This window comes from Bacillus sp. FSL W7-1354, assembly GCF_038002405.1.
Taxonomy (GTDB): Bacteria; Bacillota; Bacilli; order Bacillales; family Bacillaceae; genus Bacillus; species Bacillus paralicheniformis.
The window spans coordinates 1827298-1884968 of sequence record NZ_JBBOCL010000001.1; the positions used below are offsets into that span (position 1 = coordinate 1827298).

59 protein-coding genes and 1 pseudogene (1 of these 60 running past the window's edge) are annotated in these 57671 nt (G+C 42.3%); 21 read left to right on the plus strand and 39 right to left on the minus strand.

Annotation, left to right across the window (positions count from 1 at the left end):
- Positions 1-13 precede the first annotated feature (13 nt).
- Positions 14-751 (plus strand): MurR/RpiR family transcriptional regulator, encoded by a 738-nt coding sequence (locus tag MKZ04_RS09300; protein WP_035338395.1) that lies wholly within the window; start codon positions 14-16, stop codon positions 749-751.
- A gap of 269 nt (positions 752-1020) precedes the next feature.
- Here the strand turns inward: MKZ04_RS09300 and MKZ04_RS09305 are convergent, their stop codons facing one another.
- From MKZ04_RS09305 to MKZ04_RS09325, 5 genes are all read right to left on the minus strand, one after another.
- Positions 1021-2229 (minus strand): CynX/NimT family MFS transporter, encoded by a 1209-nt coding sequence (locus MKZ04_RS09305; protein ID WP_105981097.1) that lies wholly within the window; start codon positions 2227-2229, stop codon positions 1021-1023.
- Entirely contained in the window at positions 2226-2918 is a 693-nt protein-coding gene (locus tag MKZ04_RS09310; RefSeq protein ID WP_105981098.1) for a FadR/GntR family transcriptional regulator, read from the minus strand. The genes MKZ04_RS09305 and MKZ04_RS09310 overlap by 4 nt, the downstream gene beginning before the upstream one ends.
- Positions 2919-3282: 364 nt before the next feature.
- Positions 3283-3852 carry a flavin reductase family protein gene (locus MKZ04_RS09315; RefSeq protein ID WP_020452300.1) on the minus strand — a complete coding sequence of 190 codons (570 nt, stop codon included), beginning with the start codon at positions 3850-3852 and terminating at the stop codon, positions 3283-3285.
- Between the two features lie 240 nt (positions 3853-4092).
- Complete coding sequence (locus tag MKZ04_RS09320) at positions 4093-4938, minus strand: MerR family transcriptional regulator (RefSeq protein WP_341045735.1); 846 nt, start codon at positions 4936-4938, stop codon at positions 4093-4095.
- 384 nt (positions 4939-5322) lie between these two features.
- Entirely contained in the window at positions 5323-5697 is a 375-nt protein-coding gene (locus tag MKZ04_RS09325; protein ID WP_026579237.1) for a UPF0715 family protein, read from the minus strand.
- A 111-nt stretch (positions 5698-5808) separates the two neighbouring features.
- Between MKZ04_RS09325 and MKZ04_RS09330 the strand changes: the two genes are divergently transcribed.
- Together MKZ04_RS09330 and MKZ04_RS09335 are read left to right on the plus strand one after the other, a co-directional pair.
- Complete coding sequence (locus MKZ04_RS09330) at positions 5809-6198, plus strand: hypothetical protein (protein WP_026579236.1); 390 nt, start codon at positions 5809-5811, stop codon at positions 6196-6198.
- A gap of 25 nt (positions 6199-6223) precedes the next feature.
- Positions 6224-6397, plus strand: a pseudogene (locus MKZ04_RS09335) (sigma factor-like helix-turn-helix DNA-binding protein); the annotation flags it as partial.
- A 13-nt stretch (positions 6398-6410) separates the two neighbouring features.
- On the opposite strand, the gene MKZ04_RS09340 reads toward MKZ04_RS09335, so the two are convergent.
- From MKZ04_RS09340 to MKZ04_RS09415, 16 genes are all read right to left on the minus strand, one after another.
- Positions 6411-7880, minus strand: a complete 1470-nt coding sequence (locus MKZ04_RS09340; RefSeq protein ID WP_234026542.1) for a TcaA 3rd/4th domain-containing protein — start codon at positions 7878-7880, stop codon at positions 6411-6413.
- Positions 7881-8350: 470 nt separating this feature from the next.
- Positions 8351-8683 (minus strand): hypothetical protein, encoded by a 333-nt coding sequence (locus tag MKZ04_RS09345; RefSeq protein WP_341045740.1) that lies wholly within the window; start codon positions 8681-8683, stop codon positions 8351-8353.
- A 343-nt stretch (positions 8684-9026) separates the two neighbouring features.
- Complete coding sequence (locus MKZ04_RS09350) at positions 9027-10457, minus strand: MBL fold metallo-hydrolase (protein ID WP_341045742.1); 1431 nt, start codon at positions 10455-10457, stop codon at positions 9027-9029.
- A gap of 47 nt (positions 10458-10504) precedes the next feature.
- Positions 10505-11704 (minus strand): NAD(P)/FAD-dependent oxidoreductase, encoded by a 1200-nt coding sequence (locus tag MKZ04_RS09355; protein ID WP_341045744.1) that lies wholly within the window; start codon positions 11702-11704, stop codon positions 10505-10507.
- 158 nt (positions 11705-11862) lie between these two features.
- Complete coding sequence (locus MKZ04_RS09360) at positions 11863-12507, minus strand: response regulator (protein WP_023855293.1); 645 nt, start codon at positions 12505-12507, stop codon at positions 11863-11865.
- Complete coding sequence (locus MKZ04_RS09365; RefSeq protein WP_023855294.1) at positions 12504-13562, minus strand: PAS domain-containing sensor histidine kinase; 1059 nt, start codon at positions 13560-13562, stop codon at positions 12504-12506. Before MKZ04_RS09365 ends, MKZ04_RS09360 begins: the two co-directional genes overlap by 4 nt.
- Before the next feature lie 21 nt (positions 13563-13583).
- Positions 13584-13919, minus strand: coding sequence for a thioredoxin family protein (locus tag MKZ04_RS09370; RefSeq protein ID WP_023855295.1), 336 nt, complete (start codon positions 13917-13919; stop codon positions 13584-13586).
- A gap of 36 nt (positions 13920-13955) precedes the next feature.
- Positions 13956-14738: a sulfite exporter TauE/SafE family protein gene (locus tag MKZ04_RS09375; RefSeq protein WP_341045746.1), complete on the minus strand. Its 783-nt coding sequence runs from the start codon at positions 14736-14738 to the stop codon at positions 13956-13958.
- Between the two features lie 54 nt (positions 14739-14792).
- On the minus strand, positions 14793-15020 hold the full coding sequence (locus MKZ04_RS09380; RefSeq protein ID WP_341045748.1) for a sulfurtransferase TusA family protein: 228 nt from the start codon (positions 15018-15020) through the stop codon (positions 14793-14795).
- A gap of 31 nt (positions 15021-15051) precedes the next feature.
- Positions 15052-16182 (minus strand): MBL fold metallo-hydrolase, encoded by a 1131-nt coding sequence (locus MKZ04_RS09385; protein ID WP_341045750.1) that lies wholly within the window; start codon positions 16180-16182, stop codon positions 15052-15054.
- Between the two features lie 82 nt (positions 16183-16264).
- Positions 16265-16831 carry a sulfurtransferase TusA family protein gene (locus MKZ04_RS09390; RefSeq protein WP_341045752.1) on the minus strand — a complete coding sequence of 189 codons (567 nt, stop codon included), beginning with the start codon at positions 16829-16831 and terminating at the stop codon, positions 16265-16267.
- Between the two features lie 93 nt (positions 16832-16924).
- Positions 16925-17407, minus strand: a complete 483-nt coding sequence (locus MKZ04_RS09395) for a DsrE/DsrF/DrsH-like family protein (RefSeq protein WP_341045753.1) — start codon at positions 17405-17407, stop codon at positions 16925-16927.
- Positions 17408-17573: 166 nt separating this feature from the next.
- Positions 17574-17834, minus strand: a complete 261-nt coding sequence (locus tag MKZ04_RS09400; protein WP_009327831.1) for a metal-sensitive transcriptional regulator — start codon at positions 17832-17834, stop codon at positions 17574-17576.
- A 302-nt stretch (positions 17835-18136) separates the two neighbouring features.
- On the minus strand, positions 18137-18562 hold the full coding sequence (locus MKZ04_RS09405) for an OsmC family protein (protein ID WP_186440059.1): 426 nt from the start codon (positions 18560-18562) through the stop codon (positions 18137-18139).
- Between the two features lie 101 nt (positions 18563-18663).
- The gene (locus MKZ04_RS09410; RefSeq protein WP_039072876.1) at positions 18664-19080 is read right to left on the minus strand and encodes an ester cyclase; all 417 of its coding nucleotides are present in this window, start codon (positions 19078-19080) and stop codon (positions 18664-18666) included.
- 41 nt (positions 19081-19121) lie between these two features.
- A complete protein-coding gene (locus MKZ04_RS09415) occupies positions 19122-19883 on the minus strand; it encodes an MBL fold metallo-hydrolase (protein WP_023855300.1) in 762 nt (253 codons plus the stop codon).
- Positions 19884-20886: 1003 nt separating this feature from the next.
- Between MKZ04_RS09415 and MKZ04_RS09420 the strand changes: the two genes are divergently transcribed.
- Positions 20887-21300: an Lrp/AsnC family transcriptional regulator gene (locus tag MKZ04_RS09420; RefSeq protein ID WP_023855303.1), complete on the plus strand. Its 414-nt coding sequence runs from the start codon at positions 20887-20889 to the stop codon at positions 21298-21300.
- 445 nt (positions 21301-21745) lie between these two features.
- On the opposite strand, the gene MKZ04_RS09425 is transcribed toward MKZ04_RS09420, so the two are convergent.
- The 3 genes from MKZ04_RS09425 to MKZ04_RS09435 all read right to left on the minus strand — a co-directional run bounded on the left by MKZ04_RS09425 (position 21746) and on the right by MKZ04_RS09435 (position 23469).
- Positions 21746-22342: a class I SAM-dependent methyltransferase gene (locus tag MKZ04_RS09425; protein WP_145654298.1), complete on the minus strand. Its 597-nt coding sequence runs from the start codon at positions 22340-22342 to the stop codon at positions 21746-21748.
- A gap of 44 nt (positions 22343-22386) precedes the next feature.
- Positions 22387-23094: a DNA alkylation repair protein gene (locus MKZ04_RS09430; protein ID WP_145654299.1), complete on the minus strand. Its 708-nt coding sequence runs from the start codon at positions 23092-23094 to the stop codon at positions 22387-22389.
- 255 nt (positions 23095-23349) lie between these two features.
- On the minus strand, positions 23350-23469 hold the full coding sequence (locus MKZ04_RS09435) for a hypothetical protein (protein WP_315897772.1): 120 nt from the start codon (positions 23467-23469) through the stop codon (positions 23350-23352).
- A gap of 235 nt (positions 23470-23704) precedes the next feature.
- Here MKZ04_RS09435 and MKZ04_RS21810 point away from each other — a divergent pair, with 235 nt between their 5' ends.
- Together MKZ04_RS21810 and MKZ04_RS09440 are read left to right on the plus strand one after the other, a co-directional pair.
- Positions 23705-23749 (plus strand): erythromycin resistance leader peptide, encoded by a 45-nt coding sequence (locus MKZ04_RS21810; RefSeq protein WP_105980607.1) that lies wholly within the window; start codon positions 23705-23707, stop codon positions 23747-23749.
- A gap of 276 nt (positions 23750-24025) precedes the next feature.
- Positions 24026-24889, plus strand: a complete 864-nt coding sequence (locus MKZ04_RS09440) for a 23S rRNA (adenine(2058)-N(6))-methyltransferase Erm(D) (protein WP_003183781.1) — start codon at positions 24026-24028, stop codon at positions 24887-24889.
- Between the two features lie 85 nt (positions 24890-24974).
- Here the strand turns inward: MKZ04_RS09440 and MKZ04_RS09445 are convergent, their stop codons facing one another.
- The 4 genes from MKZ04_RS09445 to MKZ04_RS09460 form a co-directional block, all read right to left on the minus strand.
- Positions 24975-25364, minus strand: coding sequence for a tautomerase family protein (locus MKZ04_RS09445; RefSeq protein WP_341045761.1), 390 nt, complete (start codon positions 25362-25364; stop codon positions 24975-24977).
- 583 nt (positions 25365-25947) lie between these two features.
- Positions 25948-26505 carry a 6-phospho-3-hexuloisomerase gene (hxlB, locus tag MKZ04_RS09450; RefSeq protein ID WP_328066768.1) on the minus strand — a complete coding sequence of 186 codons (558 nt, stop codon included), beginning with the start codon at positions 26503-26505 and terminating at the stop codon, positions 25948-25950.
- A gap of 2 nt (positions 26506-26507) precedes the next feature.
- The gene (gene hxlA / locus MKZ04_RS09455; protein WP_003183787.1) at positions 26508-27134 is read right to left on the minus strand and encodes a 3-hexulose-6-phosphate synthase; all 627 of its coding nucleotides are present in this window, start codon (positions 27132-27134) and stop codon (positions 26508-26510) included.
- A 184-nt stretch (positions 27135-27318) separates the two neighbouring features.
- Positions 27319-27666: a winged helix-turn-helix transcriptional regulator gene (locus MKZ04_RS09460; protein ID WP_003183789.1), complete on the minus strand. Its 348-nt coding sequence runs from the start codon at positions 27664-27666 to the stop codon at positions 27319-27321.
- Between the two features lie 279 nt (positions 27667-27945).
- On the opposite strand from MKZ04_RS09460, the gene desE reads away from it, so the two are divergent.
- From desE to desR, 3 genes are all read left to right on the plus strand, one after another.
- Complete coding sequence (gene desE / locus MKZ04_RS09465) at positions 27946-29004, plus strand: fatty acid desaturase DesE (protein WP_035338410.1); 1059 nt, start codon at positions 27946-27948, stop codon at positions 29002-29004.
- Positions 29005-29125: 121 nt separating this feature from the next.
- The gene (locus MKZ04_RS09470) at positions 29126-30238 is read left to right on the plus strand and encodes a sensor histidine kinase (RefSeq protein WP_021837602.1); all 1113 of its coding nucleotides are present in this window, start codon (positions 29126-29128) and stop codon (positions 30236-30238) included.
- A gap of 19 nt (positions 30239-30257) precedes the next feature.
- Complete coding sequence (gene desR, locus MKZ04_RS09475) at positions 30258-30857, plus strand: two-component system response regulator DesR (protein WP_043926574.1); 600 nt, start codon at positions 30258-30260, stop codon at positions 30855-30857.
- A 66-nt stretch (positions 30858-30923) separates the two neighbouring features.
- Here the strand turns inward: desR and MKZ04_RS09480 are convergent, their stop codons facing one another.
- On the minus strand, positions 30924-31973 hold the full coding sequence (locus MKZ04_RS09480; RefSeq protein WP_020452334.1) for an NAD(P)/FAD-dependent oxidoreductase: 1050 nt from the start codon (positions 31971-31973) through the stop codon (positions 30924-30926).
- Positions 31974-32260: 287 nt separating this feature from the next.
- Here MKZ04_RS09480 and nikA point away from each other — a divergent pair, with 287 nt between their 5' ends.
- From nikA to MKZ04_RS09525, 9 genes are all read left to right on the plus strand, one after another.
- A complete protein-coding gene (gene nikA, locus MKZ04_RS09485) occupies positions 32261-33883 on the plus strand; it encodes a nickel ABC transporter substrate-binding protein (protein WP_020452335.1) in 1623 nt (540 codons plus the stop codon).
- 9 nt (positions 33884-33892) lie between these two features.
- Positions 33893-34837 carry a nickel ABC transporter permease subunit NikB gene (nikB, locus tag MKZ04_RS09490; RefSeq protein WP_020452336.1) on the plus strand — a complete coding sequence of 315 codons (945 nt, stop codon included), beginning with the start codon at positions 33893-33895 and terminating at the stop codon, positions 34835-34837.
- A complete protein-coding gene (gene nikC / locus MKZ04_RS09495) occupies positions 34834-35661 on the plus strand; it encodes a nickel ABC transporter permease subunit NikC (RefSeq protein WP_023855330.1) in 828 nt (275 codons plus the stop codon). The genes nikB and nikC overlap by 4 nt, the downstream gene beginning before the upstream one ends.
- A gap of 18 nt (positions 35662-35679) precedes the next feature.
- A complete protein-coding gene (gene nikD, locus MKZ04_RS09500) occupies positions 35680-36498 on the plus strand; it encodes a nickel import ATP-binding protein NikD (protein ID WP_020452338.1) in 819 nt (272 codons plus the stop codon).
- 41 nt (positions 36499-36539) lie between these two features.
- Entirely contained in the window at positions 36540-37358 is an 819-nt protein-coding gene (gene nikE / locus MKZ04_RS09505; RefSeq protein WP_145654302.1) for a nickel import ATP-binding protein NikE, read from the plus strand.
- A 254-nt stretch (positions 37359-37612) separates the two neighbouring features.
- On the plus strand, positions 37613-38443 hold the full coding sequence (locus tag MKZ04_RS09510) for a MerR family transcriptional regulator (protein ID WP_023855332.1): 831 nt from the start codon (positions 37613-37615) through the stop codon (positions 38441-38443).
- Positions 38444-38503: 60 nt separating this feature from the next.
- Positions 38504-39859 carry an MATE family efflux transporter gene (locus tag MKZ04_RS09515; RefSeq protein WP_149169208.1) on the plus strand — a complete coding sequence of 452 codons (1356 nt, stop codon included), beginning with the start codon at positions 38504-38506 and terminating at the stop codon, positions 39857-39859.
- Positions 39860-40164: 305 nt separating this feature from the next.
- Complete coding sequence (locus MKZ04_RS09520) at positions 40165-41172, plus strand: helix-turn-helix transcriptional regulator (protein ID WP_341047111.1); 1008 nt, start codon at positions 40165-40167, stop codon at positions 41170-41172.
- 17 nt (positions 41173-41189) lie between these two features.
- Positions 41190-41984, plus strand: coding sequence for an SDR family NAD(P)-dependent oxidoreductase (locus tag MKZ04_RS09525; RefSeq protein ID WP_035338415.1), 795 nt, complete (start codon positions 41190-41192; stop codon positions 41982-41984).
- Between the two features lie 82 nt (positions 41985-42066).
- On the opposite strand, the gene MKZ04_RS09530 is transcribed toward MKZ04_RS09525, so the two are convergent.
- On the minus strand, positions 42067-43851 hold the full coding sequence (locus MKZ04_RS09530) for a phosphatase PAP2 family protein (RefSeq protein WP_341047118.1): 1785 nt from the start codon (positions 43849-43851) through the stop codon (positions 42067-42069).
- A 503-nt stretch (positions 43852-44354) separates the two neighbouring features.
- Here MKZ04_RS09530 and MKZ04_RS09535 point away from each other — a divergent pair.
- Positions 44355-44804 carry an AraC family transcriptional regulator gene (locus MKZ04_RS09535; RefSeq protein ID WP_025811085.1) on the plus strand — a complete coding sequence of 150 codons (450 nt, stop codon included), beginning with the start codon at positions 44355-44357 and terminating at the stop codon, positions 44802-44804.
- Between the two features lie 415 nt (positions 44805-45219).
- Here the strand turns inward: MKZ04_RS09535 and MKZ04_RS09540 are convergent, their stop codons facing one another.
- The 5 genes from MKZ04_RS09540 to MKZ04_RS09560 all read right to left on the minus strand — a co-directional run bounded on the left by MKZ04_RS09540 (position 45220) and on the right by MKZ04_RS09560 (position 51774).
- Entirely contained in the window at positions 45220-45480 is a 261-nt protein-coding gene (locus MKZ04_RS09540; RefSeq protein ID WP_341045767.1) for a hypothetical protein, read from the minus strand.
- A 156-nt stretch (positions 45481-45636) separates the two neighbouring features.
- Positions 45637-46464 (minus strand): alpha/beta hydrolase, encoded by an 828-nt coding sequence (locus MKZ04_RS09545; protein ID WP_095290913.1) that lies wholly within the window; start codon positions 46462-46464, stop codon positions 45637-45639.
- 391 nt (positions 46465-46855) lie between these two features.
- On the minus strand, positions 46856-48091 hold the full coding sequence (locus MKZ04_RS09550; RefSeq protein WP_341045768.1) for a cytochrome P450 family protein: 1236 nt from the start codon (positions 48089-48091) through the stop codon (positions 46856-46858).
- 655 nt (positions 48092-48746) lie between these two features.
- Positions 48747-50348 (minus strand): xylan 1,4-beta-xylosidase, encoded by a 1602-nt coding sequence (gene xynB, locus MKZ04_RS09555; protein ID WP_341045770.1) that lies wholly within the window; start codon positions 50346-50348, stop codon positions 48747-48749.
- 52 nt (positions 50349-50400) lie between these two features.
- Positions 50401-51774 (minus strand): MFS transporter, encoded by a 1374-nt coding sequence (locus MKZ04_RS09560; protein ID WP_026579217.1) that lies wholly within the window; start codon positions 51772-51774, stop codon positions 50401-50403.
- Positions 51775-52345: 571 nt separating this feature from the next.
- On the opposite strand from MKZ04_RS09560, the gene MKZ04_RS09565 reads away from it, so the two are divergent.
- Together MKZ04_RS09565 and MKZ04_RS09570 are read left to right on the plus strand one after the other, a co-directional pair.
- Entirely contained in the window at positions 52346-52726 is a 381-nt protein-coding gene (locus tag MKZ04_RS09565) for a hypothetical protein (protein ID WP_020452350.1), read from the plus strand.
- A 226-nt stretch (positions 52727-52952) separates the two neighbouring features.
- Entirely contained in the window at positions 52953-53747 is a 795-nt protein-coding gene (locus tag MKZ04_RS09570; RefSeq protein ID WP_026579216.1) for an SDR family NAD(P)-dependent oxidoreductase, read from the plus strand.
- 37 nt (positions 53748-53784) lie between these two features.
- On the opposite strand, the gene MKZ04_RS09575 is transcribed toward MKZ04_RS09570, so the two are convergent.
- The 4 genes from MKZ04_RS09575 to MKZ04_RS09590 form a co-directional block, all read right to left on the minus strand.
- Positions 53785-55818: a GH32 C-terminal domain-containing protein gene (locus MKZ04_RS09575; RefSeq protein ID WP_023855342.1), complete on the minus strand. Its 2034-nt coding sequence runs from the start codon at positions 55816-55818 to the stop codon at positions 53785-53787.
- Between the two features lie 129 nt (positions 55819-55947).
- Complete coding sequence (locus MKZ04_RS09580) at positions 55948-56775, minus strand: PTS system mannose/fructose/sorbose family transporter subunit IID (protein WP_050820719.1); 828 nt, start codon at positions 56773-56775, stop codon at positions 55948-55950.
- 21 nt (positions 56776-56796) lie between these two features.
- On the minus strand, positions 56797-57600 hold the full coding sequence (locus tag MKZ04_RS09585; protein ID WP_050820720.1) for a PTS mannose/fructose/sorbose transporter subunit IIC: 804 nt from the start codon (positions 57598-57600) through the stop codon (positions 56797-56799).
- An 18-nt stretch (positions 57601-57618) separates the two neighbouring features.
- Positions 57619-57671: the end of a mannose/fructose/sorbose PTS transporter subunit IIB gene (locus tag MKZ04_RS09590; RefSeq protein ID WP_050820721.1), read on the minus strand. Its footprint extends 439 nt past the window's final position; only the last 53 of its 492 coding nucleotides appear in the window; the start codon falls outside the window, past its right edge — the gene reads right to left on this strand; it ends in the stop codon at positions 57619-57621.

A 57671-nucleotide genomic window follows, 5' to 3' on the forward strand; every position in this document is an offset into this window, starting at 1 on the left:
GAGCCCCGCATACATGTTTACCCATGAGATCATCGCTTCGTTTAATGAACTGGAAACTTCTTTATATAATTACATTTGTCAAAATGGCGAGAAAGTCGTCTATATGCGAATCCGCGAATTGGCAGATGAAACGCACGTATCAACAGCCTCCATTCTGCGTTTCTGTAAAAAACTAAATTGTGAGGGTTTTTCGGAATTTAAAGTAAAGCTTAAAATGCAGTTAGAAAAAGATAAAAAGACGGTATTGAAGAGTTCCCAACATTCAATAGCCGAGTTTTTTGAGAGAACGTTAAAAGGAGACATTGAAGAAAAGATTGCGGAGGCCGCGCTTCTAATTACCAAAGCGGAGAGTGTCATTTTTATCGGCGTAGGAAGCTCAGGTATTCTTGCTGAGTACGGAGCAAGGTACTTCTCATGTTTAGGCAAATTTTCAATGTATATTAAAGATCCTTACTTTCCGACACATTCCCAATTCCGCCGCAATAGCATCACGATTGCTTTATCCGTCTCAGGTGAAGGCCATTCTACAGTCACTCATCTTCATCAGCTCAAGCAAGAAGGAAGTAAAGTGATCAGTATTACAAATCATAAGCACTCCACCATTGCCAGAATATCCGACATTAATATCTCGTATTACGTGACGGAAGAGTGGTTTGAAAATGCTAATATTACTACGCAAATCCCCGTTATGTATATTTTGGAATCAATGGCTCGTGAAATACATAGGCTTAGTAATAAACAATCGAATTGATACCTTTGGCCTGATCTAGTATCTACTTGTGATCGCCCTTAAACATTCCTTAAGTTACAGTAGATATTTCATTAGCTTTACCAGCGGAGAAGCGGAAGAAGGGGAAATGAAGAAGAAGCCGGTCCATAAGTTCCGGCTTCCCTTTTATTTCACCAGGCCCTCAACCTAGCTATTGCAATTGATTTGACTTACACCAATTCAATTTATTTTTATTTATTCTGGGCAGTTCATGAGCTCTTTCAGCAAGAGTTTTGCTGAAACAGAGCCCTTTATACCGTTTGATTTTTTGACGCGCCCAGACCGAATATGAACAGCAGAATGCTGACCATAAGCAACAGTAATATTGGGAGGTTCCAGCTTGCCGTGACATCATGGAGCAAACCAAACAAGATCGGTCCTGTTGCAGCCAGCAAATATCCGACAGATTGGGACATACCAGACAAGGAAGCCGCATCGGTGGCATCTTTCGTCCGCAAGCTTAAAAAGATCATAGCCAAACTGAACGCACATCCCCCAGCAATTCCGAGTAAAATTGTCCAGAACAAAATAAGTGCATTATCGCCAAAATAAAGGCCACCTAATGAAACAAAAAACAGGACAGTCATGATGACAACCAGCAAACGCTGGTTCTTCATGCGTCCCGCAACGATTGGTACGATGAATGATACGGGAAGCGAAGCAAATTGAAACAGCGATAGCATCCAGCCAGCGCTGTCTTCATTCAAGCCCCGGCTTGTCATGACTTCAGGTAACCAAGCGATCAATACATAGAAAAGCAAAGACTGCAATCCCATAAAAAGTGTAATTATCCATGCCAACGGTGAACGCCACAGACTTCGCCGCGTCGACGCACCGCTAGTTGTTATTCCGGCTGACGCGTGACTCGCCCGCGCTTTAGGAAACCAGAATAGTGCGGCTATCAGAGCGAGCAGACCCCAGATTCCAAGTGCGCCATTCCAGCCAAAACCGAGATTGCGGGCGAGCGGGACGCTTACACCGGAGGCTATCGCCCCGCATAAATTCATCGATACTGAATACAGTCCTGTCATCAAACCGACATTATGAGAAAAATCCCGTTTAACCAGACCTGGAATTAGCACGTTGCACACCGCAATCGCAAGCCCAAGCAAAACGGTGCCTGCAAACAAAGGAACTGTTGCGGACAGAGAGCGGACAGCGATACCTATCATGAGCAGAACCAAGGCATAAAGTATAATCCGTTCCATCCCGAAGCGGCGCGCCAAGATAGGTGCGAAGGGGGAAAGAAGCGAGAAAGCAAGCAACGGCAATGTCGTGAGCAAGCCTGCCGCAGTATTTGATAATCCAAGGGACTCGCGAATCGAACCTACCAGTGGGCCTACCGATGTCAGCGGTGACCGCATCGTCAGTGAAATAAGGACAATGCCTATGATGATCGGCAAACTCAATGAGAACGAAAGCTTTGCCTCAGTTGGCTTTGTACCACTTTGTACGCTCATAGCCGCTCCCCCTCTTCACCGGCAATAACATCTTTCGATTCCCCGATATAGCGATGAACTGCTTCCACGGCACGAGCAGCGTTTTGATCAACAATCGCTTCGACCAGTTGACGGTGCATTTCCAAGAAATCCGCATCTACTTCATAACGGGTCAGGCTTGTAATCGAATCTTGTAACGCTTCTGCGATATGACTGTATATTTCAATCAATATTTCATTATGAGATGCCTTGACAATATTTTGATGCAGATCAATATCGGCCGCTACAAAGCTATCAATGTCACCGATTTCTGCCGCTGCCTCGCAGCGTTCCAGCTGAAGAAGAAGGTCGCGCGCCTCGTCATCGGTTCTGCGTTGTGCAGCAAGATGAGCTCCCTCTCGTTCGAGTGCATATCGAACTTCTAATGTTTGCAGCGTATCTGATCGCAAAATGCGTTTTTTCAACACGGCTCCCAAGGCACTTGAAGAGCAGACATAAGTTCCGTCACCTTGTTTCGTCTTCAAGAGTCCCGCATGTATCAATGCCCGAATTGCTTCCCTTAATGTATTGCGGCTAACATTCAACTCGTTCATCAACTCCGGCTCGGCAGGAATGCGCATCCCGACACCCCACTTACCAGATTCGATCATACTTTCTATTTGTAGTGCGACTTGCTCAACCAGCGTCTGCCGGTTTGTTTTCTGAAGCATGTGTCTATCCTCCTGTAATACATTTATCAAACATAGGATGTTTGGTTATTTGGAATTTTATCATGCCTATGAAATTAAGACAACAAAAGTAACTTAATAATAGGATTAATGAAGATGAATTTTAACTTGCAATTTTCCCAAAACAAAAACAGATAGTCTGCAAATGGAAATTTAAATACCTTTTGGAGGGTAAAATGAATTGATCCTTAGAAATATAAAAAGACCGCAAAGCCTTCTTAAAGAAGCGTTGCAGTCTTTGTGTCTCTTTTTTGCTTCGTTTAAGTCAAAGGAGTTCCAGCGGAATCCGCTGCCGATACATTCATTGATCGGTTTCCTCTACTCTATGCGAAGAAACCTGAATGTTTCAATCAGTTTTGGGATAAAAAACGTGTTGACGCTCCTCTGCTTGACTATTTAATATTCGATAGCTGGACCCTCCAATATGAAGCGGAACATCCAATTTTTCTAAATTCGGCATACCATTTTTTAAGAAAAGCTCTTTATCTTGATATCTCTGTAAAACTTCCCCCGCAATCCACTCTTGATCGCCCAAAGTGGAAATACTGTGTACTTTACACTCATAAGCGAAATACGCATCAGTTAAAATCGGTATCTCAGCTTTTCGTCCTTCTTCGTATTGAATATGAAATGCTTCAAACTTATTTAAATCTCTGCCGCTATGGGTGCCTAATGCTTGAATGAGTTCCGAACATCTTCCCGGAAGAAAATTCACACCGAAAACGCCGCTTTTCTCAATCAATTTGTAAGTATATGTCTCTTTATTTATCGATATTCCATACATCCCGGGAGAAGATCCAATATACGTATGCCACCCGGAAGCCATGGCGTTTTTTTCACCTTCATATTGAGCCGTAACGACAGCTACCATTCCAGGGTAGGCGTACCAAATGGGTTCATCTATCGGTGCTCTCATCTTCATCGCTCCTTTTGTTTTAGATTCATTAAATTTGAGAGGCACACATCTAAATCGTCAGGTACTTCTTCAAATGAACCATTCGTTTAGAGTTTAATAAATGGGCTTCCAGCAGGCTTTGCGCCATGAGTAACCGAAGCGTCTTATTTTCTGCCATCTTATACATCCTTCCTTTCAAATATTCATCAGAACGATGCATAAATCATAAACCCTATAGCAACTATAGGGTCAAGGGGTTCGTTATTTTTTCCGCACTCTAAATTCTGTGAGGAAGTCTTCTTCTTTTAATGAGTTATAGCTTTTTGGAAAAGAAACTTGATATACTTTTCCATCCGTTTGAATGCCATGAGATTCAATAAAATCGTACAGTTTTTGATAGTATGAAAAATAATTTGTTGCCGTGCAATCAAATGAAATACATACATATTCGCCGGATGGGATTATATCTATATTCATGTTTTGTTCCCCTGTATCTATCTTTACTCCATCATAAATCGTCGTATAAACGCTGTTGCAATAAATATCACCGGAATCTTTATAGGGCTTTAAATCATAAATCAATCCATAATAGTTATCAACGATATCTCCTCTTTCTTCAAGAACTTCAGCCAATTTTCGGTAATACAAATCTGATTGGTCATGAGGATTCACTTGAGGTGTCACTGCTTTTAAAATGGTTTGGCCTCCTATATGTCGAACATAAACTAGACCTTCTTCTTTTTTAGTGCGTATCTCCAATTGTTCATTAAGCTGGTGCTTTCTTCTTTGAAGCAATTCCCTGGCACGTTCGAGTCTTTCCATCTCACGCTCAATCACGCTTTCTTGCTCCTCAAGAAAGGCTTGCATCCGTTCGGGGGTAGATGTATGTGAAATCATGCGCTTAATTTCTCCCAAAGGTGTTTTAATAGATTTGAGATATTTTATAATATCTAAATAAAAAAACTGTTTAACATGGTAATATCGATAGCCATTATCCCGGTCTGTGCATTGAGGCTTGAAAATTCCGATCTTATCATAATAGCGCAATGTTTGAATGGAAATGTTATTTAGACGGGCTGTTTCCCCGATTGAAAAATATTCCTTCATCAATCTCATCCTTTCTTCTTTGTTAGTTCTAAGACGACCTCAACTGAACGATCTTGTGAATAACCTGTTTAAGACAATCTTCTTTTTTCGTTCTTTGTTCAACATATCCACCAAGCAATGATCGTTCCTGTCTCATAACGATTGCTCGTTAAGCAGGCACAAAAGAGAACAGCCATATCCTAATAAGGATGTGGCTGTTTTCATCGTTGGTGCTGGCTGGTTTAGTTGTATCTTATTAAGTAAGTGATGTATCTAGATGAACGACTAAAAAAAGGTTTAATTTGAAAAAACATGTATAATTTCTTGAAATTATCATTTTTAGTGGTACAATTGACTCGCACAAATAAAAATAAAGGGGGGAAATTTGGCTTTATATTATGTGCTCTATTTCTTTTGTCTAAAAACAGAGTCCCAAAACCAATAAATTAAAGCCAAAAGAAAACTAAAAAGGTATAGTTTATACGAAACAAAAGCAGTCAGAGCGTAATTAGTCAATAAGGCTAAAATTCCACAAACGACAAGAGAGACTATAAAGTAAGTTAGCAAATACCATCCATGATACTTTTTGGGTTTGCGATTTAGAAAGATTTGTATTGGTGTAGCAAAGATTAAATAAGCAACAAACATAAACAAACTTATCGCTCTAAAAGACGAAAAACCAAACCCTTCTAAAAACATCAACGTGTAGACAATTGCCGCTGATACAACCGAAAAGGCAACTGTACATAAATAACGAATAATCCCACCAAAAATCCGCATTAGTTAAAACTCCTTTTCTTTTGTAAACAATTTTTCAAAGATCGGTGGAATTCCCGTCAGAAAGTTTTTTGTTCTACCCTTCTTGTAATTCTGTTTCTTTGTTTACGTTCAATGCCTAGAGGTTATGCGAAAGAGATACCTGATATTGAAACAAAAGTAAAAAATGGACATGTTACATTAAAGGTAAACGAAAACGGAGACGAATACAAGTTTTTCAAAAATGGAGTACCAGTTTATGAAGGTGATTTTAATGAATACAGTGATGATGTGTCAACAATTGGAGATAAATATAAAATAGGGATCTTTCAAAAGGAAGAGTTAAAGAAGGTGGTTACTCTAAACGTCACCAATGGCTTAGGAGAAAAAGCTTTAAATTCATCTGAAGAATCATATGCTGAAGATTTAATGGCTTATCAAATTCAAAACGGTCACTTAAATGTTATAGCTGATGCTGCGTTCAGCTTTCATGGGATGAACTTCCTACAAAGACGGAGTATATGAAGTTTATAAGGTTTGGACTTAATTTCAAAAAAGAAAAACACAAAAAGAAATTGCAAAGGAACTGGGGATCTCACGCAATTATGTTTCCAGGATTGAAAAACGCGATTTAATGTAGATGTTCCATGAGTTTTATCAAGAAGAAAAGGAAAGGGTTAAGAAAGAAAAACAAGCAGAAAAGAATTTAGCCCTTCAATCATGAAGGGCTAATTATCTTAAAAAGTTGTTTTGGCTACATCCTTGCTTGCCATATAATCATTATTCGATGACTCATAGTCATCTTTTTCACCTTCGATAATCCAGCTTTTTTTCTCTTCATCATATTGTAATGTTACGATTTCTTCATCGAAATTTTCTTCAAGCTCTGAATCCATAAATTCATAAACCTCTCTCGATTTCAGATGAAATTCCACAGGAATATGGATCAACTGTTTTCCCCCGCTGCCGTTTTCGTAAGTCACCTTAGAAAAGTCAATGCGAGTACCCAAAGCTTTTCCTTCATAGTAATTTTCTTTGTCATAATTCTTAATCACATCTATGTAGCTTTTCTTCAAATTGTCTGAAACATTTTTGAGCTTATTTGCATCTTTTTTCACTTTAGCTTCATTTCTATCCTTAGCAAAATCATTGATCTGCGATTTTAATTTTTCTCTCATATCATCGTTGACTATTGGATTAGGTGTAAGGTTATATTCTTCCGTAGTGTCTGATTGGACTGTGACTGCCTCGCTTTTTCCTTCTCCCCATGGAAATTCAGCTACTCCTTGGAGCTTAATTCCGTCTTTTACGGGGCCAAACTCCGTATTTTCGGAAATAGACTCTCCTGATTCTTTCCCATCAACAAGTACCTTTGTATTCGGAATGTCAGAGTTTACAGAAACCGTATCACCGCTAAAATTAAGGCTGGCGGTTTTCTCAAATTTTTCAGGATCAAAAAGCGTCACTTCCGTTTTATCATCAACCGTTGTATAATCATACTTTTTGCTGCCTTTAATGGTATATACCCCTGGTCCAAAAACACCTAGCTCCTTGGAATCCTTACCTTGCATATCAATTGTTTCACCGTTAAAAGTAACATTAGCTCCTTTAGCTGCATGTACTTCTAATTTATAACCACGGGCCTTTAAAACGTATTTTTCGCCCCCAAAAATCCCTTTCTCCTTTGTGATATAAAAAGGACCAATATTAGATATACTTTCCCCAGGATATTGCTGCGAAATTAAATTATTGGCTTTTCCATCTGACTCATAGTAACTGGCCTGTGCATTCAATAGCATGATTTGATCTTTATAATCAGACTCATCATCTTTTAAATACTTGATTATACTTTCGGCTTCCCTTTCTTCCCACTTCGTTCCATTGTCAACTTTAACAAGTTTCAATAATCCCTTAGCATCTTCTTGTTTAATTTTTTCTTCAAATTCTTTTGCGAGATCTGAAGGTTCAGGGGATCTCCCTAAAATAAATAAAATGATTGCAAGGATTGCCACAATTGGCACTCCAATAAATAAAAATTTCTTTTTCATAAAATCCTCCTTGTTTATGCTATTACATACTATTCTATCATCAAAAAAAGGTAATTTACCATTTTTCCCTCCAAAAAATCCTTTAATTCTATAAACATAAAGGCCCAGATTTTTAAGCTGGGCTACACAACATCCTATAAGCTCTTTTTTATTCCACACCTTCTACATTCACGTAAAAACACTCCGTTTTAAAATAAATTTATGATTATTAAAACAAGAACACAAGTCAACAAATATTAATAAAATAAAATAGATGAAAACAATTGTTATTCACCAATAAAAAATAACTCCTTTTTAGGGAGTTGTTTTACTCTCTCTCCTTTAGCTAATATCTTAAGCTTTTGTCTTATCATAACGATAAAGTACAGGTTGCAAAATAAATAAACAAAACACAATCCAAATAAATAGAGAGAACTACTTTAATAGTGAATCCCATCCACTCCAAAAAGACATAAAATAAAGTATTGGCAAAATAAAAATCAAACTAAAAAGTAATTTTGAAGCTGTTGTTTCCTTTAGCGGACTTTTACATTTGGGGCAAGTTGACTTTTTTGTTCTAATAAGTTTATATTTTTCTCTAAAAGTAAACGGTTTCCTGCATACCGGACATTTGCTCATTTTCCCGCTCCTTAACAGGGCTTACTTTGTAAAAACCAGCTTGAGCTTTGTTGTTTGCTTTGTTTTTTCTTATAATACCATGTGGACTTATGTTTATATTTATATTGTTTGTAACACATGCTTCCATCTTGGACAGGCTTCGAGGTTCTTTTCACCTTTATTAATTTATCAAGTGTCTCTCCTACAGCCAATGAAGTTAGGGTTAAAACTGTTTGTTTTACTCTGCTTGCAGGAACCCTGCTCCATATACTTGTCAAAGAAATTGCCGCTCCAACTAAAGTACCTGCCGGAACGTTATTGATAACAGTCCCCATGTATACTTGTTTGTATGCTGACAAGCCCATTTCAAATTCTTTCTTGAAAATCCAAATAATTACTTTAGATTTTATAAAAAGGGGTTATTTTACACAATACTTTTGTCAATGCCAATTTCCTAAAGTCAATAAAACGCTTTTTGTATACCAGAGGAATGTATCGACATCTTGGACGGAAAAAAGTCATCGTCGGCCGTTTCGGCCATGATCGGAAGGCAGAGAAAACGCGAAGAAGCGGGGCTGTGGAAAATGTTTCAGAGGTTTGATCGGACGGAGAAGGAAAAGCGGAAATAATATCAGTCAGAGGCCGGGAGTAAGACAATATCGGCCTCTTGACTCTTTATTCCATGACTTGAGCAGAAATTTTCTTTCATTAAAATCCGCTGCAAGGGGTTGAAATGGCAAGACCGTCTTTCTGCCATTGGACAATGCCGCCGCTCAAACTCAAAACTTGTTTGAAACCGCCGTTAGCTTGCAGGATGCTGGCCCCTATTGCAGATCGGGCTCCGGAATGGCATTGCACAAGGATTGGACAGTCTTTTCTAATGTCATCCAGACGTTCTTGAAGCGTTCCCAACATGATGTGTTGTGCATTCGGAATATGACCTTCCTGCCATTCAGTCAGATTGCGAACATCAAGCACGTGCACGAATCCGTCATCGACTAATTTTGCGATTTCAGGTGGTGTAATCTCCGCGTACGATTCAAGTGAAAAAGCACCGCTTGCCAGGATTTTGTCCTGATCTATAATCCCTGCCGCATTGTCTATGCCCACAGAGCGCAGCGCTTCCAGGAGTTCGTTCACTTCGGCCGGATTCGTTATGAAGTATACAGGACGATTGTAGTCGATGAGCCAGCCCGCCCAGTTCGTAAACGCCTTGTTGAATGGAATATTGATTGTGCCTTTGATATGCCCTTCAGCAAATTCTCGGGAAGGGCGGGTATCCACAATCTGCTCTTTTCCCTGCAAATCTTTCACTTGTTCAATCGACGTAATCTCTGGAACAGCAGAAAGATCTTTGAGCAATGCAGGACCTTCTTTATTTACTCGTTTCATCACAGCGAAATACTTTGGCGGTTCAGGTTGCCCGTCAAGCAAGGCTTTAACAAATTCTTCTTCATCGGTGTATGCCATTGCCCAGTTAAACATCTTTTCGTAGCCGACAGTCGTAGTTGGAATGGCTCCCAATGCCTTGCCGCAAGCGCTGCCTGCGCCATGAGCCGGCCAAACCTGCAAGTAATCCGGGAGTTGTTTAAACGTTCCGAGGGACTTGAACATCTCTCTTGCCCCCGATTCTGACGTTCCTTTGATTCCCGCCGCTTTTTCGAGCAAATCGGGTCTGCCGATGTCGCCCACAAAGACGAAATCTCCTGTAAAGATGCCGATAGGACGATCCGCATTTCCTCCGCCGTCCGTCAACAGGAAGGAAATGCTTTCCGGGGTATGGCCGGGAGTATGCATAACCTCAAACATCAGGTTTCCGATGGAAAAGCGATCGCCGTCTTTTACAAGTTGATGGTTCAATTCATCGACATATTGGTATTTCCAGTCTGCGTCTCCTTCATCGGAAAGATACAGCTTCGCTTGATGTGTAGCGCCGAGTTCGCGAGCGCCGGAAACAAAGTCGGCGTGAATATGGGTTTCTGCAGCCGCTGTGATGTTTAGCCCTTCATCTTCGGCTGCTTGCAAATATGGTTTCAGATTGCGGCCGGGATCAATGACAATTGCCTCCCCTGTTTTTTGGCAGCCAACCAGATAGGATGCATGGGCCAGTTTTTCATCGTAAAAATAGCGCAATAACATGTTGTATTCCTCCTCTTGAAACATTTGCGGGAATATATCCTTTCACATCACATCAGTCCTTTTAACATGCCATTCCAATACATGATGGGCAGCAATCTTCTTTTTAACAGGTACATGCTGAATCGTTCCTTGGACTGATCAAATGGAAACGTTTCTTGCGGCACCTTGTGATAGTCAAACTCGGCCAGCACGAGTTTGTTGTATCCTGTAACCAAGGGGCACGAGGTATATCCATCGTACTTTGCATCTAATGAAGATCCTTTGATCAAGGACAACAGATTTCGCACCACAACCGGAGCCTGTTTACGAACTGCAGCTCCTGTTTTGGACGTCGGCAGGTTGGCACAGTCACCAATTCCGAAAACATTGGCAAACTTTTTGTGCTGCAGAGTGTACGGATCAACATCGACCCAGCCGCCGGCATCCGCCAATGCGCTTTCTTTGATGAATAGAGGCGCTTTCATCGGCGGCGTCACATGAAGAAGATCATATGCTAATACTTCCTGCTCTCCCGTATCCAAGTTTTCGAACAAGGCTTCTTTTGAATCAGGCCGAATTTCGATTAGATTTCTCTTGTACATCGTTTGGATATCCTTGCGCCGGACGACTTTTTCGAGCGCATTTGCGTATTTGGTGACATCAAAAATGGTTGATTTCGCCGATGCAAAAATCATGTCCGATTGATTGCGAACATTTGACTTGCGAAAATAGTCGTCTGCTAAATACATAATTTTTTGCGGAGCTCCCCCGCATTTCACGGGAGAATCAGGATGAGTGAAAATGGCGGTTCCGCCTTTGAAATTGCGGATATTTTCCCAAGTGCTGTCTACCGTATGATATGAATAGTTGCTGCAAACCCCGTTTTTTCCAACCGCATCTTTCAAGCCTTTGACCCCGTCCCAATCGATTTGCAAACCGGCTGCTGCCACGAGATAATCATAGGAAACGATCGTTCCTTGTTTTGTAAGAAGTGTGTTCTGATTCGGGCGAAACTCTGTTACAGCATCGCCGATCAAGTCTACCCCGGCAGGCATCAGGGAAGCTAATTCGCGCTCGGACTCTTCCTTCTTCGCTGCGCCGCCTCCGACTAATGTCCACAAAGGCTGGTAGTAGTGCTTTGTTTGCGGGTCAATGATGGCAATTTGTCCTTTGAGTTTTTTAGAAGCCCGGACGAGACGGGCGGCGACAGAGATGCCAGCAGTCCCTGCTCCTACAATGACAATGGTATAACGAGCTTGTCTTGCCATAGTCAACCACCTTTTGTTTTAAAAAGTTGCTGTTTGTCTTAAAGATGTGTCTCTCGTTTTTTAAGTTACCATCCATCTTCCTTTTTTTGTATAGGGGAACTCCCCTACTTTTATTTGAGCCCCGTCTTCCCAAGCTGACAAGGTTAAGAGGTAGTATGTTAGAACGTCAGATCGAGATATTTGTTTTTGATCGCATATTGGATTAATTCGTGTTTCGAGTCCAGTTTTAATTTCTGCATCATATTTGTTTTATGATTTTCGACGGTTTTGACGCTGATTGAGAGTTTATCGGCAATCTCCTTATTGGCATAACCCAGAACGATGAATCTGAGAATCTCCTTTTCGCGAACAGTTAAAACAGAAGGCGGCTTTTGGGAATCTGAATTCAGCCATTGATCAATGATGTCTGGCGATACAGATGTCTTGTAAAAGAGATTGCCCCTGTACACTTCGACAATCGCCTGATAAAGCAACCGATAATGGCTGTTTTTCAAGACGTATCCATGAGCCCCTGCCTCTATCGCTTTTTGGACAAAAATTTCCTCATCATGCATTGTCAAAATCACGATTTTAACAGAAGGATTCAACTTTCGGATTTCACTGCTCGCTGTGAATCCGTCCAACCCGTTCGGCATCGACAAATCCATCAGCACGACATCCGGTTTCAACTGTCCGGTGCTAAGAACGGCTTCGTTGCCATTATTGCTTTCTCCCGCAATCTCAATTCCAGAAAAGCCTTCCAAAAGGACACGGATGCCCTTGCGAATCATCATATGGTCATCGACCAGCAATACCCTGATCACTCTCCCTTCCCCTCCTTGTCCTGTACTTTCACTTTAATCGTCGTGCCTCTCTGAAGTGCAGAGTGAATTCGAAGGCTTCCTTCCATCTGATCGACTCTTTCTTTCATATGTTTGAACCCCAGGCCTTCCTCTGTCAGCCCGCGTTCAAAACCAATGCCATCGTCCTGAATGATCAAAACGAGCTCGCCGTCTTCTTTGTGCAGTATGACTTCAATAAGTGTCGCCTGCGAATATTTCAGGGCATTATGCAGCGCCTCCTGAATAATTCGGTACAAATTGATTTCAAAAATCGGCAGCAAGCGATTGCTGACATTGCTTGAGGCAAACGTAATAGAAACATCCTGATGAGTCTTGTTTAAGCTGGACACAAGGTGCTCGACAGCAGGAATCAGCCCCAGCTGATCGAGACTGTGCGGCCGCAGCTGGAGAGCGTAGAGCTTGACGTCTTGGATCGCCTTTTCCAATTCATCGATGATTTCCTGCATGTACTCTCTAAATGTTTCTTCCTGCTCCATGCGCGATTGAATCGCTTGAATACCTACTGAAACCGAATAAAGCGATTGCCCTACGCCATCGTGCAGTTCCTGGGCCAGCCGCTTGTGTTCGTTTTCCTGAGTTTCTAGCGTTTTTTGCAGAACAAGCTTGGAGATCCGCGCTTCCTCTTCCTTTTTCTTTATCGTTAAATCTTTCAGAACCAAAAGAACTTCCATTTGATCGCCGTTTTCAGAAATGACAGCCGTACTCATCTCCATGTCGACGAATCGCCCTTCATAGGTGGGCATCGAAGAAAGAAAATAAGGAACTTCCCGCTTGGCCAGCAAATAACAACGCTCTTCTCCCACTTCCAATTTTCTCGTTTGGCAGTAGGAACAATACGGAACCTTGTCCCCTAATTTCCATCCCGTCATCTTCTCTGCGGACGGGTTCATCACCAGAATTCTGCGTTCCTGATCCATCATGATGATTCCATCCTGCAAGTGGTCGAAGATCTGCCTTAAATAGCCGCTTTCCATTGAGATTCCTTCTTCTTTATACCGAGTCGGGTTTTGACACATCATGGACCCTCCCTTAGCTATCTATTCCTCATACAACTGATAGACTCTTTTTAACTTTTGTTCAAGCTGCTCAAAATGAACAAAACGCGCTTCTCTTAGACATTCGGTTCCCTCAATAAACAAAAGAAGCACAGGAACTGTGAAAACTGAAAACCTTCCGGCAACCTCCTCCACTATGTCAGCATTTATATGTCCTAATTTGATCTTTGGAAAGCGGGCCAACAGTGCTCTAAGCTGAGGCAGAACAGCGTGACAGACTGTGCATTGAGGTCTTGATATATATATAAAACTTAATTTATGACCGGTTATAAACTTCTCAATTGCCACCATTGAAGTCAGCTCTGTAATCTCTTTCATCCAATCCCTCCTTCAAAACGGATCATACAGAAATCCTTAAATACGGAAGATATCAACCCAAATTTTCACTGTTGTAAGCAAAATAACGAATATCAAAATACCTTGAAGAACTTTGACATTCATTTTCTTGCCAATGAAAACACCGATCGGGGATGCAATTAGACTGGCAGCCATTACAATCAAAGCCGGCAAAATGGGCACCTGTCCGAATATAAGCTTTGTGGCTGTTGTTCCAACCGATGAAATAAATGTAACTGCGAGCGATGTTGCGATTGTGATTCGTGTAGGTATTTTTAAAACGACCAACATGAGCGGAACAAGCAGAAAAGCTCCGCCCGCACCGACTATACCCGAAGTCAAACCGACTGCAAAAGTCATGATTGAGGTTAATATCTTTGGAAAGCGAACGTGATCACTTTGATGAGCTTCTGTTCCTGTCTTTGGAATCAACATGATGATGGCAGCGATAATCGCCAATAATCCGTAAACCAGGTTTATGGCGTCTTCAGAGAAAAAATGTGACCCATAACCACCGATCAGACTGCCGATCAAAATACTTAATCCCATGATGGAGATCAGTTCTTTATTTAAGTAACCGCCTTTCCGGTAAGCCCATACACCGGAAAATGTTGCAACAAAAACCTGGGCTGCGACAATACCTGAAACCTGGTGAGCATTAAACCCTGTAAACCCTAATAACACAGGAATATATAATAATAGAGGGTAATTAATAATTGCCCCGCCGACACCAAGCATTCCGGACATAAAAGAACCGACAAATCCGATGAAAAATATGAGAAGAATAAAAGAGATGTCCACCGGCTTTCCCCCTTTCCTTCAATAAAAAGGGGAATAGTCCCCCCTTTTATCACCTTAACCTTTTTTAAGCCAAAACTTTAGTACACCATCTTCCTCAGTACTTTTAAGCAACTCATGGCCGCCTGACTTCGCCCATGCTGTCAGATCACTTTTTGCCCCTTTATCAGTGGCATGTACTTCTAACACTTCTCCGGATTGCAATTCATCCATCGCTTTTTTTGTTTTCACAATTGGCATCGGGCACGCGAATCCTTTAGCATCTATGACTTTATCTGATTTCATGTTTTATCTCTCCCTATCTTCAAATCTATATTCATCCATGAACCGCACAACGGTTTGGTCCAATTTCCATCTCACTTTGTCTGTCAGCATCCGGCATTATTCTGCCCATGTTGGTTTGCCGAATTTCCCGATAGGCATTTGGCTGTGGCGGCAGGTTTTCTGATACAGCACGTCTGAACTCATTTTCATCCAGATTTAAACCGGCATTCTTTTTATATACATCACTCAGCTTAGCTTGAACCTGCCCTTGACTGCCTAATTCACTGACTGTCGAAAAGTGAGCTGGAAGAACAATCAAGTCACCTGATATTTGTTTGTATTTTTCATGCAACGTGTTACGTAAATCCTCTGCCCAGTCCCCGGCTTTTCCAGCTAAGTCTGGCCGGCCGATTGATTCAACAAATAAAATATCTCCTGTAAACAAATAGTGATTATCAACAATTAAAGATGTGCTTCCAATCGTATGGCCCGGTGAGTAGATAGGCTCCACTTTCATGCTTGTGTTTCCTATCGAAACATCATGACCTTCAATTAACGGTTCATGCGAAAATTGCACTTCCTCTGCATCTTTTGGCGGCAGGTAGTATGCGGCTCCTGTACGCTCACGCAGTAAACGTCCGCCAGAAATATGATCCGCATGTAAATGTGTATCGACCACATGTTTAATTGTAACGTTTCTCTCTTTTGCAAAATCTATATATGCGTCTACAGTACGAGCAGGGTCCACTACCATTGCTTCTCCGTCAGTCTCAATAAAATAGGATAAACAGCCTTTCCCCATTCTTACGAATTGATAGATTGAGCCTCCTTCTTTCAAGTTTCCGATTTTGACCGGATTTAAAAATTCGCTCCACGCCTTCATGCCGCCTTCAAGCGCAAAAACTCTTTCAAAACCGGTATCTACTAAATGCTGCGCAACCATCTCTGAAGACCCTTGTTTGGCACAAACCACTAAAACATCTTGATCTTTAGGAACTTGGCCTGCAATCTTATCTACACCATCAATTAAATCAAAATACGGAACATTTAAATGTTCAACCCGGCTGCCCTCGATTTTCCAATCACTAAAGGCATCTTTATTTCGTACGTCTAAAATAAAAAACGATTCTTTTCTTAATAGCTTTTCGGTTACTTCTTTTGGTGAAATGATTGTAAAGTCCACTTCTAAACCTCCTTAGATTGTTAGCATCTCATTGCCATCATGTTGCAATGGTCGCAACTTTTGCAGCCGTTCAATTTATTGATCATTTTTCAATAGGCCCTGACCACTCCTCCATTCCCCGCACCACATTTTCAACGTCTTTAAAGCCGTTAGCTGCAAGCTGTTTAGCTGCCAGATCGCTTCTATTACCTGTACGGCAAACAACGTACATTTTCCCGTCTCTATTCAGTTCATTTGCTCTTTTTTCAAGTTCACCTAATGGGATTGAAATCGCTCCTGGAATATGGCCGAGACGGTATTCTGCAGGTTCCCGAACATCAACGACTGTTATCCGTTCTCCCGCCTCTACCTTTTTTTGAAGTTCTTCATTTTGAATCACATAAGGAAACGTTTTTTCTTTCTTTATTTCCGAGTGACCTGCTTTACGAAGAAAATGCTTTAATATATCTCCGTCTTCTGTCGTCCCGAGATACTGGTGGCCGCTTCCTTTTGCCCATGCCTGTATATCAGCAAGAGACCCTTTATCAGTAGCATGCACTTCAATTACCTGCCCCGGTTCTAACTCATTGATGGCCTTTTTCGTTTTTACAACGGGCATTGGACAAGCAAGCCCCTTTGCATCTAACACGCGGTCAGATTTGATGTTCATCAATCATCCCTCCATACTCATTTTCTGTATCACGGTTCCATTTGATCGCTCCGGCAACCATATTCCTTAAAGCACCGTTTAATTTGGAGACCGTTATATAAATAAATTCACTTTTGCTTCGTTGGCATCCCCGAGATATGCGGCAACTCCTGCATAATCAATACCATCGATAAGTTCTTCTTTTTGCAAGCCTAACAAGTCCATTGTCATTGTACAGGCAACAAGCTTTACTCCTTGTTCTTGGGCCATTTCAATCAGCTGAGGCAAAGATAATACGCCGTGCTTTTTCATGACATGTTTGATCATTTTAGGCCCGATACCGGCAAAATTCATTTTAGATAATCCTAATTTCTTTGAACCCCGGGGCATCATAAAACCGAATGCTTTTTCAAGCGGCCCTTTCTTTACCGGCACCGGTTCATCTTTTCTTAAAGCGTTAAGGCCCCAAAATGTATGAAAAATTGTTACCTCATGATCGTAAGCAGCGGCTCCATTAGCAATAATAAAAGCGGCAATCGCCTTATCTAAGTCACCGCTAAATAAAACAATGGTCGTTTTTTCTTTTTGGTCTGACATAGATCAACTCTCCTATTTTATATACCTATACCCGCATGGGTATATAATAAACTAAAAAAATATAAGTCAGCTTTTTTATACCCTAGAGGGTATAAAAACAGCAAAAAATTTTTCTTTTAACCAGGGGTATATAGAGGCTGTATCATAAACAACAGCCATCTAAACATTATCTGCTTTTAACCAATAAATTAACGGCTTCTTGAATGAGGTCTTCGGTATCTTCTCCTCTTTCGATTTGAAGGCGAACGCATTTCTCCAAGTTGCTGCTGACAACAACACCAATGGCGCGATCTAATGCAGAACGAACCGCTGACATTTGGCTTACAAGCTCTTTGCACTCTTTTCCTTCATCCATCATTTTTAATATCCCTCGAACTTGACCCTCAACTCGTTTAATCCTATTTTTTAATTGATCATCGTATTCCATCAGATTACCTCCCATTTTGATGATAGCATATCATTTTTATCAACAGTTTCGCGAAACCGTTACTATGCGGATATGAACTGTCCTGCATTTCTGTCATATTCGTTAAGAATCCAGCCTGTGATGACTTTTTGTACAAAACAGCCTATTCTACTGGAAGAATATCTCCCATAACATACATATACCCCTATGCGTATAATATACTGAACTGCTGAGGATAAATCAAATTTTAGGCTCCTGTAAAGAAAGGGAAGTATAATAAGCGATCCTTTAAAACTTGTTATCTATCGAAACCATGATTCGATTTATTTCGCTAAGATTTCTCCTTGAATCTCAATTTTGACACCAGCTTTTTTCAGCAAATTCCCAATGGCGCATCCTTTATCAGCGATTGCAAATAGGCGGTTTGCTGTTTGAATTTGTTCTTCTGTCTTATTCCCGGATAAAACGAAACGAGGGTGATGAATGATTTTAAATTCATCTTCAGAGTTAAGCCCTTCAGAATCAACCGCCACATCAATGACAGGAAGATCGCTTGATTCGATCATAGAGATAAGAACAGATGTAAAACAAGCTGTTGCAGATGCTACAAGAATTTCTTTGGGAGAGGCTCCATTTCCACTACCGCCGAATTCAGCAGGAATCGCAATGTTTGTATTCAGGAATTCTGTTTTAAGAGAACCGTTCCCATTGACACCATTCTTCCAAGCAATCTTAACATTTGTTTTCACAACAAACACTCCTTTTAGTTGACATCGATATATAAAAGAAGCCCCTTAAAAAAGGAGTCTTCTAAGAAAAAAGATAAGAAAAAGTTTTACTGTACTTTATATTAAGCATTACCGCTAAGCTGACGGAGAATATCATGCACATCCACATGAGATCTATGCTCAATAATTTTACCGTTAACAATACGTAACAACATCATAAGAGAGAATTTAACGTTTTTTCCCGTTGCAGGAACTCCAGCAAATGGGATACCTGTGTGCTTACCTTCAAATATAAAATAAACGGCTACTAGGTCTCCTTCAGCTACCATCGCTTGAATTGGCATTTTGAAACCTGGGAAAGCATCAAAATTTTTCTTTTCTGATTCAATTAAACCCTCTACACCCGGAAACGGTGTATCTAATTGCGGATAGAATACAAAGTCCTTATGGCAAAAGTCTTTCAATTCCTCATACTTTTCTTGTTCAATTATTTCAAAGTAACGACGAACCAATTCTTTATTATTTTCAATGGACATCATGAATGCTCGTCTCCTTCATTTAAATATTTCTCTGTTTGAATTTAAAATGAGTATGATTCGCCATCTTCAGGTACTAAAACATGAGAAGAGATTCCTTTTTCATGAATAAAGGATTTTAATTCTTCTTTGGATAATCCCCAATGGTTGACAGCTTCCATGTGGCTCACGATAATTTTTGCATTTGGGGCAGCCTTATGCGTTTCATAGATATCTTCTTTACCCATGATAAGCGAACCGCCTTCATAGAATTGATTATCTCCGCCGTTTACGACAATGATTTCAGGTTGATGTGTATCAATTTCTTCCTGAACCCCCTCATACCATACGGTATCTCCGGCTACATATAACGTTTTCTCGCTTTCGTGTTTGAACACTACGCCGCATACAAGTCCTGCAAGTTTTAAAACTTCTCCTCTTCCGTGTTCACCTTTGGTTTTGATTAAGTGAATACCTTCAAAGACCGTATCTTTTGTTAAAACCTCGACATTTTTAAAGCCGGCATTTCGTATTTCTGTTGCATCTTCTTCATTTTGGGAGAACAACTTGATATCTTTCGGCAATACCTCTTTAGCAGCTTCATCCCAGTGGTCATAATGTAAATGAGTAACAATAACAGCATCAATCTTATTGATAATATTGTCGACAGACGTTGGCAATTCAACTAAAGGGTTGTTTTGATCTTGCCTTGGCGCATTTGGGAATGGAGGATAAGCACCTTTTTCAGCCAACATTGGGTCTATTAAAAACTTTTTGCCTGCATATTCGACAATAAGCGTGGCATTACGAATTTGTTGAATGTTCATGTGTAAAACTCCTTTTCTTTGATATACCTATAGTTTACCTACACTCAATTATCAAATACATGGATTAAATCAAGTCTTTTGGCCGTTTGACTTGAATTTTGAAAGAATGTATTCATGGATGCAAAGCAAGCTTAAATATAGCCTGAATTTTGGATAAAGATAATGATTAAATGAAGCAAGTTCAACAGGGGATTTTGTATATGCTTTAATTCATCTATGTACGAATACGCTTATCATGAGCCCTCTCATATATCAATTCACAAGAGAAAAGCTGTTGTTTTTCTTGGTGGGTTTCTGGAGAGTAAACGAGTAGATCACTCTATAATTGCCGATTGTTATTGATCAATAGGCCACTGTTTTAAATGAGAAGTGGTAAGGAGCAGCCAGGCGCCGCTATCATGTCGGCTTCAAATTTATTGTTTTCATGAAAAAAGAGACCAAGCCATTGCTTGATATTTTGCCTGGTCAAGGTTTTAGGGCTTAGCCGCCTTTTTAAGTGTTCGCCGTTTTGATCTTTTGACCGTTTGACTTGTTTTGGAAAGACCGTATATTATATATAAAAATAAGCTTAAAAAACTCTTTTAAATGGAGTGTAATGACAATAAAAAAGGCATCAATTGCTCGATGACACACTTTGAGATAAACCTCTCTCGGTTAGTGAGGTGATTTCGCAGGCGCCGAAATTACGCTGAAGTGGTGATCCGCTTTGGAAGATCCTCTTGATGCGTCCCTACCCACTTATGGCCACCTCGCCGCCGGCCTCCTCAACGGGCGACTCGGACATGCCGCCAGAAGGTTGCTCATTGCCTGAAGGGATGCCCCCATAATAGTTGGAGTGTTAATCTTGAAGTTCCAGTCGAACTGAGTATGAGAACCGTTCATGAGACACCTCTCTTTTTCTTTTATCTCCGTATAGTTTACAATGTCACTCATTGACGAGAATGCATAGAATCAATCACTCTTTTTTGCCGATTAACTTGATTTTTGAAAGGATTTGAATGCTATGTTAGATCAAACGGATATGCAGATCTTGGAGGAACTGTCTAAAAACAGCCGAATTACGATGAAAGAGCTGGGCGGAAAAGTCCATTTGACAGGACAAGCAGCTGCCGCCAGGGTCGCAAAATTAGAAGATAACGGAGTGATTGAGGGGTATACAATTAAAGTAAATGAAAAAAAGATGGGTTATACTGTTCACGCGATGCTCAATATCTATACCAAAAGTACACATCATCAATCCTATTTATCCTTTATCAAAACACAAGATGAATATGTCATCAACAATTATAAAATCAGCGGAGACGGCTGTTATCTCCTGGAATGCAAATTCCCATCCAATGAATCATTAGATCAGTTTTTGATCAACTTAAACAGACATGTTAATTATAAATTAACTGTCATTATTAATAAGCTCTAGTTCATCATTAAAAGTGACGATTCCGTTTTTTGATGGGCCAAGATTGAAATCCGACTTTATTGAAGAAATCGCCTCACATTTAAAGTCCCTTGAATCGAAATCAAGGACTTTTTGAAAATCTCCTAACCCGAGCATGATATTTCGTTTTCGTATATCATCTCTATTAATAGCTTTATTGTTTAAGTTTAAAACCGCTCACTTCTTTTTCGCTCAGGAAACGGATAAATTCTAGTAGTAAACGAAATTTCGCTCATCGAGGTTCTCTGGATCGGAGAACGCCATTGACACTATCCAGCTCAGGCACAGAGCTTAAAAAAATGAACACCCTGGACGGCAGAGAAAAAGAAGTCGTCGCCGGCCCTTTCGGCCTTATTTGAAGAAATAGAAAGCAGAAAAAGCCGGATCGTTTTCCGGCTTCCGCTATTTCTTTTCAAAAAACAAGAAATCACTTTATGCTGCTGGATATAAACATTGAAGCATCTTGATTCATAAAAATACGATGGCCGTGATAGAATGTCTTCATTTCAGTTGATTTAAATCCAACATCGGATAATCTTTTTTTCAATTCTTCGTGCGAAAAGCCGCTGTGAACTTTCGGATGTTGAATTTTATCGTTTTGGTCAAAATCAATAATCATGAGCTTTCCGCCATTATTTAAAACACCGAACAATTCTTGTAAAATTTTATCCGTATCCGGAATATGAAGAAGGACGAGTGACATTAAAACGATGTCTGCCTTCAGTTCAGGAGTTTCTTCGGTAAAATCTGAATAAAGCACTTTTGCATTGGCAATTCCTTTGCGAGAAATTTTAGCATTAGCCACCTCCAGCATTTGTTTTGATGAATCGACCAACAAAATAGAATGTACTAAATCTGATAATTCTAAACTAATGAGACCCGTACCGCTCCCATAGTCGATTAAAGATTTTGATTGACTATTTCTCAATTCCTGTCTTACTTCATTCACGATCACTTTTGCTAATTCAATTCTTTCTTCTGTATCATATCGTTTTGCCATCTGTTCAAAAACGTTATTTTCCATGTTCCACTCCCTATTTATTTTTAGAAATTTCACTGCAGACTGTGCTAACACCTTACATATTTCCGTTTGAAACCAAGACGGCCTCTATCAATATCCATTTGAATATTTTTGGAAGCGTTCAGGATACTGCCTTTTTTCTTGCCTCGCCTGAGTTCGACCGGGCCTACTGCTTTTGCGGTTTCAACCGCCTTTTCATGAAGCGGCAAATATGAAATCGCGGCTGTGTAGATAAAGTTATTCATAGCCGATTTTGTTCGATCCGGAGAATCGTGAATCGCCTGTTCCACCTGATCAAGCATACCGGCAATTTTGGTCACATTAAATTCATCGTCCGGTCGATTACCTAAAAGCCAGCAGTAACAGCTCCAGCCTGCCGACATTTTAAGCTCTTCACCGCTTGAGATCCATTTATCAGCAACAGCCTGTGCAAAATCGGTTTCTGCCAAAGTTACTGCAACAACATAATCAGATAGCATATAGAAATACGCCTCATCGATCCACCGCTCAAAATCCGCTTCAGTCATTGTGATTGGGTCAGCAATAATGCCGGCAAAATACATGGCATCGTAGTTCCCGGTAGCGTAAAGCTGCTCCGCCAAAGGCTGATTTTTCTTGATTTTCTTTGCGAGCGGCTTCATTTTGCCTGTCGCCACACCAAAAAGCGGTTCGTGTGCACCATTCGTTATGTATCTTTTTTTCATATTTTCCGTACCCAGCGCTTCAAGTTCCTTCATAACCGTTTCAAAATCCATGCTTTCACTTCCCTCTGTAAATTAAATTCATTTCTTTGATTCCATTATCATGCTCTTTCGCTTCATCTAATCAATACAAATCAACTTTATTTGTTTTTTGCTCTCCATAAACGGTACATCATGATCCTCATCTTTTTTAGCGTCTGTTTTGTTTCTAAGTCTGATAAAAACTAAATTTCCTCTGCATATCATTTATATTTATTATGTGAAACATTTTAACAAGCAGAAAGGGGTTGTTTTTGACCGCTTTTCCTCTTAGACAAACAGAGAATATATGAAATCGTCAGCGGAAAGCCGATTTTCTCTTACCAAATCCCGGATACCCGGTGTTGAGCGCAGTCTGCGATGCCGTGAGAATGCGAATGACTGATTCAATGTTATTGCACCACTTTTCTATGAGTTATTTACAAATCATAAATATTACGATTTGTATTTTGAATTATAGACAATCACATCTATAATTTCAATGTTAGCAGACTCCTATTCTTAACACTGCCTGGTTAACCCCTGCGATATTCGTAAGGAGAAGAAAATTCCAGCCGTTGACGTTTTCCAAAGAATGCCCTACAATGAGATCGTAACTTTAACTTTTCAGGAGGATTATTAAAAAATGACACACTCAATGAGACTGCGTTTCCCAACTTTGAACCAGTAATTAAATACGTTCAAAGGCTCTGTTTGTGTATGCAGAGTAAACGGGATCAGTCTGTCCTTTTTTAATAATCTTCAATTTGCATATAAAATTTGTAACTTGTAGAAAGGCGGATCGTTCTGCCTTTCTTTTTTGTTTAATCCTTTTTTTCTAACGGCTGAGAAAGGCTTATTTGGTTATGGAAATACCGCGGATTCATCCTTAAAGGATGGCTCTTCCCTTTACTCTGAATCACAGGCAGACCGCCTGTGATTTTTTATGATGAGAGGAAGAGGAAACATGAAGAAAAAAAATCATAAGTACAGAGGAAAAAAGTTAAACCGCGGGGAATATCCGAATTTTTCCGGACAGCATTTGATGCATAATAAAAAATTAATTGAAGAAATTGTGGATCGGGCAAATATTAGCATAGACGATACGGTTTTAGAGTTAGGAGCGGGAAAAGGTGCTTTGACAACTATGCTAAGTCAAAAAGCCGGTAAGGTATTGGCAGTGGAAAACGATTCTAAATTCGTTGCTATACTCACACGTAAAACAGCACAGCATCCAAATACGAAAATTATTCATCAAGATATCATGAAGATTCATTTACCAAAAGAAAAGTTTGTGGTGGTCTCTAATATTCCCTATGCCATCACAACTCCCATCATGAAAATGCTCTTGAACAATCCTGCAAGCGGATTTCAAAAAGGGATCATCGTAATGGAAAAAGGGGCTGCTAAACGTTTCACATCAAAATTCATTAAAAATTCCTATGTTTTAGCTTGGAGAATGTGGTTTGATATTGGCATTGTCAGAGAAATATCGAAAGAGCATTTTTCTCCCCCTCCAAAAGTGGACTCGGCAATGGTCAGAATAACACGAAAAAAAGACGCGCCTCTATCACATAAACATTACATTGCGTTTCTTGGGCTTGCCGAATATGCGCTAAAGGAGCCGCAAGCCCCTTTCTGTGTTGCTTTACGCGGAATTTTTACTCCGCGTCAAATGAAACACTTAAGAAAAAGTCTAAAAATCAACAATGAAAAAACGGTTGGAACGCTCACCGAAAACCAATGGGCGGTTATTTTTAACACGATGACTCAATATGTGATGCACCACAAATGGCCAAGAGCAAATAAGCGAAAACCCGGAGAAATATAAAGAAAAAAAGCTGCTGACGTCTCGTCAGCAGCTTAAGCTTTTCTGGAGGGATTCAGATGTCCCTGTCAACATTCCTTTTGCCCGCTTACAGCTTTCCAGTTAAAAACTGCGCCTCGCCGAGGCCGAAACTCCAATCGGCATCTCCATTTTCTGTGATGGACACCATGACATCTTCAGGTGAAATGCCGCATTCCGCTTCAAGCTTTTCAGCAAGTAAAGCGTACAATTTCTCTTTTTGGCTTTCCGTTCTTGTTTTACTGGTGATGCTAATCACAACCAGATCCTTTGATCTATTCAATCCCAAACCTGTATCTTGGATAATAAGCTCATTCGCCGGATGCTGATGGAAAATTTGATAGCGGTCTTTCTCCGGAACGTTAAACGCTTCTACCATCGCATCGTGTGCGGTATCTAATAATTTTTTTAATGCTTGTTCATCACGGCCTTCTATTAGATCGAAACGTAGTAATGGCATTTGTTTATCCCCTTTTTGATCATTTTAAATTTCGTTAGCAAAATAACAAGAAATGATGTCTGTTAACTTGATAAAAACATAACACATAACCAAAATATATTCAACAATTGATAATCTTTTCATCTGCTTTATCAGTATCGAAGATATAAGGTCTGTATTATTAAAAATTAGTTGATACCCGTTCTTTAGGAGATGAGTATGTACATAATAGTTCATCAAAACATGACAATAACATAATCAGAAAACGCTTTTTTTGTCTTCCAGTCAAATGAAATCGAATACGGTTAAGGCGGAAATTACGAAGACCGCCTCCTTCTTTATCAACAATCTACTTATTTCTTAAAAAAGGACAAGCTTTCTCAACACGAATATGATGAAAATAATAAAAACAAATAAAGGGATAAACCCAACCAAGCTAAAACTTGTAAGCATAATAAGCTCCTTTCTTCATATATCCATTTAGTCCCTGCTCCAGTTTACGTTATCCACATTTTAAAAATATAATATAGATGTAAATGATATATTAAAAACAGATTTGCATACAAAAAAATCACCATCCAAGATTACGGATGGCGATTTTCTATTATTCAAGATTGGCATGATTTCCATACATGTTATGAGTATTCAGCCCTTTCATTTCCATGATTCGCAATATGATAGCGTCATAATACAATAAAAGAGTCTGTTCAAAAAGCGAGCCCATCGGTTGTATCGTCTGTTTATTGCCTGTCGTTTGATCTTTTGGGGAGCCGGGCAGTTGCAGTATCAGGTCAGATATTTCAGCTATCGGCGAATCTGGAGAGATCGTAACTGTTGCTACAGTGCCTCCGATATCTTTTGCCTTTTCCACCATATGAAGCAAACTTTCTGTTTTCCCTGATCCCGTGCCCACGATAAGCAAGTCTTTTTCGGTAAATACCGGTGTTACGGTTTCCCCTGTTACAAACGCATTGATCCCCATGTGCATTAATCGCATAGCAAATGATTTCCCCATTAAACCAGAGCGGCCTGCACCGGAAACAAACACTTTTTCAGAAGACATGATAGTGGATATTAAGTCTTCTATACCTTCCGCTTGATTTTGAGACGTTGCATGATCAAGCTCTGCGATGATCGCTTTTACATAATCATAAGTCTTCATGTTTATTGGATCATCTGCTTCATTTTTGCGGCTGCCGCAGCTTTATCGTCTTGATTTGCAATACCGCCCCCGACAATAACCAAATCAGGTTTTAATTTAACGACTTCGGGCAGTGTGTCTAATTTAATTCCGCCTGCAATAGCCGTTTTAGCGTTTTTCACAACATTTTTAATCGTCATTAAGTCTTCAAATGAATTTTGGCCAATGGCTTGAAGGTCATAACCGGTATGGACACAAATATAATCGACACCAAGCTCATCCAATTCCTTAGCACGCGATTTGATGTCTTTAATCCCAATCATATCCACCAGGATTTTGTTCCCTTGCGCTTTCGCCTCTTCTACAGCGCCTTTAATAGACATATCTTCAGCAGCCCCTAAAATGGTGATGATGTCGGCTCCCGCTTCTGATGCTTTCATCACTTCATACCCCGCCGCATCCATAATTTTAAGGTCTGCCAGCACTTTCAAATTCGGGAAAGCGGCTTTCATCTCTTTCACTGCACGGAGTCCTTCATTTATCACAACCGGCGTACCGATTTCTACAATATCAATGTATTCTTCTACTTCTTTTACTACTTCGATGGCTTCCGGTATATTGACTAAATCTAATGCTAACTGTAATTCCACTTACAATCACTCCTGTTTGAATTAAGAATTCCGCGGATTATTCTTTTCATATTTGTTACATCAAGAGTATAACAAGGGGAAAATTCCATTAATAGTACGCACTTTTTTTTTACATACTATACTTTTCCTCATATGGTATAGAAAAAGATACTGTCTCCAAAACAGTATCTTAAAGTCAATCATTCTATTCATCATCTTTTGAAAAGTTCGTTTCTATATAATTTTTACCCCATTCATACATCGCCTCTAATATAGGCATTAAACTTTCTCCTTGTTTTGTTAGGGAATATTCAACTTTTGGGGGAACAACCGGATATACTTCCCTATGTACAATATGATCCTCTTCTAATTCACGCAGCTGATTCACCAGCATTCTTTGCGTAATGCCGGGCATCAAAGCTTTTAATTCTCCGAACCTTTTCGTACCTTCTTTTCCTAAAAACCACAAAATCAGCATTTTCCACTTTCCGCCGATAATGTTGAGCGTCAGCTCCTTCTCACAATTAAATGTTTTATTTTCCATTCGTGACATATGAATTCTCTCCTTATGAAATGACTAAACAATGAACATCTATCACATCATTGTAAAAGAACTTTGTTTAACTAATCAATCATCGCGTTTTTGCAGATTCCATTATTCACCATATCATCATACGGATTTGCCCATCATGACATTGTCAATCTTCTTATCCATTCGGGTGAAGGAAACATGACAAGTGTCATGTTTGAAGCATGATGTGTGCTACTACAAAGACATCTCTCTGTACCGTAAACTTAACTTAAGACCCATTTATGAGAGGATAACTTTACTATGACTGAACAAACCACCACACACAAACAAAAACAGTTAACAAAACAGGTTGCTGCATTTGCCCAGCCTGATACCAAAAACAGTCTGATTCAGCTCTTCAATACGTTTATTCCTTTCTTCGGACTGTGGTTTCTTGCCTACCTCAGCCTCGATGTCTCCTACCTCCTTACTTTAGGAATAACGGCGATTGCCGCAGGGTTTTTGACGAGAATTTTCATTATTTTTCACGACTGCTGCCATCTATCCTTTTTCAAACAAAAGCGCCATAACCATATTCTCGGCTTTTTGACAGGCGTTCTGACTTTATTTCCTTATCTTCAATGGCAGCACAGCCATTCGATTCATCATGCGACAAGCAGCAACCTGGATAAACGCGGAACAGGCGATATCTGGCTGCTGACGGTAAACGAATATAAAGCCGCACCTCTACGCACAAAAATCGCATACAGACTTTACAGAAATCCGTTTATCATGTTTATTCTCGGACCGATTTATGTCTTTCTGATCACAAACCGCTTTAACAAAAAAGGTGCAAGACGGAAGGAACGTGTGAACACATACCTTACCAACCTTGCAATCGCGGCATTGGCTGCTGTTTGCTGCCTGATCTTTGGCTGGCAATCGTTCTTGCTCGTACAGGGTCCGATCTTTCTGATCTCAGGTTCGATCGGCGTTTGGCTGTTTTATGTTCAGCATACATTTGAAGATTCTTATTTTGAAGCGGATGAAAACTGGAGCTACGTTCAGGCGGCTGTGGAAGGAAGTTCATTTTATAAACTACCGAAACTGCTTCAATGGCTTACAGGCAATATCGGGTACCACCACGTTCACCATCTGAGCCCAAAGGTGCCTAACTATAAACTTGAAATCGCACATGAGCAGCACGAACCACTAAAAAACGTCCCGACCATCACTTTAAAAACAAGCCTGCAATCACTCGCGTTCCGGCTTTGGGATGAAGAAAAAAAGCAGTTTGTAACCTTTCGGGACATGAAACAAACATCTTCCCCTCTTCCGCAGGATTCAACGGAAAAACAGAAGCTGCGAAAGAACGCCTGACGATGAGGAGGTCTTCTTATATCAACAAGAAGGCTTCCTTATTTATTGTCGGATGATGCAATCCGGCTCAGGCAATGGTAAAGTTACTCTAAAGATGAAAAGCTGAAAACGAGGTTATATCATGTTCAAAAAGCATTTTGCATTTCAAAAACTTAACGGGATCTCGCCGTATATATGGACGATATTTTTCATCCTGCCCTTCTACTTTATCATGCAATCATCATCTACCCTTGTCATCGTCGTCGGCATCATTTTGACACTTTTATTTTTTGCGGTATACAGATTTGCGTTTGTTTCAAAAGGCTGGGACATTTATTTGTGGGCGTTTATATTAATCGGCATTTCAACCGCCTCGATTATGCTGTTCAGCTATATTTATTTTGCTTTTTTTATCGCGTATTTCATAGGGAACATAAAAAAACGAGCCCCTTTTCACATTTTATATTACGTTCATTTAATAAGCGCAGCCGTCGCTGCCAACTTCAGTCTCGTGTTAAAAAAAGAATTTTTTCTGACACAAATTCCTTTTGTGGTCATCACTCTCATCAGCGCGATTTTATTGCCGTTCAGTATCAGAAACCGCAAGGAGCGCGAACGCCTCGAAGAAAAACTCGAGTATGCTAATGAACGGATTGCCAATTTGGTAAAATTAGAAGAGCGGCAGCGGATTGCCCGCGACCTTCACGATACACTTGGACAAAAGCTGTCTCTGATCGGTTTAAAAAGCGACTTGGCGAGAAAATTAATTTACAAAGATCCCGATCAAGCCGCGCGTGAACTGAAAAGCGTTCAGCAAACTGCGAGAACTTCTTTAAATGAAGTCAGAAAAATTGTATCCTCCATGAAAGGCATCCGGCTCAAGGATGAAATTGTCAACATCAAACAAATTCTTGAAGCAGCCGACATTGCGTTCATCTATGAAGAAGAAAAATTGCCGGAAAATATCTCATTGCTTAATGAAAACATATTGAGCATGTGCTTAAAGGAAGCTGTCACTAATGTCGTCAAACACAGTCAGGCTAAAACCTGCCGCATTGACATCCAGCAGCTCTGGAAGGAAGTTGTCATTACAGTGACTGACGATGGAACGTTTCAAGGTGAAGAGAAGTACTTTTCAAAAGGACACGGCTTGCTTGGCATGAGAGAACGGCTTGAATTTGCAAACGGAAGCCTTCACATTGATACAAAAAACGGCACCAAGCTTACCATGTCAATTCCTAATAACTCAAAATAAACAAAAAAGGATGGCTTGCATGATTAGTATATTTATTGCGGAAGATCAACAGATGCTCTTGGGCGCTTTAGGATCACTACTGAATTTAGAAGATGATATGGAAGTCGTCGGCAAAGGCACAACCGGACAGGATGCCGTTGATTTCACAAAAAAACATCGGCCTGATGTATGCATTATGGACATTGAAATGCCGGGAAAAACGGGGCTTGAAGCTGCTGAGGAACTAAAGGATACAGGCTGCAACATTATTATCTTAACCACTTTTGCCCGCCCCGGTTACTTTCAGCGGGCCATTAAAGCAGGTGTTAAAGGCTATTTGTTAAAGGACAGCCCAAGCGAAGAGCTTGCGAGCGCCATCCGCAGCGTCATGAAAGGAAAGCGGATCTATGCGCCTGAATTGATGGAAGACATGTACAGTGAGGCCAATCCCCTCACAGATAGAGAAAAAGAAGTGCTCGAACTTGTGGCTGACGGAAAAAACACAAAAGAAATCGCCCAAGAACTCAGCATCAAAAGCGGAACCGTGCGAAATTATATCTCAATGATTCTTGAAAAGCTTGAGGTCAAAAATCGGATCGAAGCCATTACCCGTTCAAAGGAAAAAGGCTGGTTTAAATAAAAAGAGAATCTTGGCATATCTCCAAGATCCCCTCGACGAATCAGCCGCTCCCACGGCGGTCCTTTTCTACACGAACATCTTCTTCACAAGCTCACGGTTGCGCTCTTTGAAAACCTCATTATGTGACGACACCATCGCACTCTTGTGTGCTTCGGGATCGATAAAGCGCTTGGCGCTGTTGACCGCGTTTGCCGCATCCTGAAACGCTCCGGCGATCAAGTGCAGCTTGCCTTCATAATGCACAATATCCCCTGCCGCATACAGTCCGGGCACGGAAGACTGGCAGTTGGCGGTACCTTTAATATAATAGTCATCAACCCTGGTAATATGAAGCCGGCTGTTCTCCAACAGTGAGGTGTCGCGTTCATAGCCGTGGTTGATAACCACTTCGTCGACAGGCAGCTCCATCACCTCACCGGTTTGAGCGTTCGTGAGCTCGACCCGTTCGATCACCTCATGATCTTCCGAAGCGATCAGCTTGGTAATCTGTGTATGGAAGAAGCAGCTCACCGAGCTGTTCAGCAGCTGATCCACCTGGGCCTCATGCCCGCTGAGCGCATCTTTGCGGTAAGCGAGGTAGACTTTTTTCGCTACAGGTTCGAGCTCGTTGGCCCAATCGACAGCCGAATTGCCGCCGCCTGATACAATGACCGTTTTATCTTTAAAATGCTGCAGCGATTTGACCGTATAATTCAGATTGGACACTTCAAAGCGCTCTGCTCCTTCAATCTGAAGCTTTTGCGGATTGAGGATGCCACCGCCCACGGCAACGATGACCGTCTTGGACAGATGCACCCCTGAGGCAGCCGTATGTAACTCAAACAACCCTTCTTCATTGCGGGCAATCGATTCAACTTTCTCATTCAGCAGCACTTCAGGATGAAATGTTAGCCCCTGCTGCACGATCTGTTCTATCAGCCTGGCTCCGGAAATCGGCGTTAGCCCCCCGACATCCCAGATCATTTTTTCAGGATATACGTGAACCTTTCCGCCCAGCATCGGCTGATATTCGATAATCTTCGTTTTCATTCCCCGCAGTCCGCTGTAAAAGGCGGAATATAAACCGGCCGGACCTCCGCCGATCACGGTCACATCAAACACTTCATTTCTGCTCATCGCTCTTCACTCCCGGTATATGTCATGAGTTTACACCCTCAATCGTAAATGATTATCATTATCATTAAGTGTACTTTGATTGCTTCGTTTTTACAATCCATTTTAATAAAAAGTTCATTCTTCGCCACTTCATTTTCGCCTCTCCCTCTTTGCGCTTGTTCTTCACGGGATGCCGCCGCTTCCCCATTCCGCAGCATGTAAGCAGTTCCTATATCTTACATTGACAAGGGTATGCTTCCTGCATAGAATGAAAATGATTATCAACTTCATTTAGGAGGAAACAAAGCATGATAAGCGGAAGGATTAGTTCGAAAATTAAAATTACTTTTGTATTAATGCTCGCCTTTTCTATTTTATTGGCCGGATGTACAACCTCAGGAAATTCAACAGAGAAAACGCATGAAAACATGGTCACAATGGCTTGGCCTAGAGATATTGGCGAGATGAATCCGCATGTGTATAATCCTTCCCAATTATTTGCCCAGTCGATGGTATATGAACCTTTGGTTACCTATGAAGCGGGAGGAAAGCTTAAACCGCATTTAGCCGAATCTTGGGATATATCAAATGACGGTAAAGTATATACGTTTCATTTGCGTAAGAATGTAAAATTTTCAGATGGAACAACGTTTAATGCAAAAATTGTGAAGAAGAATTTTGATTCCATTTTAAAACATACTGAATTACACAGCTGGTTAGGGTTTCTTTCAAAAATAGCCCAAACAGAAGTGATTGATGATCATACATTTAAATTGACATTAACTGAACCATATTACCCGACCATTCAGGAACTAGCCGTAGTACGGCCGGTCCGGTTTTTGGGAGAAGCCGGCTTCCCTAAGGACGGCGATACATCAAAGGGTGTCGCAAAACCGGTAGGTACGGGCCCGTGGGTATTGGAAGAGCATAAAGCTGATGAATATGCGGTTTTTAAACGCAATGAACATTATTGGGGTGAAAAGCCAAAAGTCGAGAAAATCAAGGTGAAAGTCATCCCGGACGCCGAAACAAGGGTGCTTGCATTTGAAAAAGGTGAGCTTGACCTCATTTACGGCGAAGGCGTTATCAGTTTGGATGCATTCAAGCAGCTGCAAGCGACAGGCCAATATGAAACAAGCCTTTCTGAACCGGTGGCGACGAGACAGCTTGTCATGAATACGAAAAAAGAACAGCTCTCTGATGAGCGCGTGCGTCAAGCCCTCCACTATGGTTTTGACAAAGAAGCCTTGGTAAAAGGCATCACCTCCGGGTTAGAAGAAAAAGCAGATCATATTTTGCCGACAGACTTCCCATACACGTCTGATATTGATGTAAAGCAAATCAACTATGATCCAGAGAAAGCAAAAGCGCTATTAGATGCGGCAGGCTGGAAGCTTCCGAATGGCAAGACGGTGCGCGAGAAAGACGGAAAGCCTCTTGAATTTAGTTTAATGTATGATTCAGCGGAATCCATTCAAAAAACAATGGCCGAAACGCTGCAGGCAGAATGGGCGGCGATCGGGGTAAAGCTGAATCTTGAAGGTGTAGAATTGGCAACCCAAGTCAAACGGTTTAAAGCGAATGAGTTTGATATGAACTTCTTTAGCAACTATGGTGCGCCTTATGACCCGCACACATTTTTAAACATTGTCTCCTCCAAAGGATTCGGATTTAATGAAGCGATTTCAGCCTATCCAAACAAGGACGAGCTGATCAAGCAGATGGCAAAGGTACCTCAAACGACTGATGAAAAAGAGCGGCAGGAGCTTTACTCATCTATTTTAAAATCCCTTCAAGACCAGGGAGCCATCGTTCCTGTTTCTTATATTAAAAAGACGGCGATATATCAAAAGAATATCAGCAACTTTACGTTCCCTGCCAATCGTGACGAACATCCATTTACAGGGATTCGCATCAAGCAGCAACACTAGGAGGCTTTTATGGGCAACTATATATTGAAACGAATCATGTCTATTATTCCAGTGTTTCTTTTAGCTGCACTTCTCACAACTGGAATGATTCATCTCTCACCGGTTGACCCAGCTGAAGCATACTTAGCCGCAGCACATATCCAGCCAACCGATGAAATTTTAGCGCAAAAAAGACATGAGTTTGGCTTGGATCAGCCATTCTTTATTCAATATGTAAACTCTGTATTGAAGATATGCCAACTTGATTTTGGCATATCTTATGTTTCGAATCAGCCGGTTTGGGATGAAGTTGCACACCGAATGCCGGCGACGATCGAGCTCGCGCTTGGGAGTTTATTGATTGCGGTGCTTGTCAGTGTGCCGCTAGGCTTCTTAGCGGGAATTAAAAGAAACGGTGCAGTTGATCATATCAGCCGCTTCATTTCCTTTTTCGGAGCATCCATCCCGACTTTTTGGTTAGGGTATATGCTGGTTTTTTTCTTTTCTGTTCAGTTAGACCTTTTGCCGGTAGAGGGAATCGGGACATGGCAGCATCTTGTACTGCCGTCGATGACTTTGGCGCTTCCTTTAATCGCGATGTATACAAGGCTGCTCCGTGCAAGTGTCATCGAAAACCTGCAAGAACCCTATGTGCAATTTGCTCGCATAAGAGGAATGACGAGGATGAACATTATGGCCAAACATGTATTGCGAATGGCCATTTCTCCGATGATTACGGGGCTGGGAATGAACCTTGGCAAGCTGCTCACCGGCACAATTATTGTTGAAGTCGTTTTTTCTTGGCCGGGCTTTGGCCGTTATTTTATTGAGGCCATTTTCAACCGGGACATTCCTGTCATTCAATGCTATGTGTTCTTAGCCGCCGCCTTTTTTATATTGAGCAACTTAATTGTTGACCTCATTCAAATGTATATTGACCCGCGCATTTCAAGGAAAGAAGGACAGCATCGATGATAAGTATACGCAAGATTTTCAAAGGCCCAAAAGTGATCGCAATCTGCACCATCATATTAACCGTCCTTTTTATCATCGCTGTATTCGCCCCTTGGATTGCGCCGCATCACCCTGCTGATGTCCATTTGGTCTATAAGCTGCAGCCTCCGTCCTGGACGTTTCCTTTAGGAACTGATCATCTGGGAAGATGCAACTTATCCCGCCTTTTGTACGGCGCCCGGATTTCTCTTGGATTCGCGATGCTCATTTTCATTTCCTCACTCGTTATCGGCCTCATAATCGGGACGATCTCAGGGTATAAAGGCGGCTGGATTGATCAGCTGTTAATGAGATGCTGCGATGGTGTGATGGCCTTTCCGAACTTAATTTTAGTTCTTGGCCTCGTGGGCATATTCGGTCCTGGACTTCCTCAAGTCATTGTGGCCCTCATGCTTGTGCAATGGGTCTATTATGCAAGAATTTTTAGAGGAATGGTGCTTAGCCTGAAAGAGGAGAATTTTATTGCGGCGGCAAAAATCAATGGATCTTCACAATGGAAAATTATTAAACAGCATATTATCCCTAATGTCCTCCCTCCCCTCGTCGTCATCGGCACGTTGGAAATGGGCTGGGCCATTATGGATATCTCCGCCATGTCTTTTCTCGGATTAGGCGTCCAGCCCCCGGCAGCTGAGTGGGGAGCGATGATTCATGAAGGTAAATCGTATATTCGGACGAACCCCGAGTTAATGATTTATCCAGGGCTGATGATCATGGTTGTCGTTGTGACGTTCAATTTATTGGGCGAAGCCTTATCAGATCAATACGGCGTCAAACGTCGATGATAAAAAGGAATGAGGAAGTTGGGAACAGAACAATCAACTGTACTTCAAGTCAGAGATTTGCATGTACAGGTTCACAATCAAAAAGGAAATTCAACTATCGTTCAAGGGATTAATTTTGAACTGAAGCGCGGACAGGTTCTTGGTTTAATTGGTGAGAGCGGTTGCGGAAAAACGGTAACGAGCATGTCTATTCTTCAGACGCTTGATCCAAAAACAACCAAGGTGGAAGGAAGTATTGCATTGCGGGGCCGGGAATTGAACGGATTAGCAGAACAGGACATGCGTAAAATCCGCGGCAAAGATATAGCCTATATTATGCAGAATCCGATGAACGCTTTTACACCCGTTTTTACGATCGGCCAGCAAATGATCGAATCGATTCGCTCTCATACATCTTTTAGCAAAAAACAGGCGAAAGAGCTCGCGACCGAAGCACTGCATCATGTAAACCTCCCCCACCCCGCTAAACTTTTGCATTCTTACCCTTTTCAATTAAGCGGCGGAATGCTTCAACGGGTCATGATTGCAATTGCAGCATGCCTGGAGCCGGCCGTTCTTATTGCGGATGAACCCACAACTGCGCTCGACGTGTTTAATCAGAAGACGGTGCTGAAATATTTAGACGGCTTGCGATCTGAATTCGGCACGGCGATTTTGCTTATATCTCATGATCTGGGCGTCATTGCTGAAATGGCCGATGAAGTCGCTGTGATGCAGAATGGGAGAATTGTAGAAAATGGAGATGTGTTTCAGCTGTTTGATGAACCAAAACATGACTATACAAAGAAGCTGTTAAGTGCACGGTTGACTTTGCCAATGGATCAACTTGCCACTTGAGTCAGTATGAAGAAGACCTGCATTTGATATGGGGTGAACAAGTGAGTTTATTACAAGTGAAAGACGTCACTCATCATTATACGGCGCGCAAATTGTTCAAATGGAAAGCTCCATCGAAACAAGTCCTTTCCAATGTCAGCTTTTCAATTGAAGAAGGCGCATGTCTGGGCATGCTTGGACCAAGCGGAGCCGGGAAAAGCACATTGGGAAAAGTGATGCTCGGTTTGGAACGGCCGCAATCAGGCCAAATCTTTTTTCAAGGTCATGATCTATATAAAGCCGAGCAATCCATCCGGCGGAAAATCCGCCGCGACCTTCAAGCTGTTTTTCAAGACTCATATTCTTCCGTCAACCCGCGAATGACGGCGGAACAAATCATAGCAGAACCGCTGGAAAACTATGAAAGGCTCACAATCGCCGAGCAAAAACGGACCATTATCGAGCTGTTGGAAAGAGTAGGCTTAACTGAAGAGGATTTAACAAAATATCCGCATCAATTCAGCGGCGGCCAATTGCAGCGAATTAATATTGCAAGAGCAGTCTCGCTCAAGCCGAAGCTGATCGTATTGGACGAGTCTGTCAGCAGCCTGGACATGGTAACCCAAACGCTTATATTGGATTTATTAAAAGAGCTCAAAAACGATTTTGGAATGTCGTATTTCTTTATAACGCATGATTTAAAAGCCGCCTATCAATTAAGTGATACACTAGGTATTTTAGATCACGGCCAATTGACCGGGCTTTACGAGAAAGATCGGTTTTTAAAGTCAGATCACCCGGTTGTAAAAGAAATGAAGCGTTCCATACTGGCAGAGCATCCGCGATTTCGTTCGATCGGAACAAGAGCGCTTCAGCAATAAACTTGCCGGGACCAATTCAAACCTTTTCTCTGAAATGAGCTTCTTTAATTCACGTTTGTGAAAAATAAATGAGGGCTTCCAATCATGAAGCCCTCATTTATTTTTGAAAATCTATCATTTGGCGTAATGCCCCTTTTAGAGGCTGCGGTTCCTTGTTGACCAGGCATGCATTTTCACCTAATGTCAATAGTAGGCTTAAGATATACATCCGATAACCCTAAAAAAAGTTCACATACCAACAAATGAGGTGAAAAATGGTGAATAATCGATTCCGCGTGGGAGAAGTAGCACGGCTTTTCAAGCTGCCCGCATCTACTCTGCGTTACTATGATGAAATCGGACTGTTCAAGCCAAAGTATACTGACCCTGAAACATCCTATCGATATTATGGTGTTGAACAATTTCAGGTTCTGGATACCATTATTTTTTTAAGGAAAAATGGATTTTCGTTAAAAGACATTCAGCATCAGTTAGATAAAAGGACTCCGGAAACGACGATGGATATTTTGAAGAAGAAGCTTGAGGAAGTGAGGATGGAAATTTGCCGGCTCCAACGCAGTGCGGCGAGGATCGAAAACAAAATTTCCACAATCGAAGAAGGAATAAAACTTGCCGGTCATCCTGCTTTAACATTTCAGTATTTCCCAAAACGGCCCGTTTCCTATCTGTATTTTGACAAACCTGTCGATCTGATAGAGGAAGGCGACGACATCTATTTAAAGGATAGAGAAACGCTTTCGAGCCAGTCGATCGAGAATAACGGCTTCTTCACCGGAGACATCGGAACGATCGTGGATATGGAAAGCTTGAAGCAAGAAGGACCTGTAAAATACATCGGCTTATTTGAATTGCTGCACGGCGAAAACAGCAATGAATATTTAAACGAAGGTTTGTATGCAAGCTATCCTCATATTGGCCCCTACGAGGACATGAGAAAAAGTTATCAGCTTGTTTTACGTCAGCTGAAAGAGGAAGGATATAAACTTGAAGGAATCCCCGTTGAGATTTCCGTTCTTGATGAGGCTGTCATCAAGGAGTCCGATCATTTTGTCACTTTAATCCAAATTCCGGTGACAAAGTTTTGATTGACCTTCAAGTAACTTGAAGGTTTAGAATACTCCTGTAGCTCATTATAGGAGGAATACATGATGACAGAAACACATCAGCAGCTAATGAAATTACCAGTTAATCAAGTGTTTTTTAAATATTTCATCCCTGCAACGCTTGGATTACTCTTGATGTCAGCGAATATTTTAATTGATGGCCTATTCGTTGGAAATGGGATTGGAACCGCAGCACTGGCTGGAGTGAACCTTTCCTATCCGGTAATTTCTTTGATTATGGCCATCGCTCTGTGGGTTGGGATAGGCGGAGCAACGAAGTACTCTATCAGCATCGGGGAGAATCGTCCACAAAAGGCAAGCAGCGTTTTTTCTCTGGCTCTCTTCTCTACACTAATCATCAGTGCGCTTTTAGGGGTGTTCGGGCTTTTCAATATTCAAGCCATTTCCCTATGGCTTGGCGCTAACTCCGACACCTCTTCTTACGTCATAGAGTACTTAAACGTCATGTTTTTATTCGGCTGGGTCATCGCATTAGAACAGGTCTTAAGTATTTTTGTAAGGAATGACGGCAGTCCAAAGCTTTCGATGATAGCTCTTGCAACAACATCGATTGTGAATATCATTTTGAATTTTTATACAATCATGATTTTGAACATGGGGGTAACAGGTGCTGCGATTTCAACGGTGCTTGGCGGATTCGCCGGACTGCTTGTATTATCCCTGCACTTCTTTAACCGTCAAGCGCAACTGAGAAAGCTGGCGTTTCAGTGGTCCCGGAAATCCCTTCTGCACATCTTTGCCATCGGGTTTCCAAGTTTTCTGGCGGAGGCCGGGCTCCTCATATTTGTAACAGGGTATAACCTGGCGATGTCCGAATTGGCAGGCACGGGAGGGGTCGCTGCCTTCTCGGTCATCAACTACCTTCACGGGTTTATGTTCCTGTCCTTCTTCGGCATTGAAATGGCGCTTCAGCCAATGATCAGTTATTATCATGGTGCTGAAGAAAGCGAACGAATCAAAAGCAGCATGAAGATTGGGGAGAAGACCGCTGTTATCCTGGGAATTCTTTTGCTCGTTATCGGTTGGGTGGCTGCACCGTTCCTTGTAGGTTTATTCGGAATAGAATCAACCGAAATCCAGGAGCTGGCCATCGATGGAATCCGCCTATTTTTTATCGGGTATATCTTCCTTGGCTATAACTTTGTCTATATGAGTTACTTTCAATCCATTGGCCGGGCCGGCTCATCGGCTTTGATCATCATATTGCGAAGCTTCGTGTCCCTTCTCATCCTGCTTTGGATTTTGCCTAAGTTTATTGGCGTCACGGGAGTTTGGCTATCCTTGCCGCTTTCCGAGTTTTTTGTCGCCGCCCTCCTCTTTTTCATGACGAGAAAACATGTGATGAAAACAGGAAATCCCGTGTTTGGCAAGGGATGATTTTACAGCCGGGAGTTTCCTCCCGGCTTGTTTCCTATATCTAAGGACTGCATACATCAATTGAAGATTCAAACAATAATACTTGTCCCTCCTATTTGAAGGTAATGATAGAATACAGGCGCCTGCCTGTCACAGTCTTCGTACGCTGACACGTTCGGCGTAATCGGCAAGTTAAATGTCGTCCTTTGCTAGTTACAGTCCGACAATGGATAGGTAAAGTTATAACTGTCCCGCCAATAAGGCAGGATGGAATGACGACCAAGTGAGCGAAGGTGCAGAAAGTTAAAGGAGTGCTCATACGTATGATGTCTCATAATCGAATTAAATTCCCGGCAGGGTTTTGGGCGGGATTGCGTCACTTAGGAATTAACGCCTCTGACGTGCTCCGAAAAGCCCAGCTGCCGCTCACCATGATGACTGAACCAGTTGTCACCGCCGCCCAATACCTCGCGATCTGGCAGGCGTATTCCGATCTCGTTGATGATGTTTCCAAAGGAATCATCAAGCTTGCGACCGGCTTTGAGCCGGCACATTACCCTCCAGCCGTATTAGCGGCTTACCATGCTCGTGACTACCGCGACGCGCTAAAGCGAATGGCCCGCTATAAACAATTGTGCCCTCCCGAAAGCTTGCGTATCACCGAGGAAAGTGAGCACTGCACAATCGAACTGGAATGGTTGGATGATAAGCAATCCGGTCCGCCGCTCTTGATTGGCATTACACTGGCATTTCTTCTGGAACTCGGGCGCCGGGGTACAGGTCAGCCGTTGACAGCGAAGTCGGTCGAGTTTGCACACCCAATGGGCGACATGCAGGCGCTTGAAGCATACTTCGGCTGCCGTATCCGGAGCGGTGCAGATCGGAATCGGCTGACGCTGCATCGAGGAGATCTGGACCGCCCCTTTGTCTCGTATAATGCAGAGTTGCTGGAGATTCTGACTCCCGTGCTGGATCAATCGTTGAATGATCAGCAAAATAGCCTTTCAATCACTGAAGTGGTCAAGTGGATCATGAAACGCACGCTCACAGGAGGGCACCCAGACATTCAGACTGTCGCGGGCGAATTGGGAATGAGCGGCCGCACCTTGCAGCGCCGGCTTACTGATGAAGGCACTAGCTTCAAACAGCTGTTGATCCAAGTCAGACATGAGCAGGCGCGGGAGTACTTGGCAGACCCTTCGCTCGATATTAAAGAAGTGGCCTTTCTGATCGGATATGAAGATCAGAACTCGTTCTACCGGGCCTTCCGCCTCTGGGAAGGCGAGACACCTTCTAATTGGCGTAAGCAAACCCGGCTGAATGGACTTAACTAGAATAGGAGAAATGTTTGATGGATATGGGATTAAAAAACAAAACAGCTTTAGTTACAGGATCGACGAAAGGGATAGGAAAAGCCATCGCTATTGAACTTGCCAAAGAAGGTGTTCATGTCCTCATTAACGGACGAAATGAGGAAGAGGCAGAACGAACAGTCAATGAAATAAAATCAGCTTTTCCTGCCACCTCTCCCCAAAACGCCGCGGCTGACATCGTGGATATTAAGCAAAGGGAAGCTTTATTTAAAAAATACCCTCAAATCGATATTTTAATAAACAATATGGGCATTTATGAAATCATGGAATATGAGGACGTTGACGATGAAATATGGGAAAAATACTTCCGCACCAACGTTCTGGCCGCAAACAGTTTAACTAAATTTTATTTGCCGAAAATGCTGAAAAGTGATTTTGGCCGCATCATCTTGATTGCGAGTGAAGAAGCGATGATGCCTTCAGGGCAGATGCCTCAGTATTGTATGACAAAATCAATGCTATTATCATTGTCAAAAAGCTTATCTAAATTAACAATCGGAACAGAAGTGACGGTCAATACGATCATGCCGGGGCCGACGCTCTCTGAGAATGTGAAGCAAATCATTGAGGGAATGTACCCTGATGAAGGAATGACTTTTTCAGAAAAAGAGAAGAAATTCATGACCACAAACCTGCCTCAATCCGAAATACAGCGATTTATCAAACCTATTGAAATCGGCAGACTGGCGGCATTTGTATGCAGTCCTTATGCATCCGCATTTAAAGGGTCTCCGATCCGTATGGACGGGGGAATGGTGCCGACTATTTTTTAAGATCTCCTGTTCAAGATAGACTTCGTCAAAACGAAAAACAAGCTGGCGGCAGTAAGCGCCAGCTTGCAGCTTATGATGAAGATCAGCTTCTCCCCTTTTGATCAAGTTTCAACTGAATACTGTTGGACTTATAGATGATCTTCACTTTATACTTGCTTGGCAATCCTCTGGTTTCGACGGAAGAAAATGAGCCATGACGCTTGCGGAAGGTTATGACCGCCGATCCATCAGCCGGAACGTAATTGTCTGTAAAATTGAGACGTAATGTCCCCTTTAATCTTGCTTTTCCTTTAATTTTCAACTGATCTTTTTTTCCGCTGAGATGAAGTTCAAGTATTCCTTCAGCAGATTGTTTGTAGTCTCCCCCGATCATCAGTTTTCCCGGCACATCTTCCCTAAGGGTGCCCCTTCCCAATGAAACATCACCTCTCCCGAAAGCTGTCTCCGAACCGCCCTCAAGCGTCCCTTGATCAATCCGTGTACCGCCGGAATATGTATTTTTCCCTTCCAGCTTCAAAGTGCCTGTCCCCTTTTTGGTCAGCTTTCCAGCGCCGGAGATGTCGTTGCGCCAGCGATCCGTTGCATGGAAGCCGCCTTTGGCAGCATCCATCTTCACGGTAACATCTTTGGTAAAAGCACCATACCCATCTGCGGCGGAAAAGAGATTAAGCCTTCCCCATCCTTCCGCATCATCAAGAACAGGATAGCCGGCCGGAAGACCGGTAGTGGCTAAAATCAAACGGCGCTGCTTTTTGTCAAGGTAAGGAAAACGCGTTTCCAGCAGGACTTCGGCTCCCTTTGGAACTGCCATTGGTTTAGCGGTTGTCTTCATTTGACGAAATCCATATGTCAATCGTTCCGTATATTGTTTTTTATTCGTTTCATAATCGCTGTATCTGTCTTCGCCTGTACCGGTTTGCGTTAATAGTTTACGATGAGCTTCATCATAAGCCGTTTTCTTCAATTTTTCATTGTCGGGATCAGACAGAATCGCAGCTGACAATGCTGTAGCCATGACCCTCCCCCCCATAACGTCCAGCGGGGAATGCATACCGGCAACAATCCGGTTATGACCGAGTTCAGAAGCGCGAGTCAGCAGCTCCTGATAACGCTCTGGTATCGCATAGGCCATGGCAAAAGCGCTGAGATATGCGGCGTTCGTATGTCCGCTTGGAAAACCTCCGTCTTTGCTCGGATCAGGATTGATGACGGGAATAAGCGTTGGAACAATGATCGAATTGTCTTTCCAGCGAAACGGACGGGGATAATTGAAATAGCCTTTAGCCGGATTCGATGAAGAATAGTTGCCGCGTAAAGTATTGACCAAGCTCACGACATGTCCAAGTTCCGAACTGGTGCTGCCTGAATTGGTTCCTTCATCATGATATTTTTTTATCGAGGCATCTGCCGGGATGCTGATGATCGTTGTCGTCGCTCCCGCGTTCATTCGATAGACGTCAGCAAGCTTCCCGAGGACGTCAATAACACTGTAGCTCTGGCCCCTCCGATCATCAAAATATGCAGCATTTTCCTCAAACATCGTGCGGTGTTCAGTAATATCCACGACTTTTTGGATGTTGGCATCCAACACTCTTCTGTTCAGTTTAGTACCGGTATTCCACGTCTTTCCGGGGATCCAAAGTTTATTAAATTCGGAAAGCACCCCGATGACTGGATTGGATTCCACCGTCATATTAGCAGAGATATTATTTTTGTAATGATCTACGAAAAATCCGGAAGACTGCGGCGAAGCTGCAGTTGTTGGTTTAGTTGCCGCGCTCGCATCGCCTACAACCAGAGAACTTAGAAGAAGTGCCAAAGAACAGACAGCTATCAGTAAATGCTTCCTCATCCTTAATCGTTTCATTCTCACATCATATCCCCCTTACTCTTAATCTCCCAACCATCAAGTTCTATATGATCGTATCGTAAATTTGTTAAATCAAATGGCTTGATTTTATTAATGTTTTGTTTATATTTTTCAACGTTCTCTCTAAACAGTTGAAAGATCGTGTATACGCAAACATCGGATTGAAGGCACTGTCAGAGCTTTTTTGGATTCAAAGAAAAAAAGCGCATCCCGCAGGCCGCAAAGGATCTTGGTGAGTTATGTGTCATGCTTGGAAGCGGGAGTGTTTAAAGTGAGAAAGATACCGGCCTAATAGGTAAACGAGAGACAATAAAAATAAGGGGTCTTCGGAATATATCGTGGAATTCATATTTTAATTGCTTGATAAAAATCACATCATAAATCGGATTATATAGTGTAATAATGGATTAATTAAACCCTATTATAATCAGAATCTTTTAAAAAATAACTTGAAAAACATTTTAAATCGAATTACCTTATCTAAGAAAGGAGGATTAAATATGAAAATAACTATTGAAGAATTACCTGAATCAAGGATTGCTTATTTCCGAAATGTTGGGGAGTATGGTGAAAAGCAAAACAAAGAATTAATGGAGAATTTTAAAAAGTGGGCAAAATCGAATGGTGTATTTGATAATTCTACAATTTTAGGCATACCACAAGATAACCCAGAGATTACTCCTAAAGAGGAATGTCGTTATGATGTTTGCGTTGTTATAAATAAAGATTTTAATGTGGAAAAACCAGCTCATGTTGGTGAATTTTCTGGTGGGAAATACGCTGTTTTCTTGCTTGACCATACAAAAGAGGCAGTCAGTGAATTTTGGGGCAATATTTTTTCTGAGATAGAAAGAAATAATCTATCAATAAGAGAACAACCAATTATAGAAAGATATACCTCACAAATGATTGATAATCATTTGTGTGAAATATTAGTTCCTATACAGTAACGAAGCAGGGACATTTCCTACCTTCTGTTTAAAGGATGAACAACATGACAAACCTACTATGTATTTCAGATCTAACTGCAGTTGAAGTCGAGGTAATGATATAATAAATTTTACCTTCTTGTTTGTCAAACATTTTTCTGAATTCAGTTAGTGACGGTAGACATACTGACGACATAGCGGGACACGGTAGACTTCGGGAAAGCGGGCTAAAGAAACGGAAGGTTTTCACTAAAGTACATATCAAGAACTTCGTTATATGAAAAAGAGCTCTATTGACAGCTCTTTTTGGTTTCATAAATTAACGCTTCTTCGCAACCAGATATTCAACGACAGGAAATATAACCATTCCCAAGCTTAACACAGCTAACAAAAATATATTAATGGTTCCGTTCACTAATTGATCAGCAAACACAGCTTACAATATCGCAAATAACAGAATAAAATAACTGATTTTCGAGCTTTTCTCGAGAACTTTTTGATCAAGTTCATCACTTTGATCTTCTTCCTTCTTATCCTCCCTAGCCATTACAGAAAAAAACATCATGAAAAATATCGATATCGTTATAATTTCATTGAAACCCACATCTTTTCCTGACATCATTTTGTAAGTTGTGTAAGCTATTGCGATGAGAGTAGCAATACCAATTATAATTGCACCAATTTTCCGCGTGCTCATTTTTCTATCTCTCCCTCTAAAAGTAAATATCAAAATTAAAGGCGGAAAACATTGTGAAGAAAAAAGAAAATTCAATAGAGAGGACAGATCTTAAAATCCAGCCCCTCTCTCCTAATCTTTAAAGCGCTTATGAACTTGACCGAAATCCATTTACACTTATTTATTTTCCTTCTCTAAAAACGCCATAACCGCTTTTGTCAGATTCTGTGCTTCTGCCGGCGCATCCGGTGAGCCGAACATCTTATTTAAATCACTGTGAGATAAGCTGTTGACCCGATACACAAAATCCGTTGCTTTCGCTTTGTTTACGGTTTCCGCGAATTTGTAGACGGCGGGGTCTTCCCAGCGGGTCACAAGATAGGCAGGCGGCAATTTTGAGTTGTTGATGTAGGAAAGCGGCGATGCTTCTGTCCACACCTTTTCGTCTGTGCCGAACACTTTTTTATAAGACGGGATCGCTTCGATGAATCGTTTCATATCCAAGGGTCCATCTAAAACCACAATCGAATTGAGCGAGGCCGGCGTGAGGCCGACACGATTTAAATATGCCGGATTTGCGGCAATTAAGGCGGCCAAGTGCCCTCCTGCCGAATGTCCCATAACATTGATTTTTGACGGATCGATTTGATATTCATCAGCATGATCCATCACCCATTTAACGGCCTTAGCCGCATCATCAGCCATCTCTTCATACTGAACATCGGGATGAAGCCGATAGTTGACAGATACGAAAACATAGCCGTTTTCCGTGAACAATGCCGGCTTCGAAGCAGCCCTGCTTTTGTCGCCGCTTGTCCATCCTCCACCGTGAAGATAGATGAGAACAGGATGTTTTTCATCCTCGTTTGTTTGCGGTGTATAAATATCCAATGTTTGTCTGTCGTCTTTTGCGTAATGAACATTTTCAGCATTCTTGTTGGAAGTACAGGCGATCAAGCCAATACACAGAATCGCCACCCCTGTCCATTTGATGAATCCTCTCAAGTTTAAAAACACCTTTCTTCTTTAGCCAGTATATTTTAAAACGTCTCACGGAACATTCCGGGAATGCTCATCTGTTAATCAGTTTTAAGGCGGCGGAACATTAGCATATGTTTCTAATTATAAACAGAAACAAGAAACTTACAAATTTTAAAATCAATGAGAGAATTAAAGGTTTTTACTGTCGAGGGCTGTAAACCTGCGAGGAAAATATGAGAGGCTGCATTCGCAAAAGCGGCCTGAAAAAGTATTAGACAATTAAGCCGGCAAGAAAAGTACTCCCCGTCATATCGGGGAGTACGATTTTTATGAGTCCTGTGATAGATGGTCGTCTGCTTTTTCTTCGAGCCGAAATGACAGCAAACATATCACGGCTGACTGTAAATCCAACCATTTAAAAACATAGTGGCAGTTCTTCTAAAGCTCTCATCAGAAAATTGCCTTTCCATTTGAGCTGCTCCCTTTCACCTTTGATCTCTATATGTTCAAAGCCGCGCAGCAATGTTTGAATTGCGATTTTGGCTTCCAGCCGGGCAAGCGGTGCGCCGAGGCAAAAATGGCTGCCATGGCCAAAGGCAAGGTGGCGGTTATCCTTTCTTTCAATATCAAAGCGGTCGGCATTCGGGAAGACCGTGTCATCGCGGTTGGCTGAAGCTAATGAAACGATGATCACATCTTTTCGCTTAATCTCCTGCCCGTGCAATGTAAATGGTTCGGCCGCCCAGCGCAGGGTGGTTAATTCCACTGGACTGTAAAATCTGAGCGCCTCTTCAATGGCTGAGTCGATTAAATCAGGATTTTGACGAAGCTTTTCCAGCTGATCAGGGTGGTTCAGCAAGGCAAAGGTCATATTGGTTATTAAGTTTACCGTCGTTTCATGTCCTGCAACGATAAGGAGCATAATCGTCGAATACAGCTCTTCTATGCTTAATCTCGTTCCTTCGCTTTCTGCCTGAATGAGCGAACTGACTAAATCTTCAGCCGGCTCCTCCCTTTTTTTGCGGACCAAATATTCCAGGTATTCAGCGAATTCGCCTATTTTATGCTTGTATTCCTCCAGGCTTTCAGGAGTGTCGGAGAAATCAATAATCGCCTGGGACCAAACCCTGAATTTTTGCCGATCTTCAACTGGAATACCAAGCATCTCACTGATCACGATAATCGGCAGGGGAAAAGCGTAGTCGTCTACAAGATTCATAGAATGGTTCGGTTCTACTTCATCCAATAAGGAATCAGCGATTTGTTGGATTCTTCCTTCGAGCTGCAATATCATCCGGGGAGTAAATGCTTTCTGAACAAGGGACCGCAAACGGCCGTGGTCAGGAGGATCTAAGTTGAGCATATGCTTTGATAAAGGTTCTTCATTTCCCAGAGCGGAGAAGTTTTCTAATTCTTCTTCTGTAAACACATTTTCGTAGTTTTTCTTCATTCTTGCATCCTTTAATATACGAACCGCGTCATCGTACCTCGTAATGAGCCAGCCCTCACCCAGATCTCCCATGGATACGGGATAAACAGAACGAGAGCCGCGTGTGTTTTTGTAAAAATCGTACGCATTATGTTTAAATGCAGCAGAAGATAGTTCTTTTTCAGATAATATGGTAGAGACTTTTTGATGTTTTGAAGACATTTTTACAACCTCCATCTCCGAAAAATTGTTATTATAAACCTACCTTTACATATTAAACCACACATTGACTGATTTCATGATACCAAAAGCGTCATTCTGCTAAATTCGATCGACAGGGTTCGGCCGAACGGCCTCTCCCCTTTATGCTTTGCCTTTGGAGGAGCTGGTTTTCGCCATAACTTTTCTTCAAGCCCGTCTCCGTAAATCTAAAGCTTTCAGCCCTGTTCACGCATGCGCAGCAGTTCGTTTTCCTGCGTTTGATCAAAGGTTTTGGTTAGAAAGCGACATGGAGCTTGAGGATGGCTCGCTGGAAAAGTCAAACGGATTGCTTCATCGCAAAACCTCCTTTGCCATTCTGAACACTCATCAACTAATGAACATGTGTTTATTATAAGTTGGGGCAACTTTCAAATTCAATCGGCAATCAAGCGATGGATGTTCATTAATGAACACCTTCCGGAATCATTGTTTAGTAATGAAGTTTAATTTGAAAGGTTTTATCATGCATCTGCCCCTTCCGGGTTTCACTTACCCGTTAAGCGAGCGAGGATGACAACTTTTAAAATAAACCGAGGGAAGAAAGAGGCATTAAAACTGGAAGGGACGAAAACGGATTTAAACCGCCCCCGATTGTCGGGGGCGCTGTTTTTTTGACTCATAGCTCTTTATACATAAAGTAATCAAAATCGGCATGTTGATGTGCTCCGCTTGTATCTTGGCATTGCATTCCCACAAAAGCTCCGGTGAAGAATCCTCCTCCGCGCACATAATCATCTGACAGTTTTTTAGATTCCAACGGGATCTCAATTTTATACCAGTCTTTTTTATTAAAAGAATAGGAGTAATAATATGTTTCCCATTCGACATTTACTCTTAAATAAACATATTGTATGTCCCGCGGGATGACAATTTTGTCTTTTATCGGCTGTGAGAATGTAAAATTATCGCATATCGTTACATCCAAAATGCGCCCAAGGTCTTCATCATAAGTCACTTGAAGAGCCGTCCAGTTTTCGGTGTTGTAGTAATTCACGAGTCCCGCGGCTTGCTGAAAGGTCTCCGGGTTGAAATCAACAGCAGTCTCCGCTGTAAAACGGAGGCTTTGCCAACGCCTGGCTACAAACGCCTGGGTAAATGTAGAGGTTAGTGATTCACGTCCATATAAACGTAAATGATTCGGCCTTTCAGTCAATGATCCTAATTCTTTCGTAAAGGGAATCCGCAATGTCTGAAAGTTCATATTTAATGTCCGATCAGCAAATTGATCGACTTCCTGATATGTCGATGGAAACTTGGTTTCAGATATGCGGGGCGCTTCCACCTCCACCCTCCCCTCTTTTCCGCCTGCCACATAAGGCCAGCCGTCTTTCCACTCTAATTTTTGAATCGCGGTTTCTCTTCCCAAAGGACAATATCCTCTTTGGTGAATAACCGAGTCATCAGCAGGATGAATAGGACGCCCGGTTAAGTGAGCTAAATACCACTCACCTGTATGCGTTTCCACAATTGATGCATGTCCGCATTTCTGCAACGGATTCCGAGGTTCGTGCCAAGACGTTAAAATTGGATTGTTGGGGTGAATCTCATATGGTCCTTCGATATGTTTTGAACGGGCAATTGTGGCGGCATGCTCGTAACGGGTCCCGCCTTCCGCTGTCAACAAATAGTAATAATCCCCGATATGATAAAGGTGCGGCGCTTCAGTCAGTTTAATATCTGTGCCTTCAAAAATGATTTTCGGTTGATGGATAAGCCTTTTTTCGCGCACGGAAAATTCCTGCATCACAATGCCTCCGAATGAATGGCGGCCGATCCGGTGATCCCACAGCATATTTAACAAATATTTTCTTCCGTCGACATCATGGAACAATGAAGCATCGAAGCCGGAACTATTTAGTTGAATCGGCTCCCCCCAATCCCCATCGACGGTTTCGCAAGTAACTAAATAGTTATGACAGTCTTTCCAGGCTCCGTCCACAACTTTTACATCTGTATATATAAGCCAAAACTTTCCTTCACTATAACTTAGACAAGGCGCCCATACACCGCCTGAGTCGGGATTCCCTTTCATATCCAATTGTGAAACCCTCTGCAACGGATGTGCAATTAAACGCCAATTCACCAAATCTTTTGAATGATGGATTTGCACTCCTGGAAACCATTCGAAGGTGGATACTGCGATATAATAATCTTCCCCTACTCTACATATGGATGGATCCGGGTTGAAACCTTTAAGCACCGGATTGATAATTTTCATCTTCATTCCTCCTCACGGTTGTCTTTAAAATGTATATTTCCACTGAAATTCTTCATAGAGTCCAAGTCACTTTATCTCTATTCTCTAATTCACGTACGACTTTTGCATATTTTTCATCGCTTAAATTGTAAAAATTAATGTCGATCATAGCCAATATAAGGAAAATAACCGGAACTACAGTTGTCGTTAATAATATCCCTGTCAACGCTTCAGGTGTTTGGACCTGGCCTGCGGCATAGCCGAACTTCTCCAATATGAGTCCTGGAACGATTCCGCCGAGTGCCATGCCAAACTTGAAAAAGAAGCCGATAATCGCATAAATCAATCCACTCAAGCGTTTCCCAGTCTTATATTCGCCATATTCGATTGTTTCAGGGATAAGCGCCCACATATATCCCCCGGCCGTCACGCTTCCAACTGCGGCAATGACCCGAAAGAAGAGCACCAGAAACACATTGCTTGGCGGAACAATGAGAATGGCTAAAAGTCCAATGATATTTAATAATAAAGCGGCATTTAATAGCTTTCTCTTTCCCAGCCACTTATTGATTCGGGGTATAAACGGCAGGATGGCCAATGCAGGAAGGCTTCCAAGCAAGCCGTACCATTTCACAAGATCGGCTCTGCCTACATTGTACGTCATGTAGTAGATGCCGACGGAATTGCTTATCGAGTTGACGCCAAAAATAATGATAAAGAAAATGCTTAAAACGACTAACGGACGATTCACCCGGAATTGCTCGAATAGATCGGAAAATTTAATTTTTTCTTCGGACATTGGCAGAGTGACCCGTTCTTTTGTACTTTTAAAACAAAAGATTAATAGACAGGCGCCAATTATCCCCAGCATGCTCATCGTCAGCTGCCAGCCAAGAGCCGTGTTTCCTGTCGTATCACCTAAATAAGTAGAAAGTAAAGGAACAAAAAAAGATACGATGAGTCCGCCAAGATTGGCAAAGACCATCCGAACCGAAGTAATGCTGACGACCTCTTGATTATCTCTCGTCATCGCGGAGGTTAATGCGCCGTATGGAACATTTATCGCTGTATATGTGAGTGATAAACCGACATACGTGATATAAGCGTAGATTAATTTTCCGGTATCTGAAAAATCAGGGGTTGTAAAACAGAGGATGGCAAGTACAGAAAGCGGAAACGCGCCGAACAGCAGATACGGCCTAAACCTCCCGAATCTGCTGTTTGTTCGGTCTACTAATGTTCCGATAAAAGGATCGGCAAGCGCATCAATGATTCGAACAATCAGAAACATTGTTCCAGCGGCAGCGGCTGATAAACCATAAACATCCGTATAGAAAAATAACAGATATGTAGAAACCGTGGTGTAAATTAAATTACATGCTAAATCTCCAGAAGCATAACCGGATTTCTCATACATACTAACTTGGTTTACATGTCCACCCGTCATGATTCTTACCTCCTCCACAGCCTTTCAAAACGGCTTTATGATAAGTTTTTATGAAAGCGCATACATTGAACCTGGCAAGCGGCCTTTCAGCCGAAGTGAGACAGATGCTTCACTCGTCAACCACGAATACTAGATTGTAGGTTTATGTCATCTTATCACCTCCATTTTTCAATTTTCTCAAGAATCAGATTTCGAAGGTTGCTTTGATCAGAACATAAAATGATCTCCCTCTTTCATCCACTCCTTATGCACACACTTAGTTTAATCATCAAACTAAGTTTAAGTCAGTTTGAAAATGTTGTCAATCATTAGCAGTGCCTATTTCAATTTCAAAAGAAAAAAACTCGAAAAACCGCGGAGGCCTTCATGGGATATCAGCTTCATTTGTTACAGCGCCGCAGCACCATGATCGGCCTTTTTTCTTAATAAAAGCACAATTTATGGATGCCGTTCGCAAAAAGTGCATCATATGAAAAAGATAAACCCAATTTTTCAGGGAACAATGCCTCATTCTTTCATCTGTGATGAATGATACAATCCCCAGTGTAGTGACTAAAAAGGAGGACCAATCATGAAATTCAGCAAAATCGGTGCCTTACTGCTCACTTTGGCGTGTTTGCTTTTGCCTTTTTCTTCTGCGTCTGCAGCAGGTTCCGGTGTATGGGATAATATCGGCACATATGGCATGACATCGCAGACTCCGATCATTAAATCAGGCGGAGGGAAATTTTATTTTCACAACAACAGCTTTTATGGCTTTACTTTTACGCTGTATGAAGTTGACGGGGCGGGAAGCACGCCCGAAATCGTTAGAAAAAATATCTACGTCGGACCGAAAAGCAACAGTCCGGTGATCGATGTCAGCGATTTTACAGATGGCGCGAACAAAAAAGCAGAACTCGTTCTGTTTAAAGGGAACGATACATACATCACCGTTACTTGCTATGATTGAATTCCCCATAAACAGTAAGCCCGCCGTTTACAGACGGCGGTTTTTTGATGCTTTTTTTGCCTGGTCAAACAAACGGTCCCCTCTTTAAACTGAGGGGGCACAAAAAAGTGCCTATATAACTTTAAAGTGCGTACTTCCGTTTCGGGTTCTTCTGTTCCATAATCATGAATGATGTTTTGTATGACATTGTTCTGTTTATACTGAAAAGAAAACGGAGGGATCCATGATGAACCTGAACTTACGAGGAAAAACAGCATTGGTGACCGGATCAACGTCCGGAATCGGCAAAGCGATTGCCGCTTCACTTGCGAAAGAAGGTGCGTCTGTCATCATTAACGGACGCCGGCAAGACAAGGTCAATCAAATAATAGACGAATTGCAAGGCCAATTCCCCGAGGCTGTTCTTCATCCGGCCCCTTATGATCTTGGCACTGAGAAAGGGTGTCAAGACCTAATAGCAGCGTTCCCGCATGTTGATATTCTCATTAATAATTTAGGAATTTTTGAGCCGGCGGAATATTTTGAGATTCCGGATGAGGATTGGTTCCGCTTTTTCGAAGTGAATATTATGAGCGGAGTAAGGCTCTCGCGGAGATATTTGCAAAGCATGATCGAGAAAAAAGAAGGCCGGGTCATTTTTATTGCGAGCGAAGCTGCGGTTATGCCGTCACAGGAAATGGCGCATTACAGCGCAACAAAAACGATGCAGCTTTCGATTTCCCGGAGCTTGGCAGAGCTTGCTACGGGTACAAATGTGACTGTCAATACCGTTATGCCGGGCTCAACCTTAACCGAAGGCGTTGAAACGATGCTGAAGACTCTTTATCCGGATGAAAACCTGACGGTCGAAGAAGCGGAAAGGCGGTTTATGAAAGAAAACCGGCCGACCTCTATCATACAAAGGCTGATTCGGCCGGAAGAAATCGCGCACTTTGTCACCTTTTTAAGCAGTCCGCTTTCCTCGCCGATCAATGGTGCAGCCTTGCGGGCGGACGGCGGATTGGTCCGCAGCGTCTTTTAAATGAAAGGCTGGAATGCCCGGCATTCCAGCTTCATCGTTATCGATCAGCATAAACATGTTGGAAGACTGCGGTCGCATCCCATGCATTCAAGCCAAATGCTCCCTCGGTAAACGTGGAATCCCGAGCACTTATCACCAATCGGCCGTCCAAGTAAATATGAAAGTTGGAATCGCGGGCCACCGCCTTCAGGTGATATTTCCGGCCGGTTTCTATCGGTGTGCGGTGTTCGGCAATAACAGAGGCCGAGCCGTTTTCAAATTTGAAAAACTTCACCACATCATGCTTGGCATCCACATTGGCAAGATATCCGTTTTGAACATCCTTGTCGGCCCGAAACACGAGAGCACCCGCCCCTCTGCCATTTCCATCCTTTACCGTGACATCTGCTTCATATGTGAAATCTGTTCCTTTTGCTGAAGATAAAATGAACGAATCCCCGTCAGATCGCCCTTGTTTTCCATCAATCGTGTCGGCCCATACACCGTTTACGGTCGTCCAGCCGGTCAAATTCGATTGAAAGGGTGACGTTCCCCATACGTTTTTCAGAGGATGAACCGTCATCGAATTCAGCTTGACAAACCCGTTAGATGCGTATACTTCAAGCCCTTTACTGGATCGGTCGGGCAGAATAATGTCGGTGATCACCTGCCTCCCGTCGTTGCCGAATACTTCAACTGAAGAGCGGTCGACATAAATGCGCATCTTCACCTTCCCACCGACGGGTTGCAGCGGGGCCGCATGCTTTCCGGTGTTAAAGTTCGGATTAAAGGAGACGTTTCCGGATTGGCTTCGGTCGACGAACAGTGAAGCGCTGTTTTTGCTGTAGCCGATTTTCGTATATTGGTTTTCCCCTGTTCGGACTTTAAAGCCAAATTCGGCCGCAGTTCCGGTATTTACTTGAAATTCCGCATTGATTTCGTACGCATTATCTGACAGCGCTTTCAAAAAATTTCTGTTTCGAGGTGAAATGATCTTGTTTTTCCACATTTGCGATGCACCCCTGATCGACTTCAGCTCAGTTACCGGAGCCTGAACAATTCTGAACCCTTCGGAAAACGCTTTCAATTTTAGTTCTCTCGGGATAGACATTGCGCTTCTCCACGGGGAAGTGGGAACATCGTTTGCGTATTGCCAATTGCTCATCCATCCTAACCAAAGCCTTCGCCCGTCAGACCGCGGGATATCAGACCAGCTGACAGCTGCGTAGAAGTCTTTGCCGTAATCTGTCCATAATACGCGATTCGGCGGGTTTTCATTTTTAAAGGTTGTGCCGTCAAAGCTTCCGACGAAATATTGCATGCCTGATCCTCCTGAAACAGCACCGTCTCCAACACTGACTTGCATCACCCATTTCGTTTCATTCGGTCTGCCCTCTACAGGAAGCTCAAACAGATCCGGACATTCCCACACGCCTCCATGGCTGCCTTCTCCTTCGCCGAATTCGCTCGCATATGTCCAGTGCTTCAGGTCAGGCGATGTATAGATTAAAATTCGGTCGCCGCCCGCAAGCACCATCACCCACTTTTTCGTCTGTTTGTGCCAAACGACTTTCGGATCTCGGAAATCTCTTTTTCCCGGATTTGGAATGACGGGGTTGCCTGAGTACTTCGTCCATGTCCTGCCTTTGTCATTGCTGTAGGCGATGCTTTGTACTTGTTCCCCGTCCCGGTCCTGCGTATAAATGGCAACGAGCGGCTTCTCCGTCCCTGTTTGAAACCCTGTTGTATTATGCCGATCGACGACAGCGCTTCCCGAAAAAATTGTCCCTTTTTCATCCGGATACAGCGCGACCGGCAAATGCTCCCACTTGACCAAATCTTTGCTTACTGCGTGCCCCCAATGCATCGGCCCCCAGCGCAAGCCATACGGATGATATTGATAAAACAGATGATATTCCCCCGCGTAATACACCATCCCGTTCGGGTCATTCATCCAGTTTGCTTCCGGCGTGAAATGATACTTGGGCCGATGATCCTCGTTATAGTAGTCCGGGTCGGCCGCAGCTGCGGAAAAGGCTTCCGGAAACATCATAGCCCCTATGATCCCCATCTGAATCATTCTCTTTTTCATCCCTTTTCTCCCCTCTTCTTCACACGGTTTTTAGTGACGGTTAAGGCAGGAAGTCCAAACAGCCTCCCCCTTTTTGCGGCCGAATGGACCTGCCTCTCCAAAAGCTAAGAAAAGAACAACTAAATCATTTTATGCCAAAAAGCCAGCCCAATAGCCGACAATCCCGATGATAAAAATACCGAAAATCATGAGAAGAGGATTCACCCCTTTGCGAAGCATCCAGGCAGCGAGCAATGTCAATCCTAGAGGCAGTACCCCCGGCATGATGCTGTCTAAAATGTTTTGCACGGTCTGTACATCGACTTTGCCTGCATCATCTTTAATTCTCGACACGACGATCGGGATATTGATCGTCGTCCACTTGGAAACGAGCGCTCCCATCACAAACAGCCCGAGTATTGAAGCGCCTTCCGTCAGTTTCTGAATGCGGTTCCCGACCAAGTCCTGCAAAATTTCCATGCCTTTCACATAGCCGTACTTTAACCCGTAGTATTTTGTACTTAACCTGATCGCGTTGATTAAAAAGAAAAACAAAAGCGGGCCGGCGATGTTTCCGCTTAAAGCAAGCGACGCTCCCAAGGCTGCCAGAACGGGACGCAGCGTCCCCCAGAAAATCGGGTCGCCCACACCTGCCAACGGTCCCATTAAGCCGATTTTCATTCCATTAATCGCTTTGGCATCAATCTTTTTATTGTTGGCCATTTCTTCTTCCATCGCAGCGGTCACGCCGAATATCGGCGCTGTCAGCCACGGATGCGTATTAAACCATTCCAAGTGGCGCTGGAGCGCTTCGCTCCGTTTCGCTCCCGGACCGTACAATTTTTTGATCGCCGGAATCATGACGTAGCAGTAGCCGAGCGCCTGTACACGCTCAAAGTTAAATGATCCGAGCAAAAAGTTTGAGCGGATAAACATACTGAAAATTTCTCTTTTTGTTAACCTTTTTTCTGTGCCCATTATTCGTCCCTCCTTCAATTGTTAAGCATCCAGATCATCGTCATCATTAAAAGCAGCCATGCTGCTGTCACTGGCGGCAGCCACCGCCCCCTGCGCATGATTTTTTTGCATCACTTGCTGATATAAAAATGCCAGACAAAGCCCGAGGGCACCGAAGCCGACTAAATTGAAATCGGTAAACGCGGCCAGCAAAAAACCGATATAGAAAAACGGCTTCAAATACGGAATGTTCATCATGTTGATGACCATCGCATATCCGACAACAACGATAATGCCCCCGCCTATTTGCAAACCTTTTGTGATGACGTCCGGAATATTTCCCAAAAACGCCTGAACAGCGCTGACACTGATCAGAGCCACAATCAATGTCGGAATCATAACGCGCAGCGCCTGAAACGCCATGGCGGTAATATGCATGATTTCAATTCCTTTAAAATTGCCATCCTTTGCGTATTTGTCGGCGCGGTGAATTAAAAATACGGTGATCGTCCTGACGAAAATCGTCAGCGCCTGACCCGCAGCAGCCAAAGCCACCGCGACGGCAATCCCTTCACCGACTCCCTGATCGGCGGTAATCACTAAAATGGTCGAAATCACGGAAGCGATAGCCGTATCGGGGGCCATTGCAAGACCGACGTTCATCCAGCCAAGCGCCATCAGCTCCAGCGTTCCGCCGAGAATGATGCCTGTTTTCAGATCCCCGAGAACCAGGCCGACCAACGTGCAGGCAATCAGCGGACGGTGTGTCTGCCCTTCGTCCAATACACTACCGATACCTGTTATAGCTGCAATGACGAGCAGCAAAATAATTTGAATCGTTGACATGGCTTTAGAACCCTCCTTCTAGGATTTTATTGCGTTTCTTAAAATCTGCATAAAGTCTTCGCTCGAATCTG

Bases quoted from the DNA above. Each gene is read 5' to 3' on its own strand.
- MKZ04_RS09300 (WP_035338395.1), top strand. From the start codon at position 14: ATGTTTACCCATGAGATCATCGCTTCGTTTAATGAACTGGAAACTTCT.
- MKZ04_RS09305 (WP_105981097.1), bottom strand. From the start codon at position 2,229: ATGAGCGTACAAAGTGGTACAAAGCCAACTGAGGCAAAGCTTTCGTTC.
- MKZ04_RS09310 (WP_105981098.1), bottom strand. From the start codon at position 2,918: ATGCTTCAGAAAACAAACCGGCAGACGCTGGTTGAGCAAGTCGCACTA.
- MKZ04_RS09315 (WP_020452300.1), bottom strand. From the start codon at position 3,852: ATGAGAGCACCGATAGATGAACCCATTTGGTACGCCTACCCTGGAATG.
- MKZ04_RS09320 (WP_341045735.1), bottom strand. From the start codon at position 4,938: ATGAAGGAATATTTTTCAATCGGGGAAACAGCCCGTCTAAATAACATT.
- MKZ04_RS09325 (WP_026579237.1), bottom strand. From the start codon at position 5,697: ATGCGGATTTTTGGTGGGATTATTCGTTATTTATGTACAGTTGCCTTT.
- MKZ04_RS09330 (WP_026579236.1), top strand. From the start codon at position 5,809: ATGCCTAGAGGTTATGCGAAAGAGATACCTGATATTGAAACAAAAGTA.
- MKZ04_RS09345 (WP_341045740.1), bottom strand. From the start codon at position 8,683: ATGGGCTTGTCAGCATACAAACAAGTATACATGGGGACTGTTATCAAT.
- MKZ04_RS09350 (WP_341045742.1), bottom strand. From the start codon at position 10,457: ATGTTATTGCGCTATTTTTACGATGAAAAACTGGCCCATGCATCCTAT.
- MKZ04_RS09355 (WP_341045744.1), bottom strand. From the start codon at position 11,704: ATGGCAAGACAAGCTCGTTATACCATTGTCATTGTAGGAGCAGGGACT.
- MKZ04_RS09365 (WP_023855294.1), bottom strand. From the start codon at position 13,562: ATGTGTCAAAACCCGACTCGGTATAAAGAAGAAGGAATCTCAATGGAA.
- MKZ04_RS09370 (WP_023855295.1), bottom strand. From the start codon at position 13,919: ATGAAAGAGATTACAGAGCTGACTTCAATGGTGGCAATTGAGAAGTTT.
- MKZ04_RS09380 (WP_341045748.1), bottom strand. From the start codon at position 15,020: ATGAAATCAGATAAAGTCATAGATGCTAAAGGATTCGCGTGCCCGATG.
- MKZ04_RS09390 (WP_341045752.1), bottom strand. From the start codon at position 16,831: ATGAACATCAAATCTGACCGCGTGTTAGATGCAAAGGGGCTTGCTTGT.
- MKZ04_RS09395 (WP_341045753.1), bottom strand. From the start codon at position 17,407: ATGTCAGACCAAAAAGAAAAAACGACCATTGTTTTATTTAGCGGTGAC.
- MKZ04_RS09400 (WP_009327831.1), bottom strand. From the start codon at position 17,834: ATGGAATACGATGATCAATTAAAAAATAGGATTAAACGAGTTGAGGGT.
- MKZ04_RS09410 (WP_039072876.1), bottom strand. From the start codon at position 19,080: ATGATGTCCATTGAAAATAATAAAGAATTGGTTCGTCGTTACTTTGAA.
- MKZ04_RS09415 (WP_023855300.1), bottom strand. From the start codon at position 19,883: ATGAACATTCAACAAATTCGTAATGCCACGCTTATTGTCGAATATGCA.
- MKZ04_RS09420 (WP_023855303.1), top strand. From the start codon at position 20,887: ATGTTAGATCAAACGGATATGCAGATCTTGGAGGAACTGTCTAAAAAC.
- MKZ04_RS09425 (WP_145654298.1), bottom strand. From the start codon at position 22,342: ATGGAAAATAACGTTTTTGAACAGATGGCAAAACGATATGATACAGAA.
- MKZ04_RS09430 (WP_145654299.1), bottom strand. From the start codon at position 23,094: ATGGATTTTGAAACGGTTATGAAGGAACTTGAAGCGCTGGGTACGGAA.
- MKZ04_RS09440 (WP_003183781.1), top strand. From the start codon at position 24,026: ATGAAGAAAAAAAATCATAAGTACAGAGGAAAAAAGTTAAACCGCGGG.
- MKZ04_RS09445 (WP_341045761.1), bottom strand. From the start codon at position 25,364: ATGCCATTACTACGTTTCGATCTAATAGAAGGCCGTGATGAACAAGCA.
- hxlB (WP_328066768.1), bottom strand. From the start codon at position 26,505: ATGAAGACTTATGATTATGTAAAAGCGATCATCGCAGAGCTTGATCAT.
- MKZ04_RS09460 (WP_003183789.1), bottom strand. From the start codon at position 27,666: ATGTCACGAATGGAAAATAAAACATTTAATTGTGAGAAGGAGCTGACG.
- desE (WP_035338410.1), top strand. From the start codon at position 27,946: ATGACTGAACAAACCACCACACACAAACAAAAACAGTTAACAAAACAG.
- MKZ04_RS09470 (WP_021837602.1), top strand. From the start codon at position 29,126: ATGTTCAAAAAGCATTTTGCATTTCAAAAACTTAACGGGATCTCGCCG.
- desR (WP_043926574.1), top strand. From the start codon at position 30,258: ATGATTAGTATATTTATTGCGGAAGATCAACAGATGCTCTTGGGCGCT.
- MKZ04_RS09480 (WP_020452334.1), bottom strand. From the start codon at position 31,973: ATGAGCAGAAATGAAGTGTTTGATGTGACCGTGATCGGCGGAGGTCCG.
- nikA (WP_020452335.1), top strand. From the start codon at position 32,261: ATGATAAGCGGAAGGATTAGTTCGAAAATTAAAATTACTTTTGTATTA.
- nikB (WP_020452336.1), top strand. From the start codon at position 33,893: ATGGGCAACTATATATTGAAACGAATCATGTCTATTATTCCAGTGTTT.
- nikC (WP_023855330.1), top strand. From the start codon at position 34,834: ATGATAAGTATACGCAAGATTTTCAAAGGCCCAAAAGTGATCGCAATC.
- MKZ04_RS09510 (WP_023855332.1), top strand. From the start codon at position 37,613: ATGGTGAATAATCGATTCCGCGTGGGAGAAGTAGCACGGCTTTTCAAG.
- MKZ04_RS09515 (WP_149169208.1), top strand. From the start codon at position 38,504: ATGATGACAGAAACACATCAGCAGCTAATGAAATTACCAGTTAATCAA.
- MKZ04_RS09520 (WP_341047111.1), top strand. From the start codon at position 40,165: ATGTCTCATAATCGAATTAAATTCCCGGCAGGGTTTTGGGCGGGATTG.
- MKZ04_RS09525 (WP_035338415.1), top strand. From the start codon at position 41,190: ATGGATATGGGATTAAAAAACAAAACAGCTTTAGTTACAGGATCGACG.
- MKZ04_RS09530 (WP_341047118.1), bottom strand. From the start codon at position 43,851: ATGAAACGATTAAGGATGAGGAAGCATTTACTGATAGCTGTCTGTTCT.
- MKZ04_RS09535 (WP_025811085.1), top strand. From the start codon at position 44,355: ATGAAAATAACTATTGAAGAATTACCTGAATCAAGGATTGCTTATTTC.
- MKZ04_RS09540 (WP_341045767.1), bottom strand. From the start codon at position 45,480: ATGAGCACGCGGAAAATTGGTGCAATTATAATTGGTATTGCTACTCTC.
- MKZ04_RS09550 (WP_341045768.1), bottom strand. From the start codon at position 48,091: ATGTCTTCAAAACATCAAAAAGTCTCTACCATATTATCTGAAAAAGAA.
- xynB (WP_341045770.1), bottom strand. From the start codon at position 50,348: ATGAAAATTATCAATCCGGTGCTTAAAGGTTTCAACCCGGATCCATCC.
- MKZ04_RS09560 (WP_026579217.1), bottom strand. From the start codon at position 51,774: ATGACGGGTGGACATGTAAACCAAGTTAGTATGTATGAGAAATCCGGT.
- MKZ04_RS09565 (WP_020452350.1), top strand. From the start codon at position 52,346: ATGAAATTCAGCAAAATCGGTGCCTTACTGCTCACTTTGGCGTGTTTG.
- MKZ04_RS09570 (WP_026579216.1), top strand. From the start codon at position 52,953: ATGAACCTGAACTTACGAGGAAAAACAGCATTGGTGACCGGATCAACG.
- MKZ04_RS09575 (WP_023855342.1), bottom strand. From the start codon at position 55,818: ATGAAAAAGAGAATGATTCAGATGGGGATCATAGGGGCTATGATGTTT.
- MKZ04_RS09580 (WP_050820719.1), bottom strand. From the start codon at position 56,775: ATGGGCACAGAAAAAAGGTTAACAAAAAGAGAAATTTTCAGTATGTTT.
- MKZ04_RS09585 (WP_050820720.1), bottom strand. From the start codon at position 57,600: ATGTCAACGATTCAAATTATTTTGCTGCTCGTCATTGCAGCTATAACA.